The following is a 56,591-nucleotide window of genomic DNA, read 5'->3' as shown; positions in this document are numbered from 1 at the left end:
CGAGACGGCCGCGTTCAAACGGAGCCTCGGGCAGCACGCGTACGACGTGCCGGTCAGCTCCATCAAGTCGATGGTGGGTCACTCGCTCGGCGCGATCGGGGCGATCGAACTCGCCGCGTGCGTGCTGGCGATCCGCTACGGCGTGATCCCGCCGACCGCCAACCTGGAGAACCGCGACCCGGAATGCGACCTGGACTACGTGCCGAAGAACGCGCGTGAGCAACGGGTCGACGTGGCGCTCTCGGTCGGCAGCGGCTTCGGTGGCTTCCAGTCCGCCGCTGTCCTACGGAGGTGGTCAGCATGACCAGGGCCGTCATCACCGGCATCGGGGTGATCGCACCGAGCGGGCTCACCGCCGAGGAGCACTGGCGCTCCACGCTCGCCGGCGACCTGCACGTGGGCTGCCACGACGACCGGTTGCAGGGTCAGGTGTCCGGCTTCGACGCCGAGGGCCTGGTCGACCCGCGCCTGATCATCCAGACCGACAAGTGGAGCTGGATGTCGCTGGCCGCCACCCGGATGGCGCTCGACGACGCCAAATACGACCCGGCCGGGCACGACCCCTACGCCACCTCGGTCGTGCTGGCCAGCGGGTCCGGCGGCAACGAGTTCGGCCAGAAGGAGATCCAGGCGCTGTGGAGCCGGGGCCGCGCCGCGGTCAGCGCCTACCAGTCGATCGCCTGGTTCTACGCCGCCAGTGTCGGGCAGACCTCCATCCTGCACGGCACCAAGGGGCCCAACAGCGTGCTCGTCTCTGAGGGCGCCGGCGGACTCGACAGCCTGGGCATGGCCCGCCGGATCATCCGGCGCGGCACCCCGGCCGTCATCGCCGGCGGCACCGAGGCGCCGTTGTCCCCCTACGCGCTGGTCTGCCAGCAGACCAGCGGCCGGCTCACCGCCAGCCGCGACCCGCGGGCCGGCTACAAGCCGTTCGACGCCGACGCCAACGGCTACGTGCCCGGCGAGGGCGGTGCGGTGCTGGTGGTGGAGGACGCCGCGACCGCCGCGGAACGGGGAGTGCAGCAGGTGTACGGCGAGATCGCCGGTTACGCCGCCACGCACGACGGGCACCACCCGGAGGAACCCGCGCCGGACAGCGCCCAGCTCGAACGCGCGATGCGCAAGGCCCTCGCCGACGCCGATGTTACGCCCGACGAGGTCGGTTTCGTGGTCGCCGACGGCGCCGGCACGCCGGTGCTCGACGGGCTGGAGGCCGCGGCGATCCGCGCGGTCTTCGGCCGGCCGGTGCCGGTGACCGCGCCGCAGGGCTTCGTCGGCCGGCTCTGCTCCGGCGGCGCGGCGCTCAACGTGGCGACCGCGCTGCTGGCACTGCGGGACGGCGTCGTGCCGGCCGTCGGCAACCTCAGCCGGCCCGGCCACGACCTCGACCTGGTCCGCGAACCGCGCCGGCTGGCCGCCGACGTGGTGCTGGTCAACGCCCGCGGCTTCGGCGGGTTCAACAGCTCGATCGTGCTCAAGCGCTATCCCGAGGAGGGTCTGCAGCATGCCCGATGACAGTCCAGTGCGGACCATCCTGCGAATGCGGGCCCGGGAGGGCTGCGCGGCGGAGTTCGAGCGGGCCTGGCGGTCGGCCGCGGCGCACATCAGCCGGGTGCCGGGCAGCCTGCGCCAGGAACTGATCCGCGACGTCGAGGATTCGCGTACCTTCCTGATCGTCAGTGACTGGGCCGACTCGGCCGCGCTCGCGGCGTTCGGCCCCAGCGCCGCGCGCGAGCGGCTCACCGCCGCGCTGCGCGACCTGCGCGAGTCCGGCGAGAAGGCGACCTACGAGGTGCTGGAGACGGTGATCGGTGCGGGGCCCCGGATCCGGGTCGACGTCACCGTCACGGTCGCTCCCGGCGAGGAGGAGGCCTACGAACGCGCCTACCTCAAGGTCGCCGAGCGGATGCGGGGGACACCCGGGCACGTCCGGGAGGAACTGCTGCGCGAGCCCGGCACCGGGACCTACCACATCTTCGCGGAGTGGGAGGACGAGACGTCGTTCAACGCCTGGACCGACGACCAGGGGCACCTGGACCAGACGGCGCCGCTCATCCAATACATCTGCGACAACTTCAAGCGGACCACCTACCACATCGCGGTGCGTCCCGAAGACGAACTGCCGGTGTCGTCGTCCCCGGTGGCCGCCGCCCGGCCGCGACCGCAAGCGCAACCCCAGCCGCAGCCCCAACCGCAACCGCAGCCGGCGCCGCGACCGGTCGTCGCCCGCAAGGGATCCACGGTGGACGGTTCGACCGACGTGCTCGTCGTGGGAGCCGGCCCGGCCGGTCTGACCGCGGCGATCGAGCTGGCCCGGCGCGGTGTCTCCTGCCGGCTGATCGAGAAGCGCCCCGACGGCAACGTGGCCGCCGACAAGGCGATCGGCGTGCAGTGCCGCACGATGGAGATCTGGGAGAACATCGGCGTCGCGCGCGAGGCGATGGACCTGGGCGTCTGGCTGCACGGCCAGACCGTCTTCGTCAACGGCCAGCAGACCCACCAGGTCGACTGGGACCTGCCGGAGCTGCCGTTCGCCCACGTCGGCCTGCCGCAATACGAGACCGAGCGGATCCTGGAGAACTGCCTCGCCGGCCACGGCGTGAGCGTCGAGCGCGGCCACGAGCTCCAGGCGTTCGACCAGGACGCCGACGGCGTGACCGCTCAGGTGCTGCGCCCGGACGGCAGCGTCGAGACAGTCCGCGCGCAATACCTGGTCGGCTGCGACGGTGCGCACAGCACCGTGCGGCAGAGCCTCGGGCTGACCTTCGAGGGCGGCATGGGGATGTTCCCGCAGCTGTTCATGCTCGGCGACGTCGACCTGGACTGGTCGATGCCGGAGGGCCACCTGCTGCGCTTCATCCAGGTCGAAGACGAGGAGATGCGCGGCATGCTGGTCTGCGTGCCGCTGCGCGGTCCGGGCCGCTACCGGGTGGCCACCCTCGCGCCGCCGCGGTTGCAGGCCGAGATCGGCGCGGGCGCCATCCCGCCCGGCTTCTCGGCGGAATACGACCCGCCGTCGCTGGCCGACATCCAGGTCGTGCTGGACCAGCTCGCGCCGGCCGGCACGACCGCGAGCAACCTGCGCTGGTCGTCGATCTTCCGGATCAAGCACGGCATCGTCGACCGCTACCAGGTCGGCCGGGTGTTCGTGGCCGGCGACGCCGCGCACCTGCACCCGCCGGCCGGCGGGCAGGGCATGAACACCGGCATCCAGGACGCCTGGAACCTGGGCTGGAAGCTCGCGCTGGCGGTCCGCGGCGCCGCGGCTCCGGGGCTGCTCGACAGCTACGAGGCCGAGCGCCGGCCGGCCGGCAAGGCGATCGTCGATCGCGCGGTGAAGATCGCGTTCACCGACGAGATGGACATGGACGACGAGCGCGAGCAGTTCATGCTCGAAATGCAGATGACGCTGTCGTACGCCGGCAGCCCACTGGTCGGCTCCTCCGGTGACCTCTTCGACGGCGGGCCACAGCCCGGCGACCGGGCCCCGGACGTGCGCGACCTCCGCCGCTTCGGGGTCGGGCACCAGGTGCGGGTCTTCGAGCTCACCCGGGGCACCGCGCACACCCTGCTCGTCTACGCCGACGGCTCGACCGGCGACGACGAGTATGCCGGCTTCGACAAGCTGGCCGAGAAGGCCCGCGGCTCGCTCAACATCTACGTGGTGGCGAGCCCGGACGCGACGGTGCCCGGCACGCTCGAGACCCCGGTCCTGCGGGACGCGTCCGGCGCTTTCCGCGACGCGTACGGCCTGCGCGGCACCGGCGCCTACCTGATCCGGCCCGACGGGCACGTCGGGTTCCGCAGTTCGCCCGTCGTCGCCACCGCGATCGACGAGCACCTCGCTGGCATCTTCGCGTAAGGGGAAGTGACATGAACCGGTCCGTCATCGTCGCCCGCATCAAGCCCGGCGAGGAGAAGTCCGTCGCCCGGATCTTCGCCGAGTCCGACGCCACCGACCTGCCGCACGACCTCGGGGTCAAGACCCGGTCGCTCTACTCGCTCGGCGACCTCTACCTGCACGTCATCGAGTTCCGCGACGACCCGTCGGAGGCGCTGCGCAAGGGCCCGGCGCTGCCCGGGTTCCAGCAGATCAGCGAGGACCTGCGGGCCTACATCCAGCCCTACGACCCGAAGACCTGGAAGTCGCCGGCCGACGCGGTCGCTCGCGAGTTCTACAACTGGCGCGGCTGAGCCGGTCAGCAGGAAGGGCACCCCGCTGGTTGCGGGGTGCCCTTTCCTATCCGGAGCCGGGTCAGTCGCTGGCTTTCCAGCTGTAGAACGGCTTGGCCATCGAGTCCTGCGGTCCGCGCCACTTCTCGGGGTTGTAGGGCGCCACGTACGGGCTCAGGTCTTCGATGATTTTGGTGAAGGCCGGCGCGTGGTGGTTCTGCCCGAGCCCCTCGGCGACCGCCTGGTCGGTGCGCTCCATCAGGTGCACGTAGACGTCGTCGATCGAGTAGAGCCAGCGCCCGGTGACGCCCATCTGGCCCGGCAGCGGCCCGTTGTCGGACTCGGCGAAGACCTGGGCCACCGCCGGCTCGGAGCCGGGCTTGATCCGCTGCACGATGACCATCGGGTTCGCCGCCGACGACTGGGCGTTCGGCGCGACCCAGCTGTAGAACGGCTTGGCGACCGAGTGCGACGGGTTCTCCCAGTTGCGCGGGTAGGGCGTGACGAACTGCCCGATCGCGTCCGCGATCTCCTGGAACGCCGGCAGGCCACGCTTCTGGCCGCTGATCTCCGGGTCCTGCGCACGCTCGACGACGTGGATGTAGAGGTCGTCGAGCGACAGCAGGATGCGACCGGTCACGCCGACGTCCTGCGGCCGGGTCACCTTGTCGAAGTGCCCGAAGACGTCGGCGACCTTCTGCTCGCTGCCCGGGACGATGCGGCAGACGATCACGTTGCGGAATACCACTGCTGCTCCTTCAAGGTTTGGATCTATTGCTGTCGGTCAGGCGTTGAAGCGGACGGGAAGCTCGATGAGGCCACGGAACGGCGACGCGGCCGGCAGCCGGCGCAGTTCCTCGACCGGCAGCGCGAGCCGCAATCCGGGCAGCCGGCGGAGCAGCGCCCCGATGCCGATCTGCGCCTCGATCCGGGCCAGCGTCACGCCGAGGCAGTAGTGCACGCCGTGCCCGAAGCCCATGTGCGGCCCGCGTTCGCGGCTCAGGTCGAGCCGGTCGGCGTCGGCGAACGCCTCGGGGTCGTGGTTGGCCGCGTTGATCGCCACGCCGACGATCGAACCCGCGGGGATGCGCACGCCGCGGAACTCGAGGTCCTCCGTGGCGATCCGCGGGCTGGCCACCGGCAACGGGCCGTCGAAGCGGAGCAGTTCTTCAACCGCCGAAGGCAACAGCTCCGGTGTACGCAGCAGCAGGTCGAGCTGTTCCGGGTTGGTCAGCAGGGCCACCATCGCGTTGCCGATGAAGTCGGCGGTGGTCTGGTGCCCGGCGAACAGCAGCAGGAACGTGGTGCTGACCAGTTCCCGCTCGGAGAGCTGCCCGTCCTGGTCGCAGGCCTCGATCAGCGAGCTGATCATGTCGTCGGCCGGCGGCTGGGCGCGCTTGGCCTGGATCACGTCGGCGAGATAGTGGTGCAGCTGGAGCTGGGCCTCCTGCACGGCCGCGCGTTCCTCCGCGGGCGGGCGGCCCGACGACCCGGACTCGCGGATCACCTGGGTCCAGGCGAGCACCTGGTCGTGGTCGGCGGTCGGGATGCCGAGCAGCTCGGAGATCACCATCATCGGCAGCGGGATCGCGAAGTCGTGCATCAGGTCGGCCTGGCCCTGCGGCACCACCTTGTCGAGCAGCTCGCTGACGATCTCGGCCACCCGCGGCCGCAGCGCCTCGATCCGCCGGGGCGCGAACGCCCGCGAGGTGATCCGGCGCAGCCGGCTGTGCTCGGGCGGGTCGGAGTTGAGCATGTTCTTGTTGATGGCCTCGGAGTTGGGCCCGAAGATGCGCAGGAAGTGCTGTTCCGGTCCGTAGAGGTCCTTGGAGAGGCGCGGGTCGTTGAGCGCCGCCTTGGCGTCGTCGAAGCGGGTGATCAGGAAGGAGTCGAACCGCGGCGACGTGACCGGACACACTGGACTGTCTTCGCGCAGCTTGGCGAAGGCCGGATAGGGATCGGCGGCGAACTCGTCGGTGTAGAGCTCCGACGCTGGTAACACATTCTCGGTCATACGCCCGGTCCCCTCACTAGCCCCTTTAAACCGAGGTTAGCGACGGTGTGCCCGGTATTCCGGGTTTCGGCGTCTTTCGACCGATTTGAGGATCGCGGCTCGGCTGTTCGGCCGAGGAAGCGCAGGTCAGTAGGCGTCCTCGCAGGCGCTGATCGTGTCCAGGGCGTCGTAGTCGCAGCGGTCGTCGGCGCCGGTGCCGCCGTTGAGGGTGTCCGCGCCGCCCTCGCCGACCAGCCAGTCGTCACCGGCGTACCCGAAGATCAGGTCGTTGCCCTCCCCGCCGAACAGGGTGTCGCTCGACGCGCCACCGACCAGCACGTCGGCACCCGCCTTGCCGCTCAGGTCGGCCGGGCCGCTGCCGGCCACCAGGCCGTCGGCGAAGCCGGTGCCGCTCACGCCCGCGACCGTGCCGCACACCGTGTCGCCCTCGCCGGGCATGCCGTCGTCGCCGGCCGGCCCGCCGAGCGAGACGAAGACGGCGGCCGGATGGTCGTCGTAGGTGACGTAGGCGTCGGTGCCGCACAGCTCGTCGGCGCCGGGGCCGCCACTGATCCGCAGGTAGCTGTCGCCGGCCGTACGCGTGATCATGTCGTCGCCGTCTTCGCCGTAGACCTCGACGTAGGGGTCGGCACTGTCGCCGACGGTGATGGTGTCGCCGCCGGTGCCGCCGTAGATCCGGGTGTAGGTGTCGAAGAAGGCGTCGAAGACCAGCGTGTCGTTGCCCATGCCGAGGTAGACGGCGAACCAGGAGATCGTGTTGTCCTGCTCGGTGCAGATGGCCTTGGTGTTGTCGCCGGTCACGTTCACGCAGCCGACGCCCGGCACGATCTGGCTCACATCGTCGAAGAGCCACTTGGTGACGCCGGGCAACCGGCCGTAGTTGGTGATCGTGAGATTGTTGGTCTTCCCGATCCCGCCCTCGTAGCGCAGGTGGTTGTCGTCGGCCCAGTAGGCCTTGTTGGGCGACGGCGGCGGTGCGGCGGCCGCTGCCGCCGGCACGACGGCGGTGATGAGCAGGCCCAGACCAGCGGCTACGGCGATCCTGAGCGTCGGCATGTGCGACAGCGTGTGCTTCCGCGTGCCGACACACAGTCGGCCAGCCGACGTTCAGCCGGTTCTGCCGGTGTGTCACATGCAGGCCGCCGGTGGTGCTCTACAGATGTGGACGGTGTGCGGCATGGTGGCGTGGTGGCAGCGGTCCGCCCCGACCTCGAAGAGGTCTTCCGCAGTGCCTACCCGCGGGTCGTCGGCGTCGCCGCGCGCGTGCTCGGCTCCCGCGACGAGGCCGAAGACGTGGCGCAGGAGGTGTTCCTGACCTTCGGCCGCTCCGCCGTGCCGGCCGGCGAGGCCATCGGCTGGCTGTCGGTCGCGGCGGCACACACCGCGCTCAACCATCTGCGCTCGGGCCGCCGCCGGATGTCCCGTGAAGAGGCCGCCCGCGACGGCGGCGCCGTCACACCCGACATCGCCGACGCGGTCGTCATCCTCGACGAGCGCCGCCGGGTGCGGGCCGCGCTGGCCCGGCTGCCCCGCCGCCAGGCGATGGCCCTGGTCCTGCGGCACAGCGGCCTGACCTACGCCGAGGTCGCCGCCGCGCTCGATCTGTCACCCGGCAGCGTGGGCACCACCGTGCGCCGCGCCGAGTCCGCCCTTCGCGAGGAGTTGAACCGTCATGCGCCATCCGACTGACGGCACGCTGCGCCGGCTGCTCGACGAGCCGGCCGGCGTCGCCGACACCGACCGCGCCCACGTCGCCGGCTGCCGGGTCTGCCTGACCGGGCTCGCGGCGGTCGAAGCCGACGCGTCGTTCGCCAGCGGCGCACTCGACTTCGTCGTCCCCACCGATGTCGACGCCGGGTGGCTACGCCTGCTCGCGGCCGGCGAACCAACGCTTACCTCCAGCGAGGCCGACGCCGGCTTGCGGCGGCTGGTCGCGGGGGGCGAATCCTCGCCCGCCTCCGCGAGCGAGGCCGACGCCGGCTTGCAGCGGCTGGTCGCGTCGGGCGAGCCCTCGCCCGCCTCCGCGAGCGAGGCGGATGCCGGCTTGCGGCGGCTGGTCGCGGCCGGCGGACGCGGACGCGCCGGCCGGTGGCGGGGCTTGCTGAGCCGGCCGGTGGTCGCCGTGGCCGGCGTCGCTGTTCTGTTGACCGGGGCCAGCGCCGCCGCGGCGGGTGACTGGCTCCAGATCTTCCGCACCGAGCAGATCGCCCCGGTCACCGCGCCGGAGGCCGACCTCATCACGATGCCCGAGCTCGACGCCTTCGGCGAGCTCGTGCCGGTCGAACCGATCGACATCCACGCGGTCGCCGACGCCGCCGCCGCGTCGCAGGCCACCGGTCTCGCCGTCCCGGTGGTGCGCGAGCTACCCAAGGGGGTCAACGGGCCACCCACCTATCAGGTCGGTGCCCGGGCCAGTGCGCTGTTCACCTTCTCCGCCGCGAAGACCGCGCAGACCGCGGCGGCGGCCGGGGTGACGCTGCCGCCACCGCCGCCCGGCCTCGACGGCAGCAAGTTCCGGCTGGTCGCCGGTCCCGGCCTGGTCGCGATGTGGTCGCAGGGCCGGCCGGTCCCGGCGATGATCGTCGCCCGCGCGGTCGCGCCGACGGCCTACACCTCCTCGGGTGTGCCGTTCGAGACGGCCCGCGACTATCTGCTGCCCGTGCTGCCGTCCAACGTCGCGGCGCAGTTGCGCGGCTTCTCCGGCGACGGCACCACGCTGCCGCTGTTCACGTCGCTCGAGCACATGAAGAGCTCGGCGACCGACGTCGGCGGCGTCCCCGCCACGCTGCTGAGTTCGCGCGACAGCACGATGTCGGCCGTCGTCTGGCTCGACAACGGCATCGTCACCGCGGTGGCCGGGTCATTGAGCGCCGACGAGGTGCTCGCCGTCGCCCGCGGATTGGGGTCGCGATGAGTTCGCTCGAAGCAGCACAACGGCTGGTCACCGAGCTGGCACCGGGGCCGGCGGTGTGGTGCTCGGGCCTGCGCAAGCGCTATCGGAGCCGGGTCGCGGTCGACGACGTCTCCTGCACGGTCGGCCGGGGCGAGGTGGTCGGCCTGCTCGGGCCCAACGGCGCCGGCAAGACCACCGTGATCAAGATCCTGCTCGGCCTGGTCCGCCCCGACTCGGGGGAGGTGCTGCTGCTCGGCCGGCCGGGGCGCGACCCGAAGGCCCGGGCTCGGGTCGGCTACCTGCCCGAGCTGTTCCGCTACCAGCCCTGGCTCACGGCGGCCGAGGTGCTGGCGCTGCACGTGCGCCTCGCCGGGATCGCCGTCCCGACCGCCGAACGGCACGAGTGCCTGGGCCTCGTCGGCCTCGCCGATCGGGCCGGTGACCGGGTGGGCGGCTTCTCCAAGGGCATGCAGCAGCGCCTCGGCCTGGCCGTCGCGCTGGTGGCCCGCCCCGACCTGGTCATCCTCGACGAGCCGACCAGCGCCCTCGACCCGCTCGGCCGGGCCGACGTGCGCGACCTGCTGCTGTCGCTCAAGGAGCGCGGCGTCGCCGTCCTGCTCAACTCACACCTGATCGGCGAGGTCGAGCGGGTCTGCGACCGGGTCGTCATCCTCGACAAGGGCCGGGTCGCCGCCTCCGGCACCCTCGCCGAGTTGCTCGGCCAGCGCGAGCTGCGGCTGCGGCTCTCCGCCGTCGACGCCGCGGCCTCGGCCCGGCTCGCGGCCGCCGGTGCGGTGACCAACGAGGGTGAGGCCTACACGATCGCGGTCGACGACCTCGACCTCGTTCCCGAGCTGGTCGCCGACCTGGTCGGCCTCGGGGTGCGGGTGCACTCCGTCGAGCCGGCGCGGATCAGCCTCGAGGAGCGGCTGCTCGACATCCTGCGCACCGGCACCGAGGAGCACCGATGAGGATCGCCTTCACCATCGCCGCGCTGACGCTGCGCGAGGCCGCCCGCCGCCGGGTGCTGCGCTCGCTGGCCGTGATGACGGTCCTGCTGCTCGGGCTCAGCGGCTGGGGCTTCTACCGGCTCGACGTCGAGTTCGGCGGGCTCACCAGCGGCGAGGCCCGGCTGGCCGCGTCCACGGTGCTCAACCTGGTGATGTTCGGGCTGAGCCTGATCGCCGCCCTGGGCACCGCGTTCCTGGCCGGGCCCACCCTGGCCGGCGAGATCGAGTCCGGCACGGCGCTGGCGATGCTGGCCCGGCCGGTGCGCCGCTCGACGGTGCTGCTCGGCAAGTGGCTCGGCCTGGTCGCGTTCGGCACCGGCTTCGTGGTCACCGCCGGCCTCGCCCAGTTCCTGATTGTCTGGTCGACGATGGGCTACTGGCCGCCGGCGGCGGCGACCGGGCTCGCCCTGCTCGCCGTGCAGACTACCGCCCTGCTCACGCTGGGCCTGCTGCTGTCCACCGCGATCTCGCCGATGGCGTCGGGCATCGTGGCGGTCGGCCTGTTCGGCGCCACCTGGATCGCCGGCGTGGTCGGTTCGGTCGGGCAGGCGCTCGGCAACGACAGCGTCGCGCGGATCGGCGCGGTCTCCCGCATGCTGCTGCCGACCGACGGCCTGTGGCGCGGCGCGATGAACGCCTTCCAGGACCCGGGCGCGCTGACCCAACTCGGCCCGGCGTTCCAGGGGCATCCGTTCATGAGCGTGTCCGGGCTCACCGCCGCCTACCTGGCCTGGACGGCCGTCTGGATCGCCCTGGTGCTGGCCCTGGCCGGCCTCAGCTTCCGGCGCCGCGACCTGTGACCGCATCCACCGGTTGGTGGATGACCGCGATCGCCCACTGGTCGATTCGGCGGCCCGGCGCCGATGACACCGTCGAAGCATGCCAGTCATCGAGGTCAAGCACCTACGCAAGCGCTACGGCGCGACCGACGCCGTCCGTGACGTCTCGTTCGCCGTCGACGCCGGCGAGATCTTCGGGCTGCTCGGGCCCAACGGAGCCGGGAAGACCACCACCGTCGAGTGCGTCTCCGCACTGCGCGTTCCCGACGGCGGCGACATCAGCGTGCTCGGCCGCGACCCGCGCGATCCGGAGCTGCGCTCGTTGGTCGGGGTCCAACTTCAGGAGAGCGGCCTCCAGGACAAGCTGACGGTCGGCGAGGCGCTCGCGCTCTACGCCGGTTGCTACCGCGCCCCCGCCGACTGGCGGGCGTTGGCCGCCGAACTCGGCCTGGCCGACCGCCTCCGGGTCCGCTACGCCAACCTGTCCGGCGGCCAGAAGCAGCGCCTGTCGATCGCGCTCGCGCTCGTCGGCAATCCGCGCGTCGCCATCCTCGACGAGCTGAGCACCGGGCTCGACCCGCATGCCCGCCGGGACGCCTGGTCGCTGGTGCGCGCCATCCGCGACCGCGGCGTGACCGTCGTCCTGGTGACCCACCTGATGGAGGAGGCCGAGCGGCTCTGCGACCGGATCGCCGTCCTCGACCACGGCGAGGTCGTCGCGCTCGGCACGCCCGCCGCGCTCACCGCCGGCCACGGCAGCCTCGACGACGCCTTCATCAGCCTGACCACCCGCCCCCGCGAGGAGTGAGACCATGCTGCTTCGACTGACCCGCACCGAACTGCGCCTCAACCTGCGCGAGCCGGTGCCGGCGTTCTTCTCGCTGCTCGCGCCGACCATCCTGGTGGTGGTCCTGGGCAGCGTCCCGGCGTTGCGGGAACCGTCGGCGGGCCTCGGCGGCAAGCGGGTGATCGACGCCTACGTCGGCATCGCCGTCGCCCTGTCGCTGGCCATGGTGGCTCTCCAGGTGATGCCGATGGTGCTGGCGACCTACCGCGAGCGGGGCATCCTGCGCCGGTTCGCCACCACCCCCGTACCCCCGCTGATCCTGCTCTCGGCCCAGGTCCTGGCCACGCTGGTGACCGCCGTGACGGCCGCCCTGATCGCGATCGCCGTCGGGCGGATCGGCTACGGGGTGCCGCTGCCGGCCGACCCGGCCGCGTTCGTCGTCGCGTTCCTGCTCTGCGCGGCCGGGGTGTTCGCCGTCGGCCTGCTGGTCGCCGCGGTGGCACCGACCGGCAGGGCCGGCAACTCGATCGGCAACCTGCTGTTCTTCCCGCTGATGTTCTTCGCCGGGCTGTGGACGCCGCGCGAACTGCTGCCGCACACGGTCGCCCGGATCGGCGACTTCACGCCGCTGGGCGCCGGCGAGCGCGCGTTGCACCAGGCCAGCGCCGGCACCTGGCCCAACCCGCTGTCGGTTACCGTGCTGGTGGCCTACCTGGCGGTCTTCGGGCTGGCGTCCGCCAGGCTTTTCCGCTGGAGGTGACCCGGGATGTCCGACGCTCGCCGGCTCGACCGGTTGCTGATGGTGGCGCCCTACGCCGCACTCGCCGGCGCCACCGCGCTGGTGCTGGCGTCCGGTGACAGCCGGGTGCCGGTTCCGGTCATGCTGGCAGTGGTGGCCGCGACCGCCGGCTGGATGCTGTGGTGCGTCACGCTGCACCCGGGGTGGGTCGGCCACCCGCCGCGGATGGCCGGCTTCTTCGTCGGCCTGGTACTGCTGGCCGGCGTGCTGGTCTGGTGCAGCCCGCTGTTCGGCTTCTTCGCCTGGACCGGTTACCTCTTCATCGTGTACGCCCTGCCCGGCCGCTGGCGGATCGCCGGAGCGGCCGCGGTCGCGGTGCTCACCGCGGCGGCACAGGCCGGCGGCTTCATCGACGTCGACGGCGCCGGGTTCGCCATCCTGCTGGCCTTCAACGTCGTCGTCGCCGTGGCCCTGACGATGCTCGCGACCCAGCACCGCGAGCAGCAGGCCACGGTGGCGCGGGCCAACCGGCAACTGGCCGACGCGCTGGCCGAGAACGCCGCGTTGCAGACCCGGCTGCTGAGCCAGGCCCGCGCGGCCGGCGTGCTCGACGAGCGGCAGCGGCTGGCCGGTGAGATCCACGACGTGCTCGCGCAGGGGCTGACCGGCATCGTCACCCAACTCGAGGCGGCCGAGGCCACCGTCGGCCGCCCGGCCGAGTGGCGCCGGCACGTCGACGCGGCGAAGCGGCTGGCCCGCGACAGCCTCGCGGAGGCGCGCCGGTCGGTCCGGGCCCTGCGCCCGGGCTCGCTCGACGGTGCCGCGCTGCCCGAGGCGCTGGGCGACCTCGTCGACGGCTGGTCGCGGCTGACCGGGGTGCCCGCTTCGCTGATCGTCACCGGCGCGGCCGACCGGCTGCACCCCGACGCCGATACGACGCTGCTGCGGGCCGCGCAGGAGGCACTGACCAACGTGGGCCGGCACGCGCGGGCCAACCGGGTCGCCCTGACACTGTCCTATCTGGAGGATCTGGTGACGCTGGACATTCGCGACGACGGCGCCGGGTTCGACCCCGCCGCGGTCGACGCGGGTCGCTACGGGCTGGCGGCGATGCGCGACCGGGTCGCCCGGGTGGGCGGCACGATCGAGGTCGAGTCCGCTCCCGGCGAGGGCACGGCGATCGCGGTCTGCCTGCCGGTGCTGGTCGCCGCGTGATCGGCGTGATCATCGTCGACGACCATCCGGTGGTGCGCGACGGGTTGCGCGGGATGCTCGACGCCGACGGCCGGTTCGCCGTGCTGGGCGAGGCCGGCGACGGCCGCGAGGCGCTGGCCCTGGCCGACGCCGTGCGCCCCGACGTGGTGCTGCTCGACCTGCGGATGCCGGTGATGGACGGGGTGAGCACGATCCGCGAACTGAAGGCCCGCGGGTCGGCGGCCCGGGTGCTGGTGCTGACGACCTACGACACCGACACCGACGTGCTGCCGGCGATCAAGGCCGGCGCGACCGGCTACCTGCTCAAGGACACACCGCGCGACGAGCTGTGCCGGGCGGTGGCTGCGGCCCACCGGGGCGAGTCGGTGCTGTCGCCGTCGGTGGCCGGCCGGCTGATCGACCGGTTGCGCACGCCCGGGCAGGAGCCGCTCACCCAGCGCGAGCTCGAAGTGCTGTCGCTGATCGCGCGCGGGTGCTCCAACCGGGAGGCGGCCCGGCGGCTGTTCGTCAGCGAGGCGACGGTCAAGACCCATCTGCTGCACGCGTACGCGAAACTGGGTGTTCGCGACCGGGCAGCGGCGGTGGCGGTGGCCTTCGAGCGGGGTCTGTTGCGGGCCGAATGACCGGGGGTGTCGACGTTCGCGCCGGTGGCGCGCCGGAGCGGGTCCGCTGGGTCAGCACGACGCAGCCGACCACCAGCAGGGCCACCACGATCGCGGCGGGTGTCACGGTCTCGTCGAGCAGCAGGGCTGACCAGGCCAGCGTGATCACCGGCTGGGCGAGCTGGATCTGGCCGACCCGCGCGATGCCGCCCCGGGCCAGGCCGGCATACCAGGCGAAGAAGCCCAGCAGCATGGAGACCACGGTCAGGTAGCCGAACGCCGCCCAGGTGCCCGTGCCGGCCCGCGGCGGATGGAGCGCGGCGGCGGCGAGCGTGACAGGGACGGTGACCGGCAGCGCGAGGAGCAGTGCCCAGCAGATCGTGCGGGCGCCGCCCAGCTCGCGGGACAGCGCGCCGCCCTCGGCGTATCCCAGGCCGCACAGCACGACGGCGGCGATCAGGAACAGATCGGCCCGGGACAGTCCACCATGGACCGCGCCGGTGGCGATGAGGAAGGCCAGCACCGCGATCAGGCCGGCGGCGCTGGCCGCCCAGAACAGCGGCGGCGGGCGCTCGCCGGCCCGCAGCACCGCGAACACGGCCGTCATCGCGGGCAGCACGGTGACGACGACCGCGCCGTGCGCGGAGGTCTGGGTGATCAGGGCCAGCGAGGTGAACATCGGGAAGCCGACCACGACGCCGAGCGCTACGAGTGACAGCCGCCGCCACTGGTCGCGGGTGGGCCGCGGCGCGCCGGTGAACCGCAGGTAGGCCCAGGCCAGCAGCGCGGCGCCGACGGCCCGGCCGAACGCGACGAACCAGGGGTCGAGGTCCCGCACGGCGATCCGGGTCATCGGCAGCGACAGGCTGAATGCGAGCACGCCCAGCGCGCCGAGGGCGAGACCCGTTACCGTCGCGCTGACAGTAGCGCTACTCTTGCTTCTCATGAATGACGGTAACGCAGCCGGTCGCGTTATCCAAGATCTCCGCGCGCTCGCCGCCCGCTCGGACCCGGGCGCCCGGCTGCCCTCGGTGCGCGAGCTGACCGCGCGACACCACGCCTCACCGGTGACCGTCGCGTCGGCGATCCGCTCGCTGGTCGCCCAAGGAGTGGTCGAGACCCGGTCCGGCCAGGGCACGTTCGTCGCCGCCGGGCCGGTCGTCACCCCGTCGGCACCCGACCTGTCCTGGCAGACCGTGGCGCTCGGCCCGCGCCGGCCGGGTGAGGACGAGATGCGGTCGCTGCTGGCGCTACCGCCCGCCGGCGCGATCCCGTTGTCCGGCGGCTATCTCGACGCCGACCTTCAGCCGGCGGCGGCGCTCGGCGCGGCCCTGGCCCGGGCCGCCCGGCAGCCGGCGTCGTGGCAGCGCGGGCCGGCCGAGGGGAGCGCCGACCTGCGCGCCTGGTTCGCCCGCGAGGTTGGCGGCGGGCTGCGCGCCGATGACCTGGTGATCTGTCCGGGCGGGCAGGCCGCGTTGTCGACCGCGCTGCGCGCGCTGACGGCGCCGGGCGACACCGTGCTCGTCGAGTCGCCGACCTACCTGGGCGCGCTGGCCGCCGCCCGGGCCGCGGGGCTGCGGGTCGTGCCGGTGCCGGCCGACGCCGACGGGGTGCGGCCCGACCAGCTTGCCGAGGCGTTCGCGCGTACCGGTGCGCGGTTGTTCTATTGCCAGCCGCTCTTCGCCAACCCGCACGGCGCGACCCTGGCCGGCCACCGGCGCACCGAGGTGATGGCGGCCGTGCGCGCGGCCGGCGCCTTCCTGATCGAAGACGACTATGCCCGCGACCTCGTCATCGACGGCGAGGCGCCGCCGCCGCTGGCCGCCGACGACCCCGACGGGCACGTGGTCTACCTGCGGTCGCTGACCAAGTCGACCGCGCCCGGCCTGCGGGTCGCGGCGATCGGTGCCCGCGGCCCGGCCGGCGCCCGGCTGCGGGCGGCAAGGTTGTTCGACGACTTCTTCGTCGCCGGCCCGCTCCAGCAGGCCACGCTCGAGTTCGTCAGCGCGCCGGCCTGGGCCCGGCACCGCCGGTCGCTGCGCGCCGCGCTGCGCACCCGGCGCGACGCGCTGCTGGCCGCGCTCGGTCGCGAGCTGCCCGACCTCGTGCCGGACTCGCTGCCGCGCGGTGGCCTGCACTTGTGGGTCCGGCTGCCGGACGGCACCGATGACGTCGCGTTGGCCACTGCCGGGGCGGCCGCGGGCGTCATCGTCTTTCCCGGCCGCCCGTGGTTCGCGGCCGAACCGCCGGCACCACACCTGCGCCTCACCTACGCGGCCGCGCCGCCGTCGCTGATCGGCGAGGCCGTCCGCCGCCTGGCTAGGCTGCCGTTCTGGTCGTGAGCACAAGCTCGGCCGACTCGAGCAGGGTCCGCCGGACCAGCTCGTCGGGCACGTCGCCGAGGGTCGCGCCGGCGGTCAGCGCCGCGCGGAGCAGTTCCAGCACGGCCACGGCGCGGATCCGGGCCACCTGCGACGGTGCCGGGCCGGCGAGCCAGTCCCGCAGCCGGTTGTTGACCTCCACCAGGTCGTCGAGCAGCGGCGCGAGCGCGGGAAGCATGCCGGCCGCGTCGCGCAGGAACAGGTTGGCGACCGCCCGGTGGGCCAGCATGGTGTCGACGCATTGCAGCAGCACGCGCCGCACGTCGTCAGGCGTGTGCCGGCCCTGCTCGGCCTCGGCCACGATCTCGCGCCACCGGTCGACCAGCGGCCGGACGACGGCGACCAGAAGGTCCTGTTTGGACGGATAGTGATAGTAGAGCGACGCCTTCGTGATGCCCACCCGGTCGGCGATCTCGCGCAGGCTCGCAGTGGCATAGCCACGATCGGTGAACAGGGCCAAAGCCTGCTCGCGGATCCGGTCGCGCGTCGCGCCGACGTCCATGGCCACCTCCCGGCTCGGCCGGCGGTGCGCACGGCTCCGCGAGAATAACGGGCGGCGCGAAGCACCCCCCTCCACGTAGGATTTCTCTCTACCGTGCGGCAGGTTGGGGGAGCGATGTTCGAGCGGTTGGCCAGATTCGTCGTCTACAAGCGCTGGTGGGTCATCGGTGCGTGGCTGGTGGCGGCCGTCGCGGCCGGTGCTTTCGCGCCGTCGTTGGTGACCACGCAGGACCAGGCGGACTTCCTGCCCAACAGCTACGAATCGGTCAAGGCGACCGAGATCGCGCAGGATGCGTTCGGCCAGACCGACGGCGCCACCGCGACCATCGTGGTCAAGCGCGCCGACGGCGGCCAGCTCACCGACGCCGACCAGGCCACCGTCGGCAAGCTCGCGACGACGGTCTCCGGTGCCGGCATCGCCAAGGTCACCACCGCCGTCACCGGCCCGCAGGCCGTGTCGCCCAACAAGCTGGTGCAACTGGTCACCGTCGGTCTCGGCGACAACCCGCAGGATCCGGCGCTGGTCACGGCGATCAAGGACATCCGTTCGGCGAGCGCCCCGGTACTGGCCAACACCGGCCTCGACGCCAAGGTCACCGGCGACGTCGCGCTCTATGCCGACAACGACGACGCGTTCAACAACGCCTTCGTGATCGTCGCCCTGGCGTCGGTGATCCTGATCCTCGCGCTGCTGCTGATCATCTACCGCAGCCCGCTCGCCGCGCTGCTGCCGATCGTGACGGTCGGCATCGTCACGGTCATCTCCACGGGCCTGATCGCGACGATGGCCAAGCTGTTCGGCCTGAGCGCCGACCCGTCCATCGAGATCATCCTGACCATCGTGCTCTACGGCGTCGGCACCGACTACGTCGTCTTCCTGCTCTTCCGGTTCCGCGAACGGCTGCGCGCCGGCGACCAGACGAAGCCCGCCCTGGTCACCTCGGTCCACCGCGTCGGCGAGGTGATCGCGTCGGCGGCCGGCGCCATCGTCATCGCGTTCCTCGCCCTGCTGCTGGCCGTGTTCGGCGCGTTCCGCAGCCTGGGCCCGGCGCTGGCCATCGCCGTCGTCATCATGGGCCTGGCCGCCGTCACCCTGGTGCCGGCCATCGTCTCGCTGCTCGGCACCGCGGTCTTCTGGCCGTCGAAGAGCTGGCGGCGGGTCCCCAAGGGCACCGCTTTCCAGCGGCTCGGCCGCTTCACCGGCCGCCGCCCGGCGGTGGTCGCGCTGGTCTCCGGCGGCTTGATGGTGGCGCTGGCCGCCGGCGCCCTGTTCATGAAGACCGACTACGACCAGAACGCCCAGTTGCCCAGCGGCACCGAGTCGTCCGAGGGCTTCGAAGACCTCCAGGCCGGCTTCCCGGCGGGCGCGCTCGCACCGACCCAGGTGCTGGTCAAGGCCGACGCCGGCGCCAAGGTCGACCCGGCGTCGCTGACCGCGTTCGCTGAGCGCCTGCGCGGCGTGCCGGGCGTGGGCAGCATCATGCCCGGCCCGGAGGGCGTTCCGGCCACGCTGAGCCAGGACGGCACCGTGGCGATGGTCCAGGTGTTGCTGGCCGGCAGCCCCTACTCCAACGATTCGCTGGCCCTGGCCGGCGGCGAGTTGCGCGACGTCGCGCACGCGGCCGCACCGCCGGGAACCCAGGCCTACGTCGGTGGCATGAGCTCGATCTTCGCCGACGTGAAGTCGGCCAACGACCGCGACCTGCGCGTCATCTTCCCGGTCGCGGGCGTGCTGATCGCCCTGATCCTCGCCCTGCTGCTACGCAGCCTGGTCGCCCCGATCTACCTGATCGTCGCCGTCGTGCTGGGCTTCTTCTCGACCCTGGGCGCCACGGTGATCGCCTTCCAGGGCATCGGCAACGGTCCGGGCCTGTCGTTCACCCTGCCGATCATCCTTTACCTGTTCGTGGTCGCCATCGGCACGGACTACAACATCCTGATGATCGCGCGACTACGCGAAGAGGCCCGCCTCGGCAACGACCCCCGCACGGCGGCCGACCTGGCCGTCGAACACGCGGGCCCGTCGGTCGGTGCGGCCGGCCTGATCCTGGCCGGCACCTTCGCGTCAATGATGCTCGCGGGCATCGCGTTCCTGGTCGAGATGGGCTTCTCGGTCTCGATCGGCATCCTGATCGCCGCGTTCGTGATGGCCATGTTCCTGGTACCCAGCCTGACGGCCCTGATCGGCCGCCGAGCCTGGTGGCCAGGCCACGCCGACACGGCTCCGCCGGCCCCGGCCGAGCCGGACCTGGCCTACGCGAGCCGCTCGACCACCGACTGACGACCGAGGGCGGGTTACGACAGCGAGATTCGCTTGCGGAAGGTGGGCGTGGCGGCGGCACCATGGCACACCGCGCCGATCGTCGCCTTCGACCTCGAAGGCAGCGGCGCGCAGGACCGTGCCCGCGAAGCGATCCTCGAACTGGCCGCCGTGCCGCTCGTCAACGGCCGGCCGGAGCCAGACCAGGGGTTCAGCACCCTGGTCAACCCCGGCCGGCCCATACCCCGACGGCCCTGGATCTCGCCCGGCCTCACCGACGATCGGCTCGCCGGGGCACCGTCGATCATCGACGTCGGCGCGACGCTGGCCGGGCGGATCAACGGCCGGTGGCTGCTCGGCCACAACGTCAACGTCGACTGGCGCCTCCTACGCCGGCACCTGCCGCACCTGCGACCGGCCGGGCTGATCGACACCCTGCCGCTCGCACGACAGGCCGTCCGCGACGGCAGACGTTCCCTCACCGACCTGATCAACCACTTCGGATTGGCCGGGGCCGTCGACCTCGCCGCGCCCGGAAGCCAGCCACACCGGGCGCTCTGGGATGCCACCGCCGTCGGCTACCTCCTCGGGTCGCTCGCCGCCGCGATCTGGCCCGGCGCGATCCCCACCCTCGACGCCATTCGGAGCCCCGAGGAGCAGCCCCGTCTCTTCTAACTCGCCTCGCTGCTCACAGGCAGGTCGGTCGAAGGTCTCGGGGCGTGTAGGTGATCCGCACGTGGTAGGTCCGCTCGGCGGTGCTGACCACCTGAAGCTGCCACGTGCAGTCGGTCCCGTCCGGCTTCGCGCCTGAATAGAGCTGGTCCCCGCCACCGAATGTCTGCCAGCCGCTCGAACCGGCCAGGTCCGTGTAGAAGCGGGCGACGTCGTCGCTGTCGCCACCGGTTACCTCGCTGTCGAGCATGCCGAGCGCAGGCGGTGCGGAACCCGCCCAACCACAGCTCACCGTCTCCTTCACCAGCAAACCACGGGCACCCGGCGGGACGCGGGTCAGCACCGGTTCCTGCCGCAGCGCCGCGACCGTCGCCAGGTCGGGATGGCAGTCGGGGGCAGACGACATGGCATCGCCCAGCCGCCCACACCCGCCGACCCACAAACCCGCGCCAACCGCCACGGCGGCCAGGAAGACATTGCCGAATCGGCCCATCAGCGGACTCCCATGTCGATCTTTGGACCGCATCATAGGATCGCCGACGTGGCGTTGCGACCCGTGCAGGTGAACATCAAAGCTCTCGACCATCTGGCCGTCGGCCGGTTCTGGGCGGCGGCGCTCGGCTGGCGCGCACACAGCGGCGAGACCACCTATGTCGGACCCGCCGGCGACTCCGTCTCGCACGAGCCGGTCGTCGTCGGCAGCGACGTCGTCCCTGGCGGACCCGCCGGCGAGTTCGTCTGGCCCGCCCCGGTCGTCGTCGGCAGCGACGTCGTCCCTGGCGGACCCGCCGGCGAGTTCGTCTGGCCCGCCCCGGTCGTCGTCGGCAGCGACGTCGTCCCTGGCGGACCCGCCGGCGAGTTCGTCTGGCCCGAGCCGGTCGACGGCGGCAAGGACGTCGTCCTTGGCGGACTCGCCGGCGACGTCGTCTGGCCCGATCCGGTCGTCGTCGGCATCGACGTCGTCCCCGTCCCTGAGGGCAAGACCGCCACGAAGAACCGGCTCCACCTCGACCTCGCCACCACCTCCGCGGCCCATCAGGCCGAGTTGATCGCGCGCCTCCGGACCCTCGGCGCGACGCCGGTCGACGTAGGCCAGCGCGACGTGCCCTGGACCGTGCTCGCCGACCCCGAGGGCAACGAGTTCTGCGTGCTGGAGCCGCGCGAGGTCTACCGGGACACCGGGCCGATCGCCGCGATCGTCGTCGACTGCGTGGAACCCCGGGCCATGGCGCGGTTCTGGGGTGAGGCGATCGACTGGCCCCTCCAGCAGGTGAGTGACGACCACGCCGTGTTGCGCGGCGCCGGGCCCTATCTCGAGTTCCTCCGCACGCCCGGCGCGAAGACCGTGCCCGACCGCGTACACCTCGATCTGTTGCCCTATCCCGGTGACGACAAGGACGCGGAAGTCGCCCGGCTGCGCGCCCTCGGGGCCACCGATCTCGACCTCGGCCAGGGTGACGTGCCGTGGACGTGCCTGTCCGATCCGGAGGGTCACGAGTTCTGCGTCCTCACCCAGGGTTAGCCGGGCGCTTCACCCCGTCGTGATCTTGGTGTAATCGCTCCGAGATGGACGGATCGCAGATTGGCAGGCATCTGTCCGTCGCTGCAAGGAGTGCCCATGGCGCCCACCCCGCCGACCGACGCCGAGCTGGATGTCTTCATCCGGGCCCGGCTCGCCTCCCTCGGGATCGACCTGGACCAGCTACCCGCCGGCACCGCCGCCGACCCGGAGACCGGCACCCCCGGCCGGGACTCCGTGCTCGCCTCGCTGCGGTCTTTCGTCCGCGGCACCATCGGGACGATCGCCGCCTACCAGCTCCCGGCCCCCGAAGGAACCGACCCGGTCGTCGCCCGGGCGTTGTCGCAGCAGCCGGCACCGCTGCTCTACCCCTCGATCAGCACGCATTGGCGGCAGTCATGACCATCGAACAGCCGGCCGACCTGGCCGTCGACCGCCGGGCCTTCCTCGTCCGCGCCGCGGCCCTCGCGGCCGTCACCACCGCCGGCGCCGTGGCGCTGCCGGCCGTCGCCGCCGCGACCGGAAAGCATCAGCCCGCCCTCGACACGTCCAACGCCTACGTCAAGCCCCGGCCGGAGGCGCTCGCCGACCCGACCGAGCTCACCGTCGCCGAGGCCGCCTGGCTGATCCGCGAGCGCCGGCTGCGGCCGGAAGACCTGCTCGAGGCCTACCTGGCCCGGATCGCCGCGTTCGACGGCACGTACCAGGCGTTCAATGTGGTCTTGATCGACCAGGCGCGACAAGCCGCGCGTCGCCGTCCCGGGCGCGGTCCGCTGCATGGCATCCCGCTGGCCATCAAGGACAACTACTACACCGAGGGGGTACGCACGACCGCCAACTCCTACCTCTTCCAGGACTTCGTGCCGCCGTTCGACGCGACCGCCGTGGCAAAGCTCAAGGCGGCCGGCGCGATCGTGCTGGGCAAGACCCAGATGGGTCCGCTCGCCACCACCCGGGCGACCACTCCGGACGGTGTCGTCACCACGGTCAACGCGTGGACGCCGACCAACCCCAACACCGACCCCGGCGGTTCGTCGACGGGCACGGCGACCGCGGTCGCTGGCCGGATGGCGACGGCGGGCACCGGCACGCAGACCGGCGGCTCGATCACCGCGCCGTCGAACGCGCAGAACCTGACCGGCATCAAGCCGACGATGGGCCGGGTGTCGTTGCACGGGATCATCCCGCTCAGCTACACCCGCGACCACCCCGGCACGCTGGCCCGCGACGCCAAGGACGCGGCGATCATGCTGACCGCGATGGCGGGGGAGGACCCGGACGATCCGCGTACCCAGGGATTGCCCGATGTTCCGAACCTGATCGACGCGGCCACGCCGGTCTACCATCGCGGCAAGCTCAAGCTGCGCTGGAACACCCGGATCGGCGTCACGCCGGGGTTCGCGACCGGCACGTCGGCGACGGCGCTGGCCCGACAGGCCTACCTGGCGAAGTTGGCGGCGATCCCGGGTGTGACGCTGGTCGACGTGCCGCTGCCCGACGAGTGGGACCTGCTCCCGGCAACACGTTCAACAACGTGCGGCTGCCGGAACGCAGCGAGCCGTTCATGCCCTACCTGCGCGGTGACTTGCGCGGCTTCGGCGTCTCGCTGACCGCGTGGCTGCAGGGCGCGCTGTTCGGCGGCAACGAGTTCCTGACCGGGCAGCGGGCCAAACTGCTGTTGCTCGACCGCGTGCTGGAGCAGACCTTCGACAAGTGCGACGTCGTGGTGCAGACCGGCCCGGTCGGCTTCGACATCCTCGGCCTGCCGGAGATCGCGTTCCCGATCGGCTTCAGCGCGGCCGGCGTCCCGATCGGCACGATTCTCGGCGGCCTGCCCTATGGCGAGGACCGGCTGCTCTCGATCGCGGCGGCCTACCAGGCGGTGACCGACTGGCACCACCGCCGGCCGGCCGACCCGCCGGCGGCGAGTGCCGGCGCCCGCGCCGCCGGGGCCGCACCGGTCCGCCTCACCGCCGACGAGGTGGCGCTGCTGACCCAGTGACGACGCTGACCCGGGTCGCAACCGCGGCCCGGGTCAGCGCGGCACGGTCACAGCTGGGTGCGGATAACGACGCTTGCGGCGGCCGCAGTCATGGCGATGACGGTCACGGCGGTAAGCATCCAGCCGACGTTGACCAGCCGGTGCTTTCGCAGCACCACGCGGGACAAGCCGACGACGTTATAGGTGAGCGAGTCGAACTCCATCCGTGGATTTGCGGTGCGGAGCAGATCGACCGTGGGTCCGAACTGGAGTGAGGCAATGTGCCCGAAATACCAGACCGCCTCGCGCTTGTACGTCTTCGGCTCCTGCGGATGGACGTCCAGCCGAGCGAAGTCCAACCGGATGTTGTGTCGATGCCGGGAAAGAAGCCCCGCTGAGGCATAACCGACCGCGCCGCAGAATGCTATGACGGCAACAGTCACGAAGAACCAGGTTTCGGCGCCAGCGTTCACACCGAACTGGTGCAAGCCGGTCGGGTTGCTGGAGACGATGCCGAACAAGATCGTGGCGAATGCCCCGTTGGCTGTCAGCAGTAGCTGTGCCTTCTTCTCCGCGGTCTTGTACCAATCGATGACCATGTCATAGACACGGCGGGCGTAGTCGAGACCATCCACCTGTGGATCCTGTGGAGCGGCAGCATCGGGGGGAGCTTGGTCATTGACGACCGTCATGACCTCAAAGTATCTGCCGCTATCAAACCTTTGGTCGCTCGGCGGCAGGCTCCACTCGATCGCCCACGTCGATGAGATCCGTCACGAGCGACACCGCGGTTTCGGCCGCGCGGGTGCCGCCGGGGTGGGCGGCCGCGCTGTGCAGGCCCTCGATGATCAGCCAGATCCGGTCGGCCAGCACGTAGGGCCGGGCGGGGGCCAACTCGGCCACCAGGACGTCGATCTCGGCGCGGGTGTCGCGGAGGTGGGCCGTGGCGATCTTGCCCGCCGGGTCGGTGTGGTCGGCGAACTCGGCCAGATAGTTGCGAAAAGGGCAACCACGGTAGTTGGGCTTGCCGACGGTGTCGGCCGTGGCTCGCACCAGGGCGACGAGCCGGGTCGCGGCGTCGCCGGTCACCCCCCGCGTCGCGGCCGCGATCTCCTGCTGCCAGGTCTCCCGCGACCGCCGCAGATAGCCCGCGACCAGGTCGTTCTTGCTCGGGAACTCCCGGTAGAGCACGTTCTTGCCGCACCCGGCGGCATCGATGATCTGCTGCATCCCGACCGCCCGCACACCGTGGTCGTAGAACAGCCTCGCCGCCGTGTCGAGGATCCGGTCGCGGGTGCCGGCGGCTGCCTTGCGCGCCAACTCACACCTCCGCCGGGACTATAACGGACCGAGCGGTCCGCTATGGTTCGGGTCATGAACAAGCTCTCGGTGCGGACCATCGGCGGACCCACGGCCGTCCTCGACTACGCGGGGGCGCGACTCGTGCTGGACCCGACGTTCGACGCACCGGGGACCTACCAGAACGGCCCGGTGACCGCGCGGAAGCTGACCGGCCCGGCCGTCAGCCAGGACGACATCGGCCCGGTCGACGCCGTGCTCGTGTCACACGAGCACCACATCGACAACCTCGACCGCGCCGGCCGCGACTACGCGCGCCGCGCCCGCCGGGTGCTCACCACCGCGGCCGCCGCCGCCAAGCTGGGCCCGCAGTCGATCGCGCTCCGGCCGTTCGAGCAGGCCATGGTCGGCACCATCCGGGTCACCGGCGTCCCGGCGTTGCACGGCTCGCCGGAGATCGGCCTGGCCAACGGCCCGGTGCTCGGCTTCGTCCTCGAGGCCGAGGGCTGGCCCACGGTCTACGCCAGCGGCGACAACGCCTCGCTCGACGTGGTGGCCATCATCGCCGAGCGGTTCCCGGCGATCGAGGTCGCGATCCTCTTCGTGGGCGCGGCACACATCCCGGTCCGCGGCGACGCCTTCCTGACCCTGACCGCCGAGTCGGCCGCCCGCGCGGCTGCGCTGCTGGGCGCCCGGGCCGTGGTCGCGGTGCACCAGGACGGCTGGGCCCACCTCACCGAAGGCCCCGAAGACGTCGTGCTCGCCTTCGAGAAGGCGGGCCTGAGCGAGGTTCTCGTCGACCTCCGGCCGGGCGACTCCGCCGAGATCTAGGTGTGCTGTCCAGCCAGGTTGGTAAGGCGGGTGATGGGTGGCTGGCCGCCGATCGCGGTGTGGGGTCGGTGGTGATTGTAGAAGTGCAGCCATCGGGGTAGGGCCGCGCGGCGGTGGTGTTCGGTGGGGTAGAACCGATCGATCGCCCAGGCGTTAAGGGTGCGGTGGAACCGTTCGATCTTGCCGTTGGTCTGGGGCCGGTAGGGGCGGGTCTTCTTGACGGTGATGCCGAGCTGGGTGCAGGTCTCGCGCCAGAGGCGGGAGCGGTAGGCCGAGCCGTTGTCGGACAGCACCCTTTGCACTCGGACGCCGCGGGCGGCGAACCAAGCCACTGCGCGGGTCAAGACTGCAGCTGCGGTTATGGCGGTCTCGTCGTTGTGGATTTCGGCGTAGGCGACGCGGGAGTGGTCGTCGATGACGGTGTGGACGTGGGCGGTGCCCATCTTCGGGTTGCGGTAGGCGCTGCGGGGCTTGCCGGTGGTCGCGGCGCGGTGTCGCTTGCCTTGGACGCGGCCGACGTATCGCCAGCCGCCGCCGTCGGGGATGTTGCCGAGTTTCTTGACGTCGACGTGGATCAGGGCGCCCGCGGTGTCGTGTTCGTAGCGGCGGATCGGTTCACCGGTGCGTCGATCGATGTGGGAGAGCCGGTTGATCCGGGCACGGACCAGGACCGCGTGCACGGTGGAGGCGGCCATCCCGAGACGGGCGGCGATCGCGACAGGGCCGAGTCGGTGCCGCCACCGCAAGTACACGATCTTGCGGACCAGGTCGCGGCGGGTGCGGGTCGGGGTGTGGAGTGGGCGGCTGGACCGGTCCTGCATACCCGCGGCTCCCATCGCGAGATACCGGTCGACCCACCGTTTCGCGGTGCGGTAGGAGACATCGAATCGGCGGGAGGCCGCGGAGACCGTCCAGCGCTCATCGACGACCAGGCGGGCGAGTTTGAGGCGTGCTTTCGGGGTCAGGGCTGCGTTAGCGTGTGCCACGAGGCCTCCAGGTCAGGTGAAGCGGTTCTTCGACAGCTCCACTTCACGACCGGAGGCCTCACCCTTTCAAGACCTAGATCGTCTCGTCACACAACCTTGACCAACCTCCCTGGACAGCACATCTAGGCCAGCGCGCGCAAGGTTTCGGCCGTTGCCGGGTCGGCTGGGAAGAACGCCTCGATCGCCAGCCCGGCCACCGTCACGTCGAGCGGGGTGCCGAACAGGGTGGTCGTGCTGAAGAACGACAGCACCTGGCCCTCGTGGCGGTAGCGCAGCGGGACGACCACACTCGACACCGCGTCGTTGATGGGTGCCGCCGGCCCAGCGCCGCCGGGATAGGTGCGCAGCTCGTCGAGTAGCTCGTACAACATCGGGTCGTTGGTTGTCAGCGCCTGCTGGCGCAAGCGGTTGAGCAGGTGCGCCCGCCACTCCGGCAGGTTGTGGATGCGCGGTGCCATGCCGTCGGGATGCAGGCTGAGCCGCAACACGTTGACCGGCGCGCCCAACAGCTCGGGAGCGGCGCCGGCGGTGAACACGGCCAGCGCGGGGTTCGCATCGACGAGCTGCCAGTGCCGATCGACAACCGCTGCCGGGTACGGGCTGTGCCCGTCGAGAATCTGGCGCAGCGCGGCGCGTACCGGTGCCAGTTCCGGGTCTCCGAGCTCGTGGCGCGGATAGGCGGGCGCGTGGCCACCGGCGAGCAGCATCGTGTTGCGGTCGGCCAGCGGCACGTCGAGCTGCTCGGCCAGCCGCAGGATCAGCTCCGGGCTCGGGCGCGAGCGGCCCGTCTCCACGAAGCTCAGGTGCCGGGTCGAGACACCCACCTCGATCGACAGGTCGAGCTGGCTCATCCGGCGGCTGCGGCGCCAGTCGCGGAGCAGCTCACCGACCGTGGTCGTTGTCGTCACCACACCGACCCTAATGACCGGGCCCGCGCACCGGCCATTACCTGCGAGGTAATCGACAGCATGCCCGGGCCGCCGGAAACATCTGTCCCGTCAGCACGACGAGACGAGGAGAAAATGATGGCAACGACATTCGACGACCTGGCCGAGCGCTACATCGCGATCTGGAACGAGACCGACCCCGCGAAGCGGCGCCAGGGCATCGACGAGCTGTGGGCGCCCGACGCCCGCTACGTCGACCCGCTGGCCGTCGCCGAGGGGCGCGACGCGATCGACGCGACCATCGCCGCGGTGCAGGGCCAGTTTCCGGGCATGACGTTCCGGTTGGCCGGCCCGGTCGACGGGCACCACAACCAGGCCCGGTTCACCTGGGAGCTCGGCCCGGACGGCGTCGAGGCACCGATCGTCGGCTTCGACGTGGCGACCACCGACGGCGACGGGCGGCTGAGCCAGGTGCTCGGCTTCCTCGACCGGGTGCCGACCGCGTAGGCCGGTGGCAGGATTGGCCGATGGCCAACCTGATCTACTCGGCGATCGCCTCACTCGACGGCTTCACCGCCGACGAGAAAGGTGGGTTCGACTGGGCGGCGCCCGACGAAGAGGTGCACGCGTTCGTCAACGATCGCGAACGGGTGGTCGGCACCTACCTTTACGGGCGCCGGATGTACGAGACGATGGTCTACTGGGAGACCGCGTCCACCGGCGACGAGCAGACTGCCGTGCTGCGTGACTACGCACGGATCTGGCAGGCGGCCGACAAGGTCGTCTACTCGTCGACATTAGACGCGGTTCCCAGTGCCCGGACCCGGACCGAGCGTGAGTTCAACCCCGATGTCGTACGCCGGATGAAGGCCACCGCGACCGCGGACATCTCCGTCGGCGGTCCCGGGCTGGCCGCGCACGCCCTCGCGGCCGGCCTCGTCGACGAGCTCGCGCTGTTCCTCAACCCGGTCGTGGTGGGCGGCGGCACCCGAGCGTTGCCGGCTGGACGCCGCTTCGATCTGCGCCTGCTCGACGAGCACCGCTTCACCAACGGCGTCGTCTATCTGCGCTACCAGGTCGGCTAGCCCGGGGCAGCGCCGGTGCGGTGGTGGGTGTTTCACTACCCATCATGTCGACCTCGCGCCCAACCTTGCTCGCGCTCGGCCTTGCCGGTGTGCTGGCCGTCACGGCCGCGTGCACCGGCACGAGCGAGGCCACCCGCCCGCGTGCTGTGGCGAGCAGCGCGGCGCCGTCGCCCACGGCGGACACAGCGCGGGGCGACCTGCTCGAGGCGTTGAAACGGTCGACGGGCGTGACGCACACCTACGCGGTGCGGGCCGACCTTCCCGAGGGGCAGAAGGTCAAGGGAGACGGCGCACTCGACCTGAAGGGGCGGCGCCACCAGGCGCGGATGACCGTCACCGGCAAGGACGCCGGCACGCCCAGCCGGATCGTGATCGGCACGGATGCCTACCAACGGTCGTCCGCCAAGTCCGAGTGGGTCCACCTCGACCTGAAGCGGATCGCGCCCGACAACTCCCTCCTGCGCTTCGACTGGAACGACCCGACCGGCCTCAAGGCGTTCACCGAGTCGATCGACCGGGTGCAGCGCACCGGCGCGCACACCTACACGGGCAAGTTCGACCCCGACGCCGCCCTCGACGAGCCGTTCCTGCCGATCGGAGCGCCGAGCCTCTGGGCGCTCGGCCTGCCGATGTCGCCCTTCACCGTCACGACCGACGACCAGGGCTGGGTGACCTCCATCGTGGTGGAGCTGTCACCGCGCGACAAGCCGAAGCTGCGGATGACCACGACACTGAGCGGCCACGGAAAGCCCTTGAAGATCAGTCGGCCGGCGCACTTCGGCGAGGCCGACGAGCTCTACTACAACTAATTGGTAGCTGTCTCTTCCGGGGTCGCATACGTTGACGGGAGACGTGGCGAAGGCGAGGCCAGGGATGCGGGTCGCGGGGAGGCTCAACGGCACGCCGGAGCCGGCCGGCCGGACCGAGCCCTTCCGCGACCTGCGCGCCCTGATCGAGACGCTGCCGGTGCCGTCGGCGCCGCCGACCTACACCCAGCGGGAGGCGGCGCTCGGGCTCGCGCTGATGGACCTCTCGCTGAGGCTCGAGCACGTGCCGCGGGTGGCCGAGCACCTCACGCTGATCGACCGCGGCCACATGACCCGCTCGGTCAGCGTCGACGTCGACCTCCAGGCGATCGCGGGCACCCAACGCCGGCGGATCATGGCGCCGGCCGACAGCCGGCGCGGCACGGCACTGTGGATTCCGGTGTCCCGCTACAGCCGCAGCGACCTCGCGCCGGTCGTGGTCAAAGACTCGACGGGCGTGGTCGTGCCGCGGTTCACCCACCGCGACTCCAACCGGGTGACCGCGGCGGCGTTCGTCCGGCTGCTCTCGATGCTGATCGACGCGCACCGCGACGTCACCGTCCGCGACACGGTCGTCCACAAGCTGCGGCACAGCCACCAGCGGTCGCGCTGGCTCGTCGAGGCGGCGATCGCCGAACTCGTCACCGCCGGTTCGCTACCCGAGACCGGGATCCGCACACCGTTCGACTACGCGCTGGTGCCGCCCGCCGAAACCGGACCCGGGCGTGAGGTCGATGCCCGCGCGATCCGCGACCTCGCGCTCGCCGGCATCGATGAGCTGTGGCCGGTCGACGGCCGCACTGGCATCCGGCTGCCGTTCGCCCACCTCCTCGGGCTGGCGTGCAGCCAGTTCATGCTCGTCGTGCTGCTCGACGCGGCCCATCCGCGGCGGTTCCTGAGCTGGGACGCGCCGCTGCTGCCGGCCCGCCGGCCGCGTGCGCCGGTGCAGCGGCTCGTGCAGAGCGTGCTGCCGGTCAACCGCGAGTTCGTCGTCGAATACGAGACCGCCATCCCGCGTTCGGTCGGCGCCTACCACCTCACGGTCGAGGTCAACGAAGAGGTGAGCGTCCGCCGGTTCGTGATGTCGAGCGACGTCGACGACGACTTCGTGCAGACGCTGACCCAAGACGTGGAGATGCTCGCCGAGGCCAGCGCCGAGCAGGCGCCACACCGCAAGCTGCTCGAGCTCGAACTCCAGGGCATCGCGTCCCGGCTGGCCGAGATCGGCCGGCGGCGGCTGACCGACCTGAGCAACTACCGGCGCTACATCTCCGAACGCCGCGCCACCGTGCCGGCCAACGGGCCGGCCAGCATGACCAGCGACGAGGTGGTCGCCGCGCTGGGCCGGGGTGACTGCTCCGTGCCGGTCCTGGCGGCCTTCGCGGCGCACTACTCGGCCGACGGCATGCGCCACCTCGCCCGCAGCCCGCTCGCCGGCGAAGCGCTGCGGCCGCTGGCCGCCGGCATCCGTCACCACCAGCTCGGCCACGACATCACCACCGACAACGACCCACGCGAACACGGCGCCCACGCGCACTGGCGGCGCCCCAACCTCGACCTGAGTCCACACTCGACCGAGCCGGTCCGGGCCGTCGCCTACCTCTCGCTTGCCGACGAGGCGCCGGCGCTGATAGAGAACATCACCCGCGTGGTGGTCGGTCTCGCCCTGGTCGTGCTCGGCATCGGCACGCTGCTGACCGGCGGCCTCCAATGGCTCTACTCCAGCCGGGTCACCCCCGACTCGATACCGCAACAGGCCGACGCCGTCGTGGCGGTGCTGCTGCTCGTCCCCGGCCTGCTGATCGCCCGGCTCGACCTGCCCAGCACCCACTCGGTGCTCGGCCAGCTACGCCAGTTCCAGCGCTCCCTCGCGATCGCGTCCGTCGTCGTGACGACGGGGCTGGCCATCGCCGCCGGCGCCGTGCACACCGACCACGCCATCACCCGCGCGTTCCAGGCCGGCCTCGCGGTGCTGGGCTTCATCCTGTTGTGCTGCCTGATCGAGTTCGTCGCGCGCCGGGCCCGCCGCCGCAGCCCCGTCCCCCGTTGTGCCCGCCTGCCGCACTGGCTCTCGGTGACCGAACGCCGACCGGGACGGCCGCGCCGGCCACGCGCCCCGGACGCCGTCTTCGACGCACGTGGTGAGGTGTGACATGGCGATGCCCACGACCAGGTCGTCGGAGCTGGCGCGGATCGCGGCCGAGGCGGCCGGTGCCGACACGTCCTCGGTGCGGCTACGGCTGATCCACGGGCCGGCCGGCTTCTCGCCCGACGGGCTGACCAAACCGATCCCCGCGTTCGAGCCGCCGCTGCACGACCTCGCGCAGTGGCCGAGCGACTTCTGGCTGTTCTCCGTCGCCGGTCTCGCGATGGCGGTGTGCGCGTGGCCGACGCCGGCGACGGTGTTCACCGAGCCCTTCGAGGTGGGTGGGCCGCGGCCGACAGACCGACCCGACACTTTCGCGTACGACGGATTCTCGGTCCCCAACCCCGGCTTCCTCAACGAGCCCAACCGCCGGATCGACGCGCTGCTCACCCTCAACAGCACCCACTGGGCACCGTCCTATCGCGACTGTCTGATCAACGGCGTGGTGCTCTCCCAGATCTGCCAGCTCGCCGTCGAGCGCGGGCACGGCCCGATCGTGCACCTGCACACCCCGGTAGCGCCGTTCATCGACCAGCAGGTCTCGGCCCGCGGCGACGGGTCCCACGAGCGCTTGCGCGACGCGGTCGGCCCGTGCATACGGCTGTCGGTGGCGGTCAGCCCGCACGAGCCGACCGCGCGGTTCGACTTCGAGCAGGGCCTGGTCGCGCTCGCCGAGGAGTACGGCCTCGGCCTGAAGCTCAACGACCGCCGCTTCAACCGGGCGCCCGGCGAGTGGTTCTCGATCCGCGGCTTCGACCGAGAGCGCTATCGCCAGGTGCGCGCCCGGATGTTCCCGGACACGCCGATGCACCTGCCCAAACACGCCATGCTCGCCACGGTGATGGGCCCGGCCCGGCTGGGCATGGCCGCCGACGTGATCGCCCGCATCCGCGCCAACGGCGTCGGCGTCCTGGCCGCGGCCGTGTCCAGCGTGCGCAAGGTCGGTTTCATCAACCTGGTGCTACCCCTCGGCGAGGGCGCCGACCTGGGCACGCCGGCCTGGTCGGGCCCGTGGGACGACGGGGTCAAGCTGATCGCCGAACGCTGCCGCAGCTACGACGCCGACGGGGCCGACCACGGCGACCACGGCGCGTTCGCCGGCTTCAAGGTGGCGCTGAGCCAGCCGATGCAATGCTCCTATCCGCAGTCGAGCCGGCGGACGGGTGCGTCGGTGACGGGCCGCGTTCCCTATCCGTTGTGGTTGCGCTGGGACCTGCCCAACCGCACGGTCGGGTCGCCGCTGCTGCTCACGATGGTGCGGGAGAACCTCGGGCTCTACGCCGAGCACACGGAGGTCGCCTACGCCCAGGCGCGGGTGGGCCGGGGTGACGTGGTCCGCGGGCGGGCCAAGCTGGTGGTGCTGCTGGCACAGCCGCCGCGCGACGTCGCCGACGCGCAGGCGGTGCTCAATGAGGTGGCCGAGCGGGTCCAGGAGCGCACTCTGGAGCAGCTTTCGGACATGCGGCTGGTCGGGCCGGGCGGGGTCCGATTGCGGCTGTCGCCGCGCGAGCGATGGCTGACCTACACCGGCATATCGGCTTAGGCGCGGTCGGTGGCGGGCTCGGCCGCGGGCTCGACGGCCGGCTCGACGGCGGTGCCGGCGGCGGACCCGGCGGTGGGCTCGACTGTGGGTTCGGCGGTGCCGGCGGTTGGCTCGGCGGTGGCTCCGGCGGTGGGCTCGACGGCCGGCACGGCGGTCGGCAGGGCCACCGGCGGCACGACCAGGAGGCAGAGGAGTGCGGCCGCGCCGACCGTCGTACACGAGGCGATCGTGATGGTTAGAACGCTGCCGTGCCCGGCGACCAGAGGGCCGGCGACCGCGCCGGCCAGCATCGCCACGGCCTCGCCGCTGAAGAAGACCGCACTTACCCGGCCTAGCACCGCGTTGGGGATCACCCGTTGCAGGGTGGTCGCCGGCAGCACCAGGATGATCGGCCCGGCGACGCCGATGAGCACCGCCGCGGGCAGGGCGCCGGCAAGTGTTTCGGCGCCGAAGAGGAGGAAGAAGCCCACGCAGGTGGCCGCCAGCGCCCCGGTCAGCAGCAGCTTCGGTTGCGTGCGGTCGGCGAGCAGCCGCAGGGCCGGCGCGCCGAGCAGGAAGCCCACCCCCAGAGCCGACACCACGAAACCGACCGCCTGTTGCCCGCCCCAGTGGGTGATGCCGAACGGCACCAGCAGCGCGCTCAGCGCCGCGTTCGACGCCACGAAGAGCACCGTGATCGGCAGCAGCGCCCGGGCGATCGGCTCGCGGCGCAGTGCCCGGAAGCCCTCCCGGAGATCGTCGGCGACCTGCCGGAGCGACGCCGCCGACCGCTCGGCCGTCGCCGCCACCCGCGTCATCAGCAGGATCGTTACCCCGGACAGCAGGTAGCTCGCCACGTCGATCAACACCAGGGCCGGGAACCCGAAGAGCACCAGCAGCGCGGCGCCGAGCGGGCCGCCGATCAGCCGCATCACGCCGTCGCTCAGCGTGTTCAGCGAGTTGGCCGCCGTCAGGTCCCGGCCGGTTCCCACGACGATCGGCGTGTGCGCCTGCGCGGCCGGCCGGAAGAACAGCGATCCGGTGCTCTCCAGGGCGAGGGCGAGATACACGATCCAGATCTGGTCAGGGGTACGCGCCAGCAGCAGCAACGCGACCGCCACCGCCCGGAACAGGTCGGCCGCGACCAGCACCGTTCGGCGGTCCCACCGGTCGACGAAGACGCCCGCCACCTGCCCGAACAGCAGCACCGGCAGGAACTCGGCGGCCAGCGTCAGGCCGGCGGCCATCAGCGAGCCGGTCAGCGCGAAGACGTGTGCCGGCACCGCGATCAGCAGCAGCCACGAGCCGAGGGAGCTGACCACCCGGGCTGTCCAGAGCAGCCGGAAGTCGCGCAGGCGCAGCACCTGGAACACCTGGCCTCCGACTTGCTGGACAGCTATTGGCCAGGAACTGACCTGGCAGGTGAGCGGCCGTCCGGCCCATTCTCGCCGCATCGATTCGCGCACCCGGAGGTGTCCGTTGTCAAGGATTCTCGTACTCGGCGCCGGCCTGTGCGGCCTGACGACCGCGATGCTGCTGGCCCGCGACGGCCATGAGGTCACCGTGCTGGAACGCGACCCGGCCGAACCGCCGGCGCCCGCGGACGCCTGGCAGGCGTGGCACCGGCCCGGCGTCAACCAGTTCCGCCTGCCCCACCTGATGGCGGCGCGCTGGCGGGTCGAGATGGAAGCCGAGTTACCCGAGGTCATCGGCGCGCTCGAGGCCGCCGGTGGGCTGCGGATCAACCTGCTCGGGCTGCTCCCCGCGGAGCGGCGGGGGGAGTGGCGTGACGGAGACGAGCGGTTCGAGACCGTCACCGCCCGCCGGCCGGTTCTGGAAGCGGTGCTCGCGGCCGTCGCCGCCGGCACGTCGCGGGTGACCATCCGCCGCGGCTTCACGGTCAGTGGCCTGCTCACTGAGGGGTCCCGAGTCACCGGTGTGCTCGCCGAAGGTGGTCACACCCTGCGCGCCGATCTGGTGGTCGACTGCGGCGGGCGCCGTTCGGCGCTCGGGTCCTGGCTGATCGCCGCCGGCGCGCGGCGGCCGGTCGAGGAGCGGGCCGACTGCGGGTTCGTCTACTACGGCCGGCACTTCCAGGGCCGGTTGCCCGAGGGGCAGGGGAACGTCCTTCAGCGCTACGAGTCGGCGTCGATCCTGACCCTGCCCGGCGACAACGGCACGTGGAGCGTCGCGCTGATCACCAGCGGCCGCGACAAGGCGCTGCGCGGGCTGCGCGATCCGGCCCGCTGGGATGCCGCGCTGGCCGGCTATCCGCTGGCGGCGCCCTGGTGCGACGGGGAGCCCGCTGAGGGGGTCGACGTGATCGCCGGCATCGAGGACCGCCACCGGGGTTTCGTCGTCGACGGTGAGCCGGTCGCCACCGGGGTCGTCGCGGTCGGTGACGCGTGGGCCTGCACGAACCCGTCGCTCGGGCGGGGCGCCACGATCGGGCTGCTCCACGCGATCGGGTTGCGCGACGTGCTGCACGACACCGACCCCGAGGACCACGACAAAGTGGTACGCCGGTTCCACGACTGGACCAGCGCCGCCGTCGAGCCGTTGTATCGAGGCACCCTTTGGTATGACCGGCACCGGCTGGCCGAACTCGACGCCGACGCCGCCGGGGTGCACTACCGGCCCGACGACCCGCGGTGGGCGTTCAGCCTCGCGACCTTCGCGGCCAGCCTGGTCGACCCCGACGTCGCCCGTGAATACCAGGCGCTGACCACGATGCTGGCCACGCCCGACGACCTCGTCAGCCAACCGGGACTGCCGGAGAAGATCATGCGGCTCGGCGCGTCCGCCCCCGCTTACCCGCTGCCCGGTCCCGGCCGGCGGGAACTGCTCGCGGCGATCGAGGGGAGCTGACCAGCATGCGGGTACTCGTCACCGGCGGCACCGGGTTCGTCGGGTCACACACCGTCGCCGCCCTGCTCGCCGCCGGGCACGAGGTGCGGCTCCTCGTACGGTCGCCGGCGCGGATCGCCCCGGCGCTGCGGCCGCTCGGCGTCACCGGAGCCGTCGACCATGTGGTCGGCGACGTCACCGACCCGGACGCGGTGCGGCGGGCGCTGGTCGGCTGCACCGCGGTCGTGCACGCCGCCGCCGTCTATGACCTCGACGCCCGCGCCCATCGGGCGATCGAGCGGACCAACGAGGCCGGCGCCGCCACCGTGCTGCGCGCCGCCGTCGCGCTCGGATGCGATCCGGTCGTACACGTCTCCAGCTTCGTCGCGCTGATGCGGCCGGGCGCCGCCTGCACGCCGGACTCCGCGTTGTCGGTGACGCCCGGCGCGTACGCCCGATCGAAGGTCGCTTCTGAAGCCGTGGCCCGCGACCTGCAAACCGAGGGCGCTCCGGTGGTGATCGTGCATCCGGGTGGCGTGCTCGGCCCGCACGACCCGCACAGCGGCGACCAGGCCCGCCGGCTGCGCAACATCCTGCGCGGCTACTACCCGGTGTGGCCGGGCGGCGGCTCGCATGTGGTCGACGTGCGCGAGGTCGCTGCCGTGCACGCGGCCGTGCTCGCGCCCGGCCGCGGTCCACGCCGCTACGTCGTGCCGGGTCACCACGTCGACGGCCATGCGATGTTCGCCGCCCTGCGTGCGGTGACCGGGCGCCGGCTGCCCAACCGCGTGCTGCCAGCGAGCATGATCCTGCCGATGGCCCGGGCCGTCTCCGGCGTGCAGCGGTTCGTCCCGTTCCACCTGCCGATCGAGTACGAAGGCGTGCTGATCTGCTCCTACGACAGCCGGTTCGACGACTCGCGGGCCCGCACGGAGCTGTCGGTCGAGCCGCGGCCGCTCACCGAGACCTACGCCGACACGGTGCGCTGGCTGTATGCGACCGGTCAGGTCAGTGCGCGTCAGGCCGGTGCGGTGGCGCGGGCAGACGTACGTCGCCGATCTCCACGGTCCACAGTAGATCGGTGAGCTGCTCGAGGGCCCGGGCCAGGTAGCGGCGGTAGGTGCTCAACGGCAGGTCGAGCACCTGGGCGGCGGCTTCCTGGGTCGGGGCCGGGCGCAGGTAGGTGCGGTGCAGGACGGCCCGGAGCTGGTCGCCCTTGGGCTGGTCGGCGAGGGCCGCGACGGCCGCTTCGATCGACGCGCGCAACCGCTCTGGAGTGGGGCCCGTGGCGGTGGACGCGAGCGCCGAACCGATGAGCGGGCTCGCGCCGAGTTGGTCGGGGCGGTGCAGCACGGGCAGCAGCGCTTTGACGGCCGCGGCGAAGCGGGTGCGGTCGAGCGGCGGTGGGCGGAGCAGCGCGGCCGGCGGCGGACCGTTTTCGCCGGAGTGCCCGCGCTCGCGCATCAGGTCGAGCCAGGTGTCGACCGGAAGGCGGCGCCAGTCGATGCCGAACGCGACGTGTCGCCGGCCGTCGACCTCGACGTCGACCAGCGGGGCGAAGGCCACGTGGTCGAACCGGGGTGCCCAGAACTCGGGATCGACGGTGATGCCGAACGACCACGCCAGCGGGCGGGTCAGCCACTCGATCACGCTGGACACCGGTGCGGCGAGCGCGGCGTAGGGGTCGCGCTGATAATCGCGGGCGCCGCCGACCAGCCGGACGATGTTGACCAGCTCGCCGGGGCGGGTCGGCCCGTGCTTCGCGACATGGTCCAGGACCGCGCGGACAACGGGATCGCGCTCCTCCAATGTGGAGCCGCTGGGGCAGAACACGTGATGGGCGAAGCCGGCGACGCCGTCGGGTGTGCGTACGACATAAAGGTGTTCGGGTTGCTCGTCGAGCCAGGCCCGCGCGAGCTCGGCGTTGCCCTCGAAGCGCTCGACGATCCGGCAGACCTCGTCGTGGTCTTCGGCCCGGGCCGGCACGACCGCCGCGGAGCCGTAGGCGCGCAGGGCCGTGAACGCGCTCGCGAACGGACTGTTGCGCTGGAGGAAGAGCAACCCCTGGGCGTGCCGTTGCCGGTCGGGGCCGGTGGTGGCGCGCAGCCCGGTCACCGTGTGTGCGTGGATCTCCCGGCGATGCGCGTGGTAGCGCTCGGGCATCCGCCGCTCGAACTCGGCGTCGAGCACGTCGCGGGCCAGGTCGTGGGCGAACAGCCCGCGCGGCCCACGGGTGACGAACGGCCGGCCCGCCAGCCATCGCCAGACCTCGGGAGCGTCGGCGCCGACCATCCGCGCGAGCAGGTCTTCGGTGGTCAGCCAGGCGATCGCGCAGGTCGCGAGCCCGGTCAGGTGCGCGTCGCCGGGAACGTCGCGCAGAAACGACTCGAGCAACACGGAGATCAGGTCAGGCGCGTCGGCGAGCGCGTCGGGCACCTTGCCGGTCGCGGCCAGATCGGCCAGCAACGCGATGGTCAGCGGATGCCCCTGCCCGAGCCGCACAAGGTGGGTGCGAACCGCGGGCTCGACGCCGGCATGCGCGAGCAGCGCCGCACTCTCGGCTTCGCCAAAATGATCAAGATGGTGGACGGCGACAAGGTGGCGCCAGCCGGCATCGGCCCGCCACGGCGCGCTGGGCCGATCGCGCCCCGCCAACACGACGACGGTCTCGGCGCGCAGGTTGGGCACGAACTCCTCGCGGAGCCAGTCGTCGATCGGCCGCAGCTCCTCGTAGCCGTCGATGAGGAGCACCGTCGCATTGAGGTTGACGGCGGTGGTCAGCCCTTCCGGTGACGGATCGACCTCGCGCCCGTCGACCTGCACCACGACGTGGCCGGCGGCGCGCGCCCGGGCCCGGAACTCGGCGAGCAACGTGGTCTTGCCGATGCCGCCCTGCCCGTGCACGAACAGCACCCGGCGCGCGGTGCGCCCGGCGAGGGCGTCGTCGAAGGAGGCGACCTCGTCGCGCCGCCCGACGAATCGCTCACGCCGCGCGCTGTCGAGCAGCTCGCCAAGGCTCGTCGCCACGGGTCCACTCTGCGCTGCCGAGCGGCCTTTGGACAGGGATTAACAACTATCTGACGTGGTGGGTGAGCGGGCGCCCGGCCGATCCTGCCCCATATCGCTTGGAGGATGACCGATGTCGCTGCTGGGAACCTGGACCGTCAGTCTCGCGGCCACCGCGGCGTCGGCTTACGCCCTCGACGCGGTCGCGGCCGCGGCGGGTGCGTCGCTGGTGGCCGTCGGGCTGCTCGACGGTGTGGCGCAGGAATGGGTGATGGTGTTCCTGGTCGCGAGCTACGCGATCTGGGCGGTCGGGCTGCGCACCAACCTGCGCGCCAACGGTGCGTTGCTCGCCGCGACAGGCACGAGCACGAACGTCCTGTCGAAGGCGGCTTTCGACGTGACCCGGCGGCGAGCGCGGCGTGGTTCGACGGCCCGGTTGGCGGCGGCCGTCGCGTACGCCGGCACGGAGGTCGCCAAGGAGACCCCCTACTACCTGGCCGCGTTCGGCGCCGCGGCGGCGACCGACGCGATCACCTCGACCGACGCGCTGGTGTTCCTGGCCGGGGCGAACCTGGCCGCCGCCGGCTATGAATACGGCCTCGGGCGTCTGACGGGCGCCTTCCTCCGCCACCGGTACGCGTCGTTCGAGACCGACTGGGTGCCGCAGCGGTATCTCGCCGACTATTACGCCGCCATTGAACCGGACGAGATCGCGACGATCGCGTTCCTCGTCTCGTCGCTGCGCTCCGCCCCGCGCGACGAGCCGGTCCTGTTCTTCGGAGTCGGGCCGACGATGCACCACGTGTTCGCGGCGGCGGAGATCGCTTCCGAGATCCACCTGGGCGACTATCTGCCGGCCAACCTGGCCGAGATCCAGCGCTGGATTTCCCGCGCGCCGGGCGCGCACGATTGGCGGCCGTTCGTCTACTACACGTTGCAGTGCGAGGGGGTCGCGCGGCCGACCGACGACGAGGTGGCCCACCGGGAAGACCTCGCCCGCAGGAAGATCACGCAGTTGCTCCAGGTCGACGCCATGCACGCCCGGCCGATCGATCGGTTGTATTCGACGGTGATCAGCCCCTATTGCGCGGACTCCGCGACGGACAACCTCGTCACCTGGCGGCGGCTGATGCGCAACATCACCGGCCTGGTCGGTCCGGGCGGCCTGTTCATCACCGCGGCGCTGCACCGCTGTAGCGGTTACACGGTGGGTGGCCGCCGCTTCCCCAGCGCGAACGTCGACGAGTCAGACTTCGAAGCGGCCCTGCGGCGCGATTTCGACGCGTCGATCGAGGTGTGCGCGACCGGCCAGGACGCCACTCACGGGTACGGCTCGGTCGTGCTCTGCCAGGCGCGCCGCCACGCGGTCACCTGACGCCCGCTCGCACGCGGCTGACCATCACGTCCCGCACCGAAGGGCGAGGAAGGCCAGTTGCTGCTCGGCAACCGCGCCTTCCCGGCGGCGTTCCGCGGCCCGGTCTGCCCCGCCGCATCATGGCCTACTGACGATCACCATCTCGTTGCCTTCGGGGTCGGCGACCCGCCAGCGATCCTGCGACTCGTCAAGGAGTCGGCCCCCGGCCGCGATGGTCGCGGCGAGGCGCGTCCGCGCGAGGTCCGACGGCACCGCGAGCTCGAAGTGGATGCGGTTGCGCTGCCGGCGCCGCTCTGTCTCCTCAGTGTCGAGCTCTTGGAACACCAGCACCGGGTTGAGCCGCCGCGGATCGTGGATGTCGCTGACCCCGTCTCGCCGGTCGGGGAGGTATCCGAGTGCGGCGACCCAGAACGCCCGCACCGCGGCGACGTCAGCGGCGTCGAGGAAGAGCTGAGCGAAGCGCGGTAGCCCGGGATCCGCCGTCGCCCCGAGTTGGCGGGCAGCGGTCTGGAGCTTCCCGGCGAGGTCGGTGAAGTCGACGTCCAGGCCATGGGCGTCGTCCTCCCACTGGTCCTTGCCACTGTCGACGATCACGAGCCCGGGGCGCAGGTCGATCAACAACGGGAAGCCGGCGTCGTCGGCCAGCGTCGCCGCCTCGGCGACCAGGTCACGCTGCTGCGCCGGCGAGCTCACGCGGTAGCACGCCATCGCGCTGAACACCACCTGCCAGTCGGCTGTCCCGTTCCTCTCGTCGAGCGCAGCGCCTGGCACCAGGTCGACCTCGTTGCCGTCGGGGTCGGCGTGCCGGACCCCGTATGGCCCCGATCCCTCACCCAGACTCGCCTGCTCGACGGCCGCGGCCGGCCGCACCACGTCGAGGTGGATGCGGTTCCGCAACGGCCGTGACTCGGTCGAGTGCCGGATCCGGATCGCGGGATCGCGCCGCAGCGGATCGGCCAGACCGCCGTCGTTCCCGGGCGCGTAGTCGAGCACGCGCTGCCAGAATTGCCTGACCACAGCCGGGTTCGCGGACTCGAATACGACGCTTAACCGCTGCAGCACATCAGGGTTCGCGGCCAGCCCTAGATCCCGCGCGGCCGCCGACACCGCCTCGGCGTGCTCGGCTGAGTCGAGGCGCACCCGGATGCCTGTCGCGCGCAGGTCGACCACGGTGTCGGCCGACAGCTCGACGATGCGCCCGGCCAGCGCGGCCCCCTCGATCAGCGAAGGCGCGTCGAACCATGCCGTCGCAACGCCATCGACGACCCGCCAATCCGCACCGATCTCTGTCATGCCCGGCACTGTAGAGCCCATTCCGGCCGTTCGCCCGCCCGCGGCGAGGTAGCGACCCTCAATCCCCGCCACCCGGCGGAACGTTCACGTCAACGCGCGGCTTCCGCCGTCGGGCGGCGGCCGTGCGGGAGATCCAGGGAAAGGACTGCTGTCAGACCGCGAAGGCGGCATGTCGGGCGGGCACGCCGCCCGACAACGCACGGGGCGGTTGCGCCCTCAGGTTCGTCGACGATGACGGCGTCGGGTCCTACCGCGTGACTTACACCGCGACGTCGTCGCTGCAGTAGCCGTTTCCCGCTTTCCGCAGGCCCGGGTTCGATGTCAGCCGGCGCCAAGGTTCGACACAATTCAGCATCTATTCGGCAGGCCGATGCCTGGCTGCGTCAGGGTTTTCCACCTGATGATGCGAATATTCCGGACAAACAACCCCTTCTCGGGCGTGCTTGGGGCCGTGGCGTCCCAGGTGACCGTCCGCTAGCGCCAAGGTGCCGCACAGGATCGACACCTAGCGTCGATGTCGCACGGTGTCCGCGGTGGTCGCCGGCTGACGGATGGGCTGAGCTGGTGCGGCGGAGATCACGACGGATTTTGATCGGCGTGTTGGCGACGCTGCTGGTGCTGGGCGCTGGCGGGGGTGTCGCGGCCTGGGCCTACGGGCGGTCGCTCAACGGCCACCTGTCCCGGACCGACGCTTTCGCCGGGGTGCCCGAATCCAGCCGCCCGACGCCGGTCGTGCAGGGCGCGATGAACGTGTTGCTGCTCGGCAGCGACTCGCGCGACCCGGACAAGACCACCGACTCGCGTACAGACACGATCATGGTGTTGCACGTCGACGCCGATCACAAGAAGGCCGAGGTCATCTCGATTCCGCGGGATACCTGGGTCTTTGTGCCGACCTCGCCCGACGGCCAGCACGGCAACACCATGGCGAAGATCAACGCGGCCTACGCCTGGGGCGGCACGCCGCTCACGGTGCAGACCGTGGAGACCTTCACCGGCGTGCACATCGACCACGTGGCGCTGATCGACTTCGCCGGGTTCGCGCAGGTGGTGGACGCCCTCGGTGGTGTCGATCTGAAGATCGAGAAGACCATCAAGTCGATCCACCCGCCCTACCGCACGTTCAAGAAGGGCACCCAGCACCTGACCGGTGCCGAGGCGCTCGACTATGTGCGGCAGCGCTACCAGTTCGCCGACGGTGACTTCAGCCGCGAGCGCCACCAGCGGGAGTTCCTGCAAGCCCTGCTGGACAAGGCCGCGAGCGCCGGCACGCTGGCCAACCCGGTGAAGCTCAATGGCTTCCTCCAGGCGGCCACCCGCTCGCTCACCGTCGACAAGGACTTCGACGTGGTCGACACGGCGCTCCAGCTGCGCGACCTGCGCAGCGCCGACCTGACCTTCATGGGCACCCCGACCTCAGGCACCGGCACCCGCGACGGCCAGAGCGTCGTGCTCTCCGACAGCACCAAGGCCAAAGCCCTCTTCCAGGCGGTCGCCGACGACACCATGCAGCAGTATCTGACCGCCAAGTCCTAAGGCCGGTGCCGCCGGTAGTGCAGCTCGAGGATCCCGTTGCTCTTGCCCATGCTCGAGACCAGGTCGAGCCGGTAGGACTTGGGGTCTGCGTCGAACAGTCGGGTGCCCACGCCGGTGACGTAGGGATACATGCTCAGGCGCCACTCGTCGATCAGGTCGAGCCGCATCAGCGAACGCCACAGGCGGACGCCGCCCCAGACCACGATGTGGCCGTCGCCGCCCTGCCTCAGCTTGCCGATCTCCGCCGTCGTGTCGCCGGAGACAACCGTGGTGTTGGCCCACGCGGGGGTCGGCAGAGTCTCGGAGAAGACGACCTTGTGCCCGGCGTTGAGGATCCTGGCCCACGGGTCGTCGCGGCCCGGGAGGTTGGCGGCCATGCCCTCGTAGGCCGTGCGGCCCATGACGTGCGCGGACGCGTTCTGGAGAAGGTCGATCGTCTCCTCGTCGTCGTCGGGACCACCCTGCTCGTCGAGCAGTTCGAAGCAGAACTTCCAGAAGTCGGTGCCCTCGTCGGCGATCAGGCCGTCGAGCGAGTAGTTGAACACCAACGCGACCAGGTTGCGCATGCTCAGGGCTCCTTCGTGGCGATCAGATAGGCCGCCTGCCGCCCCGGCTCAGCGGCCGACGGCTCGTGGACGGTGGTCAGCAGGACATGGAACCCGGCGTCGGTCAGCAGCGCGGCGACGGTTTCCGGGCGACGGCGGTGGAACTCGGCCAGCACGCCGGGCAGCGCCGGATCGGGGATGTGGATCGTCGAGAACCAGGCGTTGAGGTCGGCCAAGCTGCGGGAGGCAGCGAAAGCCCCGGGCCTGCGCGACCATGCCGGGCGAGAGGTCGACCCCGAACGCGTCCAGACCCGCGCCACGCAGGAACGCCGTCACGTGCCCCGGCCCGCATCCGACATCGGCTATCGGCCCGTGGGCCACCAGCGAGGCGAACCAGCAGGCTCCGCTTGACCACCGGCTCGCCGGGCAGGTCGTCGACGAACAGCGCGGAATAGCCCGCCGCCACGGTGTCATAGGAGGAACGGGTCGAGTCGTCCTGCATGGAGGAGAAGCTATCGCCACCCTCCGACAGAAAGCCGGATCAGGTCGCGTACGCCTCGAACTCGTAGATCCGCGCCGCCTGATCAGCGGTGCTCGTCGGCGCCAACACGTTCAGTCGCAGATAGCGCGCCCCGACCGGCCCGAACGTGCTGGTCGTGACGTTGGCCGTGTTGCCGCGCACCTGCGCGACCGTCGACCAGGTGACCCCGTCGGTGCTGGCCAACAGGTCGAAGTCGCGTGTGTTCAATGACGCGCTCTCGCCGCCCGCCCCCGCGTGCCGAACGACAACCCGGCCCACCGAAGCGTTGGCCCCGAGATCCACCCGCCACCACTTGGTGGCACCAACGGAGCACCATTTATCGGCGTTACCGCCGCTGGTCGTACCGTTGACGGCTTTCTCCGGTCCTTCGTTGGCGGCGCATTGGCTGTCAGCGGTGGCCGGCTTGTTGAGGGCGAGGTTGACAGCGGCAGTCCCGGTCAAGGCGAAGGAGTCGATATCGAACAACCCGCTCCCAGCGCCGGTGAACACCAGGAACAGCGCCCCCGACCCCGCGGAGGTAAGGCTGCCGCTCACGTCGATGTAGTTGGCGTAGCCGCCCGTGTTGGGCACCGCGACCGACCCCAACAAAGGCCCGGTGGAAGAGCCCGACCGCACCTGGATCGTGCCGCCCGTCCCACCAGAGGAGACCCGAGCGGTGAAGCCGGTCCGGCCCGCCACGCTTACACCGGAGAACCCGATCCAGTCTCCATTGTCGATGTAACCAACCCGGTTGCCCCCGTGCGCAGCGGCATCCGCGACGATCTGCACCCCGGACTGCGACGTGAACGACTCGGCCTCGACCCGGTCGGACGAGGGAGCGGTGGCCCACGGCACCTGGGCCGACCGGTAGAAGTTGATCCCTTGAACGGTCCATCGTGGACCGAGCGAACCCAACCGCACCTTGAACGTGTCCCAGTTGCGCGAGGCCTGCGGCGACCAGGCCAGCTCGGCGATCGCCGGCAGCCGGGGGAAGGCCATGAACTCGATGTCGGCGAGCCGGGTCAGCGTCTCGGCCCACAATGGAGCTTCAACACCCAGGATCGCACTCGAGGGTACGCCGGGAAGCAGCGTCGCCGGGTCCCAGTTGTAGGCCGTCTGCACCTCGATCAGCCCCGCCCAGCTCAGCCCGAGCGGCGTCTGGTTGTTGTATTTCATGTCGAGGTAGGTCTTGTTGGCCGGCGACAGCAGCACCTTGTCGCCCTTGCTCACGGCGGCGCTCAGGTCGGCGTCGGAAGTGGTCGTGCCCCAGAACTGCGCGACCCGGCCCGCTGTGTGGTCGGCCTGCCCGAGCTGGTGCCAGCCCATCACGGTCTTGCCGGCGGCGGCGACGAACGGCTGCACCCGGTTCATGAACGTCCGGTAGTCGGCGTCCGAGGTGCTGTGCGCCTCGTCGCCGCCGATGTGCAGGTAGGGCCCGGGCGTCAGCGCGGCGAGTTCGGTGAGCACCTGCCGCACGAACGTGTAGGTGACCTCCTTGCCCACGCAGAACGAGCTGAACCCCACGTCGGTGCCGGTGTAGAGCGGGGGAGCGACGCCGTCGCAGTTGAGCTCGGCGTAGGACGCGAGCGCCGCGTTGGCGTGCCCCGGCATGTCGATCTCCGGCACGATGGTGACCTGGCGGGCCGCGGCGTAGGCGACCAGGTCGCTGTATTGCGCCTTGGTGTAGTAGCCACCGGCGCCACCGCCGACCTGGGTGCTGCCGCCGACGGTGGCCAGCCGCGGCCAGGCGTCGATGACGATCCGCCAGCCCTGGTCGTCGGAGAGGTGCAGGTGCAACGTATTGATCTTGTATTGGCTGATCTCGTCGATATACCGCTTCACGATGTCGACGCCGAAGAAATGCCGGGACACGTCGAGCATCGCGCCGCGATAGGCATACCGTGGCCGGTCGATGATCCTGCCCCCGCTGACCACCCACGGTCCAGGCTGGACGGTGCGAGCTTCGACCGCGGCCGGCAGCAGTTGCCGCAACGTCTGCACGCCGTAGAACAGCCCGGCGGTGGTCTGCGCCCGGATGGTGACCAGCGTCGCGGTCACGTCGAGTTGGTAGCCCTCAGTGCCGACGCTTGAGTCGGCACCGGTGAGCAGCAACGCGATGCCACTGGTGGGCGTGCCGCTCGCGGTGGTCACCGGCAGCGCATAGCCGGTCGACGGCCGCAGAATCCCGGCCAGGTAGCTGCCGATGCCGGTGGCCGCGGCCGCGGTCTGGATCGTGGCGCCGGCCGGCAGCGTGTAGGTGACACCGGCGGCGGTCTGCACGGACGCGGGCACGGGCACCACGCTCTGTAGGCTCACCGCAGCCGCGCTGGCAGGGGAGCCGACGAGGCCGGCCCCGGCGACGACGGCGACTGCGGCAAGGGACAGAGCCTCACGGGCGCGACGATACACGGCAGCCTCCAGCGAAACGGTTAAGTTTCCTGTCAGTTCGACGGAAGGCTATGTCTCGCGCGCGCTGGGTGTCAAGAACGGGCTGGTGGCCGCAGCCGGCGGGCGCGCTCGAGGTCTTCGTGGATGCCCAGCACGTCGAGCAACGCCGACAGGTCGGAAGACGGCAGGGCGGCCCGCCACAGGCCGACCAGCATCGGCCACCATTCGGTGACGTCACTCCCGGAAGGACAGAACCGCGCCACGGGTACGGGAGTCTCGCCCGCCACCGCCAGCCGGATGATCACCAGGTTGGCGGTGTAGACGGCGACGCGCTGCACGTTGGGCCGCTTCGACGGGTCGTAGTCGGCGAACCGCCCCTTGTCCCATCTCGACAGCGCGCCGCGCACCAGGCTCTCCGACACCGCGGCGACCGCGCCCGCGTCGGAGGCCAGGTCGCGGGCGAAGGAGAACGTCAGCGCACCCGCGGCCGCGATCAGCCGGTGCGACAGCAGCGCGAAGAGCAGGTCGTCGTCGGCGGCCCGCACCGCGCCGAGCTGCTCGACTGTGTGGTGGGCGACCAGGTAGTCGCGGAAGGTCGTGTGCAGGAACTCGTAGCTGCGGCCGCCGGCCCGCGCGTCGGCTTCCGCGGTGTGGATGAAGAAGAACCGGCCCACGAGCCGGGTGGCCGCCTGCGCGCCGTTGGACACCGCCGGAGCGGACCGGCCGGGCAGCGCGCGCAGGTCGTCGGCCAGGTCCTTCTCGTGCAGGTTGGTCTGCGACCGGTTGAGCATGCCGAAGGCGACCAGGCCCAACTTCCAGATCTCCGTGGTACGCCGGTCGTGCGGCGAGAGCTGGCCGGCCTCGGCATCCGGCCGGGCCAGCTCGCGCCGGACGAAGTCGTCGAGCAGCAGCTTGTAGAGCGAGGCCGAGGTGCCGTCGGGCGGGATGTCGCGCTCGGAGGCGATGATCGCGAGCAGCGTGAGCAGCAGCGGTTGGCGCGCGAGGTCTCCGTACCGCAGCAGGGTCAGGGCATTGATCGGGAAGATCTCACCGCGGCCGACGGCCGCCCGGTTGGCCTCGTTCCACCGCTCCACCCAGGTGGTCACCCGCGCGGTGTCGAAGTCTTCCAGCTTCACCACGAGGCACCCGGCCGGAATCGTGGCGACGTCGGCGACGACCGTGCGCGAGGTGACCACCGCGGCGACCGGGCCGCCCATCGCGGCCTCGGCCCGCTGGAACTCCATGACATCGGCCAGGTAGCGCGACTCGGTCGCACCGGTCGCCTGCATCAGCTCGTCGAGGCCGTCGATGAGCAGCACCCGTGTGCGGTCCTGGCTCGCCTCGGCCAGCGCCTGCCAGGTGACCTTGCCGTGCGCGGTGTCGGCGAGCACACCCGCGATCTGCTCGTAGACGCTGGCCGACGGGTCGCGGACGTCGCGCAGCGACACCCGGATGGTGGTGAACGCCTCGCTGGCTGACAGCCGCGCCGCGGTCACCTTGGTGAACAGGCTCTTGCCGCTGCCCGGGTGGCCGAGCACCACCAGCGGCTGCTCGGCGCTCAAGGGTGAGGCCAGGTGCGCGGCGAGGAAGCCGGACAGGTCGGTCTCCAGCGGGCGTCCCCGCCACCAGGCCTCGTCGGCCGGTTGCGAGCCGCGGTCGACGACCGCCCACCGGAACGCGGGTTCGAGGTAGCCCCGCCCGACGGTGGGCGATCGGACCGCGGTCAGGTCGCCGATCTCGCTCAGGTCGGTCATCGGTGTATCCAGCACCGCCGTGTTCAACCCGTCGATCGCCGAGCTCGCGACGGTCGCGTCCGCCCGCGCCAGCGAGGCGACGAGCTTCTCCAGCCGGGCCAGCGAGTCGTGCGTCGCCTGGTGCTCCTCGACGAGCGTGAGCAGCGCCAGCTCGGGTATCTCGGCCGCCAGCTTGAGGTATTCGGCCCGGTAGCGGTCGACCGCCCGCGCTGTGACGCCCTGCCACGACCGGCGGCGGTCGACGAAGCCGAACCGGTCGGTCCAGGCCGCGAGCCCCTCGAAGAACGCGAACGTGCGTTGCGCCAGCCGCGCGAGGTAGGGCCGGACCTGCTCCTCGATGTTGCGATCCAGGCCGCGCCCCGCCCACGGCAACCCGACCTCGTCGGTCACCAGGTGGCTGACCGCCTCCGCGTAGAGCGTCGCACCATCGGTGCCGACGACCAGCCGGCGCTGCTCCTGCTCGGTGAGCGCCAGCTCCTCGAACACCGGGCCGAGCTCCTCGCGGAGCACCGCGAAGAAGGACGCCGCCACCAGTGCGGTGTGGGTGGCCGACAGGAGCCGCTGCCGGCGTACGCCGGTCGCTTTGGCGAGCCCCGTCCGGCCGCCGTTGACCAGGTCGTCGAGCCGCGCGACCAGCTCGTTCTTCTGGTCGATCCAGCCCCATGCGGCCAACACCCACGGGTGACCGGTCGCCACCCCGATCGGCCCCGCGGCGACCAGGCTGATGCCGAGCAGCGCGTCGACCGCCTTGAGGGCGGCCGACGACGTGCCCAGCAATGCCGCACGCGCGCCTTCGAACGTGTAGGGCGACGCGCTCATGACCACGAACCCTAACCGCCGGGCCGCCGATCGTCAGCAGCCGTTCGTCAGCCCGGCGGGGGACGGACGGGTCAACGCCGCACTGGCGGCAGGTCGAATTCGTCGTTGGGCGTGTGGATCAGCCGCCACGCCGCCCAGGCGATGCCGACCGTGGTGAGGCCCCAGCCGATCAGGTCGAGCCAGCGCACACCGGTCAGCACCGAGGTCAGGTGGATCGGCTGGGACACGATCAGCCCGATCGCCAGCCAGGTCGGCGCGATCCGGGCCCGCCACAGCGCGACTCCGATCAGGATCGTGCCGAGCAGGTGGCCGGCCACGAAGACCAGGCCGAGCGCGTCGCTCTGCGGGCTCGTCGCGAGTCCGGAGTGGAGCTGGAACGCCACCTCGCGGTCCACCTCCGGGTGCGTCCCGGTGATGTAGGCCAGCGCGTCACTGTAGGGACCGCCGGCGAACAGTGCCAGGTAGCCCGGCACGGCGAGGAACAGGCCGATCGTGGTGAGCAGTGGCGTCCGCCGCCGGGTATGCCAGGCCACCGCGAGGACGCCGGCGCAGCCGGTCAGCGCGACGACGCCGCCGATCGCGAGCGCGGCCTGCTCGAACGTGGTGGCCGCGACGAGCTTGTCGAAGATCTCGCGCGGCGCGTCGCTGTCCCGGTAGGGGAGTTGGAAGCGGAACACGGTCACGAACAGCGCCAGTGGCACGGCGGCAAGGGCGAGCAGCCACCGCCAGGTCGTACGCGCGTCGCGCCCACCCGATGCCGCCGAGGTGTCGCCGGGCGGCAGGTCGAAGTCGTCGTCCCGGGTGCGGAGCAGGGCGGCCGACGCACCGGCATACCCGATCGCCGTGAGAGCCCAGGAAGCCGCGGCGCCGGTGTTGCCGCCGGGCATCAGCAGGTGCGCCGGCCCGGACAGCCCGAGCAGGAGCGCGACCCAGCCGGGTGTCACCCGGGCTCGCCAGAGCGCGAAGCCGAGCAGGACGAAGCCGACCGTCTGACCGAGCAGGAAGATCAGGAACTGAACGCCGATCGCGGGGTTGGCCTGCACCAGGTCGTCGATCACCGAGACCTTGGTCGGGTCCAGCCCGGCCTGTGCGGCGACGACCGCGACCCGGTCGTTGCTGGCCAGGCTGGCCGAGAACGCGAGCAGCAGCAGGATGCCGGCGGCGAGCGTCAGTTTCGGCGCCGCCCGGCGGGCGGTCCACAGCACGGCCGCGGTCGCCGGCACCACGGTGATGGCGAAGAACAGCGACAGCCAGAGGCTGGTCTGGGCCCGGCCGGGCGCGTCGGCGGCGCCGGCGATCGCCCGGACCAGGTTGGCGCCCACCGGCCAGGGCACGACGAGCATCTCGAGTGCCAGCGCGATGATCGGCAGGGGAGCGAGGATCGCGAGCGTCCAGCGCCAGAAGCGGCGCAGGTCGCGGGTCTGGACAGCGGCGGTCGGGGTCGGAGCGAGGGTGGTGGCCACGGCTACGCCACCCCCGCGCGAACGGTCGGCCGCAGGGCCGGCGCCAGCAGCGCGACCGTGATCAGCGTGACCGCCACACCGACGGCGGCGAAACCGACGGCACCGTCGGGAACGTCGTCGACGAAGAACGCGGGCACGGCGGTCAGGGCCGACAACAGCCGGGTGACGACCACGGTGACGATGCCGGCGCGGCTGCCCCGCCAACCGAGCACGACGCCGACCAGCGTGATGACGCCGAGCAGCGATCCTGCGATCAGCACGGCCAGCGGGGGTCCGTCGACGCCGCCGACGATGCTGATCACGTCGCCGAGGCCGAGCAGGCCGGCCAGCACGAGGCCGGTGGTGGTCATCGCGGTTCGCTTCATGGCTCCTCCAAAGGTCCGGTGGTGTGCCATCAGCGTCGGCCGCCGGGCCGGGTCGGCGGATCGGCACTGCCACGGGACCCGAACTCCGTACTGGCACGGGTACGCACCGGACGCCGCGCGCCCTACCGTGAACGCATGGCCCTGCTGGCGTACCTCCTCGCCGTGGTCGTCGCCGTCCTTTGCGTGCTGGGTGCCGCGCTGGTCGGGCAGGCGCCCGACATGGCCGGCTACTTCGGCACCGGCGCGGTGCTCGGCCTGTTCTCGGTCACCCTCGGCGTGCTCGTCGCCCGCCGCCGGCCGCACAACGTGGTCGCGCCGCTGCTCGTGCTCGTCGGTGCGTCACCCGTCTGGGTGGCGTTCGGCGACCTCTACACGAAGGTGGTCGAGGCCCGCCCCGGATCGCTGCCGGTCTGGGACTGGTACGTCGGGTTCTCGCCCGGCACCTGGATGGCGCTCTACGTCCCGGCCGCGCTGCTGATGCTGTTCTTCCCCGACGGGCGGCTGCTCGGGCCGCGCTGGCGCTGGGTCGCGATCGGGCTGATCGCGGTGCCGCTCGCGTTCACGGCGGGTGCGGCGGGCGACCCGGCGGCCTACCCGGCGCCGTTCACCGACGTGCCCCACCCGTACACCCTGCCGGGTTGGGCCATGTTCCCGGTTCTGGCCCTGCTGCCCGCGTTCCTCGGTCTGCTGGTCGCGTCGGTGGTCGCGATGATCGTGCGCTACCGGCGGGCGACCGACCCGGTCCGCCAGGCCCAGGTCAAGTGGTTCGCGCTGGGCGCGCTGTTCCTGCCCGCGACGCTGCTGCTGTGCTGGGCCTCCTACCTGTTCACCGACCGGCCCGACCTGGTGTTGATCGGGCTCGCCGCCACCTACGTCGCGCTGCCCGCCGCGACCGCGATCGCGCTGCTGCGGCACGACCTTTACGACGTCGACAAGGCGATGAGCGCGGCCGCGACCTACGGTCTGGTCACCGCCGTCCTGCTCGCCTTCTACACCGTGGCCGCGTTCCTGGTCGGCCTCGGCGCCGGCCGCACGTCGCCGGTGGCCGCCGCGGCCGCGACCGCCGTGTGTGCCGCGGTGCTGGCCCCGCTGCGGGTGCGGCTGCAACGCCGGGTGGACCGCCGGCTCTACCCGGCCCGCCGGGCGGCGCTGGCCGCGATCGAGGTGCTCGGCGACCGCACCCACGCGGGCGAGGCCTCGCCGGAACAGCTCGAAGACGTGCTCCGCGCGGCGTTGCGCGATCCCAGCCTGCGGGTCGGCTACCTGGTGCCGGGCGAGTCCGGGCTGGTCTCGGCGGCCGGCGTCCCGCTGTCGGCCGGCGGCTCGCTGCGGGTGCCGGTGCGGGCCGGCGGCCACGAGATCGGCGCGCTGCTGCGCGGCACGGTGGGCAGCCGCGAACTGCTCCGCGAACTGGCCGGCGCCGCCGCGCTGTTGGTCGAGCTCGTCGCGGTGCGGATCGAGCTGCGCCAGGCACTGTCCGATGTGGAATCGTCGCGGACCCGGCTGCTGCAGGCCGGCTACGCGGAACGGCGGCGGCTCGAACGCGACCTGCACGACGGCGCCCAGCAGCGGCTGGTCTCCCTGGGCATGTCGCTGCGGCTCGCGCAACGGCACCTCGACGACGGCACGGTCGACGTCAACGGCCTGCTCGACGAGTCGGTGGCGTCGCTGGGGTTGGCGGTGGCCGAGCTGCGCCAGATCGCCAACGGCCTGCGACCCTCCAGTCTGGACGACGGCCTCGGCCCGGCGCTGTCGTCGCTGGCCAGCAAGGTGCCCATCCCGGTGGCGCTCGACGTGTGCGCCGACCCGGTGCCCGACGACGTGGCGACGACCGCGTTCTTCGTGGCCAGCGAGGCGCTGACCAACGCGGTCAAACACGCGTCGCCGGGCGCGATCGGCCTGCGGGTGGCCCGGCTCGACGACCGGCTGACGGTGCGGGTCAGCGACGACGGCGCCGGCGGCGCGGTGGTGCGGCCCGGTGCCGGGCTGGCCGGCCTGGCCGACCGGGTGGCCGCGGCCGGCGGGCTGCTCTCCCTCACCTCGCCGAGCGGCCGGGGCACCGTCGTCGAGGTGGTGCTGCCGTGCGCGTCGTGATCGGTGAAGACTCGGCGCTGTTCCGCGAGGGGCTCGCCCGGCTGCTCGCCGACGCCGGCCACGAGATCGTGGCCAAGGTCGGCGACGCGCCGTCGTTGGTGGCCGCCGTGACCGCCCACGATCCCGACCTGGCGGTCATCGACGTGCGGATGCCGCCCGACCTGACCGACGACGGCGCCCGGGCGGCCCGACAGATCCGGGCCACCCATCCGGCGCTGGGCATCCTGCTGCTGTCGCAGCACGTCGAGGCCCGCCACTCGGTCGAGCTGGTCGCGTCCGGCGGCTTCGGTTATCTGCTCAAGGACCGGGTGTTCGACGTCGACGACTTCCTCGACGCGCTGCGCCGGGTGGCGACCGGTGGGTCGGCGCTCGACCCGGAGGTGGTCGCGCGGCTGCTCGGCCCGCGCCGGGCCGACGACCCGCTGTCGGCGCTGACCAGCCGCGAGCGCGAAGTGCTGGCGCTGATGGCCGAGGGCCGCACCAACGTGGGCATCGCCCGCCGGCTGTGGCTCACCGACCGCACGGTCGAAACCCACGTCGGCTCGATCCTCGGCAAGCTGGGCCTGGCCAACAGCGACGAAGACCACCGCCGGGTCCTCGCGGTGCTGATGTATCTAGGCCGCGGCGCCACGGCCTAGGACCGCGTCGATCATTGCCCAGGGTTCGATGGTGGCCGGCCGGTCGCTGACCTGCCCGTCACCCAGCTCGATGACCCGCCACACGCCGTCGGCGCGGAGGGCGAGGTCGACCGTCACGAACGGCAGCCCCAGCCCGGCGACGAGCGGCGCGACCGTGGCCAGGTCGAGGTCGGGCGGCGCCGCGTCGTCCGGGGTGTCCGGGTGCGAGCCGACCAGCACGCACACGCCGTCGACCCACCACGTGCGCACCTCGGCCGAGGTGAAGGACTCGAAGCGACGCAGCACGAAGCCACCGGCGAAGTCGTCGCCGCGCAGCTCCAGGAACCGGCTCGCGACCTTCCACGCGGAGGCCGCGTCGCCGAGGTCGGGAATGAACGCGGCCTCGGCCCAATAGTGCTTCATCGACTTGGTGTAGTCGCGCAGCACCGCCGGCCCCGCCCCGAGCTCGGTCCGCACACGGTCGAAGTCCACCCGGTCCGGGCCCTCGGTCCACACTGACCGTGGAGTGACGGCGGCGAGTGCGCCAAACCAACCGGGCAGCTCGTGTGCGCGCCGGAATTCGGAAGGACTGGTCCGCAGGATCACGCCCCGGTCGGCGAGCAGGTCGGCGAACACGGCGTACCGGTCGGCGGACAGCATCCAGCCGCGGTAGACCGCAACGCCGCCGGCGGTCACCGCCGTGACCGCTCGGCTGGCGTCGCCGCTACCGGCCAGGGCGTCGTGGTCGACCACCGCCACCTCGAACCCGGCCGCGCCAGCGGCCGCGGCCTCCGCGGCGAAATGGTCGTCGGGGCGGCGCGGCCGCAGCGGGTCGGCGGGAACCAGCAGGATCACCCGCCCATCCTCTCCGAGACGCGGCGCGGTTCATAAACAGTTTTGACGTTACGAAACGTCGAACGCTGTTAATGGGGCTCGCTCTTGGCGTTGACCGGCTTCTATCTTCGCCGCACCCCTTCGCGGTCGGTGCCAACAGGGCCCGGCCGCGAAGCAGGGATCTCTGGGAGGAGAGAACCGTGCGGCATAGAGTTTTCGCCCTCGGCAGTGCCATCGTCGTCGCCTTAGGCATGGGACTGAGCGTCGCCAGCCCCGCCAGCGCCGACCCCATCCGCTACGCCGACAGTCCCAACGCCGTCCCCGGCCGCTACATCGTCGTGTTCAAGGACACCGCGGTCGCCAAGGCCGCCGTCGGCACCAAGGCCCGCGACCTGACCACCCGCTTCGGCGGCCAGGCCCGGCACCTCTACTCGTCGGTCCTGCGTGGCTTCGCCGGCACGCTGTCTGACGCGCAGGCACGAAAGCTGGCGGCCGACCCCGCGGTCGCCAGCGTCGAGGCGGTGCAGCGGATCAGCGTCAGCGACACCCAGAACAACCCGCCGAACTGGGGTGACGACCGGATCGACCAGGCGAGCCTGCCACTGAACCAGGCCTACACCTACCCGACCAATCCTGGTCAGGGTGTCACCGTCTATGTGCTGGACACCGGGATCAACGCCAGCCACGTCGATTTCACCGGGCGGATCAAGCAGGGCATCGACATGGTCGACAACGACAGCAACCCGACCGACTGCCATGGCCACGGCACGCACGTGTCCGGCACCGCCGTCGGCACCAGCTACGGTGTCGCCAAGAAGGCCAGCGTGGTGGCCGTGCGGGTGCTCAACTGCCAGGGCAGCGGCACCAACGACGACCTGATCGCCGGCATCGACTGGGTGCGGGCCAACGCGCAGAAGCCGGCGGTGGCCAACTACAGCATCGGGTGCACGAGCCGGTGCAGCAGCCAGGCGATGGACAGCGCGGTGTCGAGCCTGATCTCGTCGGGCGTGCAGTTCGTGCAGGCGGCCGGCAACTCTTCCGACGACGCCTGCTACTACAGCCCGCAGGGCGTCGCCGCCGCGGTCACCGTCGGCAACACCACCAGCGCCGACGCCCGCAACAGCAGCAGCAACTACGGCTCCTGCCTGGACATCTTCGCGCCGGGCACGAGCATCGTGTCGGCGTCCTACTCGAGCAACACCGGCAGCGCCACGATGACCGGCACCTCGATGGCCTCGCCGCACACCACCGGCGCCGCGGCTGTCTATCTTGGACTCAACCCCAATGCCACCCCTGCGCAGGTACGCGACGCGCTGGTCAACAACGCCAGCACTGGCAAGGTGACCAGTCCGGGCACCGGGTCGCCGAACCGGCTGCTCTACACCGGGTTCATGAACGGTGGCACCAACCCCAACAACCCGTCGGTCACCAACCCCGGCAACCGGAGCACCGCCGTCGGCCAGTCCGTCAGCCTGCAACTCCAGGCGTCGGGCGGCACCACGCCGTACACCTGGAGTGCCTCGGGTCTTCCGGCCGGCCTGTCGATCGGCTCCTCGACCGGCCTGATCACCGGTAGCCCGACCACGGCCGGCACCAGCAACGTGACCGTGACGGCGACCGACGCCGCGTCGAAGACCGGCACCGCGAGCTTCACCTGGACGGTGACCTCCGGTGGTGGCGGTTGCACCCCGGTGCAGGTGGTCGGCAACTCCAGCCTGGAGACCGGAACGACGCCGTGGTCGGCCAACTCGGGCGTGATCGGGGCCTGGTCGAGCTACGGCTACCCGGGGCACACCGGCACCCGTAGCGCCTGGCTCGGCGGCCAGGGCCAGACGCACACCGACTACGTCTCACAGTCGGTGACCATCCCGGCCGCGTGCACGAGCGCCGTGCTGCGCTACTGGGTGCGGATCACCACGGCCGAGAACGACGGCCAGGTCTGGGACCGGCTGACGGTGACCATGGGCAGCACGACCGTGGCCAGCGCGACCAACCTGGACGCCAACGCGGCGTACGCGCAGAAGACCGTCGACGTCAGCCAGTTCCG

The 56,591-nt window shown here is 71.7% G+C and carries 51 protein-coding genes and 2 pseudogenes (2 of these 53 only partly in view); 32 read left to right on the top strand and 21 right to left on the bottom strand.

Going from position 1 to position 56,591, the window contains the following annotated elements; all coding sequences use genetic code 11:
• The 4 genes in view from DFJ67_RS36735 to DFJ67_RS36720 are tightly spaced (at most 11 nt apart) and all read left to right on the top strand, a layout consistent with a single transcriptional unit that may run on beyond the window.
• Nucleotides 1-304: the end of a beta-ketoacyl-[acyl-carrier-protein] synthase family protein gene (locus DFJ67_RS36735; RefSeq protein WP_116073514.1), read on the top strand. Its footprint begins 956 nt before the window's first position; 304 of the gene's 1,260 nt are visible here — the last part of the coding sequence; its start codon lies off the left edge, out of view; its stop codon occupies nt 302-304.
• Nucleotides 301-1,515, top strand: coding sequence for a beta-ketoacyl synthase N-terminal-like domain-containing protein (locus DFJ67_RS36730; protein ID WP_116073512.1), 1,215 nt, complete (start codon nt 301-303; stop codon nt 1,513-1,515). Before DFJ67_RS36735 ends, DFJ67_RS36730 begins: the two co-directional genes overlap by 4 nt.
• The gene (locus DFJ67_RS36725) at nt 1,505-3,862 is read left to right on the top strand and encodes an FAD-dependent oxidoreductase (protein ID WP_116073510.1); all 2,358 of its coding nucleotides are present in this window, start codon (nt 1,505-1,507) and stop codon (nt 3,860-3,862) included. The genes DFJ67_RS36730 and DFJ67_RS36725 overlap by 11 nt, the downstream gene beginning before the upstream one ends.
• Before the next feature lie 11 nt (nt 3,863-3,873).
• The gene (locus tag DFJ67_RS36720; protein ID WP_116073508.1) at nt 3,874-4,194 is read left to right on the top strand and encodes a TcmI family type II polyketide cyclase; all 321 of its coding nucleotides are present in this window, start codon (nt 3,874-3,876) and stop codon (nt 4,192-4,194) included.
• Nucleotides 4,195-4,255: 61 nt separating this feature from the next.
• Here the strand turns inward: DFJ67_RS36720 and DFJ67_RS36715 are convergent, their stop codons facing one another.
• The 3 genes from DFJ67_RS36715 to DFJ67_RS36705 all read right to left on the bottom strand — a co-directional run bounded on the left by DFJ67_RS36715 (nt 4,256) and on the right by DFJ67_RS36705 (nt 7,243).
• Nucleotides 4,256-4,921, bottom strand: a complete 666-nt coding sequence (locus DFJ67_RS36715) for a TcmI family type II polyketide cyclase (RefSeq protein WP_116073506.1) — start codon at nt 4,919-4,921, stop codon at nt 4,256-4,258.
• Between the two features lie 36 nt (nt 4,922-4,957).
• The gene (locus DFJ67_RS36710; protein ID WP_116073504.1) at nt 4,958-6,187 is read right to left on the bottom strand and encodes a cytochrome P450 family protein; all 1,230 of its coding nucleotides are present in this window, start codon (nt 6,185-6,187) and stop codon (nt 4,958-4,960) included.
• 126 nt (nt 6,188-6,313) lie between these two features.
• Nucleotides 6,314-7,243, bottom strand: a complete 930-nt coding sequence (locus tag DFJ67_RS36705; protein ID WP_116073502.1) for a calcium-binding protein — start codon at nt 7,241-7,243, stop codon at nt 6,314-6,316.
• Between the two features lie 132 nt (nt 7,244-7,375).
• Here DFJ67_RS36705 and DFJ67_RS36700 point away from each other — a divergent pair, with 132 nt between their 5' ends.
• The 8 genes from DFJ67_RS36700 to DFJ67_RS36665 all read left to right on the top strand — a co-directional run bounded on the left by DFJ67_RS36700 (nt 7,376) and on the right by DFJ67_RS36665 (nt 14,233).
• Nucleotides 7,376-7,876, top strand: coding sequence for a sigma-70 family RNA polymerase sigma factor (locus DFJ67_RS36700; protein ID WP_239097521.1), 501 nt, complete (start codon nt 7,376-7,378; stop codon nt 7,874-7,876).
• Entirely contained in the window at nt 7,860-9,101 is a 1,242-nt protein-coding gene (locus tag DFJ67_RS36695) for a hypothetical protein (protein WP_116073498.1), read from the top strand. The genes DFJ67_RS36700 and DFJ67_RS36695 overlap by 17 nt, the downstream gene beginning before the upstream one ends.
• Nucleotides 9,098-10,051: an ABC transporter ATP-binding protein gene (locus DFJ67_RS36690; RefSeq protein ID WP_116073496.1), complete on the top strand. Its 954-nt coding sequence runs from the start codon at nt 9,098-9,100 to the stop codon at nt 10,049-10,051. Before DFJ67_RS36695 ends, DFJ67_RS36690 begins: the two co-directional genes overlap by 4 nt.
• Nucleotides 10,048-10,890: an ABC transporter permease gene (locus tag DFJ67_RS36685; protein WP_116073494.1), complete on the top strand. Its 843-nt coding sequence runs from the start codon at nt 10,048-10,050 to the stop codon at nt 10,888-10,890. The genes DFJ67_RS36690 and DFJ67_RS36685 overlap by 4 nt, the downstream gene beginning before the upstream one ends.
• A gap of 79 nt (nt 10,891-10,969) precedes the next feature.
• On the top strand, nt 10,970-11,677 hold the full coding sequence (locus DFJ67_RS36680; RefSeq protein WP_116073492.1) for an ABC transporter ATP-binding protein: 708 nt from the start codon (nt 10,970-10,972) through the stop codon (nt 11,675-11,677).
• Nucleotides 11,678-11,681: 4 nt separating this feature from the next.
• A complete protein-coding gene (locus DFJ67_RS36675; protein ID WP_116073490.1) occupies nt 11,682-12,416 on the top strand; it encodes an ABC transporter permease in 735 nt (244 codons plus the stop codon).
• A gap of 6 nt (nt 12,417-12,422) precedes the next feature.
• Nucleotides 12,423-13,610: a sensor histidine kinase gene (locus DFJ67_RS36670; protein WP_116073488.1), complete on the top strand. Its 1,188-nt coding sequence runs from the start codon at nt 12,423-12,425 to the stop codon at nt 13,608-13,610.
• Entirely contained in the window at nt 13,607-14,233 is a 627-nt protein-coding gene (locus tag DFJ67_RS36665; RefSeq protein ID WP_116073486.1) for a response regulator, read from the top strand. The genes DFJ67_RS36670 and DFJ67_RS36665 overlap by 4 nt, the downstream gene beginning before the upstream one ends.
• On the opposite strand, the gene DFJ67_RS36660 is transcribed toward DFJ67_RS36665, so the two are convergent.
• Entirely contained in the window at nt 14,133-15,158 is a 1,026-nt protein-coding gene (locus DFJ67_RS36660; protein ID WP_116073484.1) for a DMT family transporter, read from the bottom strand. The two genes, DFJ67_RS36665 and DFJ67_RS36660, sit on opposite strands and share 101 nt — an antisense overlap.
• Between DFJ67_RS36660 and DFJ67_RS36655 the strand changes: the two genes are divergently transcribed.
• Entirely contained in the window at nt 15,157-16,554 is a 1,398-nt protein-coding gene (locus tag DFJ67_RS36655; RefSeq protein ID WP_116073482.1) for an aminotransferase-like domain-containing protein, read from the top strand. The genes DFJ67_RS36660 and DFJ67_RS36655 overlap by 2 nt on opposite strands.
• On the opposite strand, the gene DFJ67_RS36650 is transcribed toward DFJ67_RS36655, so the two are convergent.
• Complete coding sequence (locus DFJ67_RS36650) at nt 16,532-17,095, bottom strand: TetR/AcrR family transcriptional regulator (RefSeq protein ID WP_116073480.1); 564 nt, start codon at nt 17,093-17,095, stop codon at nt 16,532-16,534. The two genes, DFJ67_RS36655 and DFJ67_RS36650, sit on opposite strands and share 23 nt — an antisense overlap.
• A 114-nt stretch (nt 17,096-17,209) precedes the next feature.
• On the opposite strand from DFJ67_RS36650, the gene DFJ67_RS36645 reads away from it, so the two are divergent.
• Nucleotides 17,210-19,375: an MMPL family transporter gene (locus tag DFJ67_RS36645; protein WP_116073478.1), complete on the top strand. Its 2,166-nt coding sequence runs from the start codon at nt 17,210-17,212 to the stop codon at nt 19,373-19,375.
• A 42-nt stretch (nt 19,376-19,417) separates the two neighbouring features.
• Nucleotides 19,418-20,029 (top strand): 3'-5' exonuclease, encoded by a 612-nt coding sequence (locus tag DFJ67_RS36640; RefSeq protein ID WP_116073476.1) that lies wholly within the window; start codon nt 19,418-19,420, stop codon nt 20,027-20,029.
• A 13-nt stretch (nt 20,030-20,042) separates the two neighbouring features.
• Here DFJ67_RS36640 and DFJ67_RS36635 read toward each other — a convergent pair whose 3' ends face one another.
• Nucleotides 20,043-20,432: a hypothetical protein gene (locus tag DFJ67_RS36635; RefSeq protein WP_170216141.1), complete on the bottom strand. Its 390-nt coding sequence runs from the start codon at nt 20,430-20,432 to the stop codon at nt 20,043-20,045.
• A gap of 135 nt (nt 20,433-20,567) precedes the next feature.
• Here DFJ67_RS36635 and DFJ67_RS44620 point away from each other — a divergent pair, with 135 nt between their 5' ends.
• The 4 genes from DFJ67_RS44620 (at nt 20,568) to DFJ67_RS44205 (ending at nt 23,547) form a co-directional block, all read left to right on the top strand.
• The gene (locus tag DFJ67_RS44620; RefSeq protein WP_116073472.1) at nt 20,568-21,548 is read left to right on the top strand and encodes a VOC family protein; all 981 of its coding nucleotides are present in this window, start codon (nt 20,568-20,570) and stop codon (nt 21,546-21,548) included.
• Nucleotides 21,549-21,644: 96 nt separating this feature from the next.
• On the top strand, nt 21,645-21,947 hold the full coding sequence (locus DFJ67_RS36625) for a hypothetical protein (RefSeq protein ID WP_116073470.1): 303 nt from the start codon (nt 21,645-21,647) through the stop codon (nt 21,945-21,947).
• On the top strand, nt 21,944-23,155 hold the full coding sequence (locus DFJ67_RS36620; protein ID WP_239097673.1) for an amidase: 1,212 nt from the start codon (nt 21,944-21,946) through the stop codon (nt 23,153-23,155). Before DFJ67_RS36625 ends, DFJ67_RS36620 begins: the two co-directional genes overlap by 4 nt.
• On the top strand, nt 23,110-23,547 hold the full coding sequence (locus DFJ67_RS44205; RefSeq protein ID WP_239097674.1) for an amidase: 438 nt from the start codon (nt 23,110-23,112) through the stop codon (nt 23,545-23,547). The genes DFJ67_RS36620 and DFJ67_RS44205 overlap by 46 nt, the downstream gene beginning before the upstream one ends.
• 47 nt (nt 23,548-23,594) lie before the next feature.
• On the opposite strand, the gene DFJ67_RS36615 is transcribed toward DFJ67_RS44205, so the two are convergent.
• On the bottom strand, nt 23,595-24,218 hold the full coding sequence (locus DFJ67_RS36615; RefSeq protein WP_147315755.1) for a Pycsar system effector family protein: 624 nt from the start codon (nt 24,216-24,218) through the stop codon (nt 23,595-23,597).
• A gap of 22 nt (nt 24,219-24,240) precedes the next feature.
• On the bottom strand, nt 24,241-24,846 hold the full coding sequence (locus tag DFJ67_RS36610; protein ID WP_116073466.1) for a TetR/AcrR family transcriptional regulator: 606 nt from the start codon (nt 24,844-24,846) through the stop codon (nt 24,241-24,243).
• A gap of 54 nt (nt 24,847-24,900) precedes the next feature.
• Here DFJ67_RS36610 and DFJ67_RS36605 point away from each other — a divergent pair, with 54 nt between their 5' ends.
• On the top strand, nt 24,901-25,656 hold the full coding sequence (locus tag DFJ67_RS36605) for an MBL fold metallo-hydrolase (RefSeq protein WP_116073464.1): 756 nt from the start codon (nt 24,901-24,903) through the stop codon (nt 25,654-25,656).
• On the opposite strand, the gene DFJ67_RS36600 is transcribed toward DFJ67_RS36605, so the two are convergent.
• Both DFJ67_RS36600 and DFJ67_RS36595 read right to left on the bottom strand, forming a co-directional pair.
• Nucleotides 25,653-26,642 carry an IS481 family transposase gene (locus DFJ67_RS36600; protein ID WP_116069771.1) on the bottom strand — a complete coding sequence of 330 codons (990 nt, stop codon included), beginning with the start codon at nt 26,640-26,642 and terminating at the stop codon, nt 25,653-25,655. The genes DFJ67_RS36605 and DFJ67_RS36600 overlap by 4 nt on opposite strands.
• A 122-nt stretch (nt 26,643-26,764) precedes the next feature.
• Nucleotides 26,765-27,550: a helix-turn-helix domain-containing protein gene (locus DFJ67_RS36595; protein ID WP_116077076.1), complete on the bottom strand. Its 786-nt coding sequence runs from the start codon at nt 27,548-27,550 to the stop codon at nt 26,765-26,767.
• Between the two features lie 117 nt (nt 27,551-27,667).
• Here DFJ67_RS36595 and DFJ67_RS36590 point away from each other — a divergent pair, with 117 nt between their 5' ends.
• The 5 genes from DFJ67_RS36590 (at nt 27,668) to DFJ67_RS36570 (ending at nt 33,109) form a co-directional block, all read left to right on the top strand.
• Nucleotides 27,668-28,036, top strand: a complete 369-nt coding sequence (locus DFJ67_RS36590; RefSeq protein WP_116077074.1) for a nuclear transport factor 2 family protein — start codon at nt 27,668-27,670, stop codon at nt 28,034-28,036.
• A gap of 20 nt (nt 28,037-28,056) precedes the next feature.
• The gene (locus DFJ67_RS36585) at nt 28,057-28,614 is read left to right on the top strand and encodes a dihydrofolate reductase family protein (RefSeq protein ID WP_116073462.1); all 558 of its coding nucleotides are present in this window, start codon (nt 28,057-28,059) and stop codon (nt 28,612-28,614) included.
• A 44-nt stretch (nt 28,615-28,658) separates the two neighbouring features.
• Nucleotides 28,659-29,423, top strand: a complete 765-nt coding sequence (locus tag DFJ67_RS36580) for a hypothetical protein (RefSeq protein ID WP_116073460.1) — start codon at nt 28,659-28,661, stop codon at nt 29,421-29,423.
• Nucleotides 29,424-29,487: 64 nt separating this feature from the next.
• Nucleotides 29,488-31,572 (top strand): hypothetical protein, encoded by a 2,085-nt coding sequence (locus tag DFJ67_RS36575; protein ID WP_116073458.1) that lies wholly within the window; start codon nt 29,488-29,490, stop codon nt 31,570-31,572.
• A gap of 7 nt (nt 31,573-31,579) precedes the next feature.
• Nucleotides 31,580-33,109: a hypothetical protein gene (locus DFJ67_RS36570; RefSeq protein WP_147315754.1), complete on the top strand. Its 1,530-nt coding sequence runs from the start codon at nt 31,580-31,582 to the stop codon at nt 33,107-33,109.
• On the opposite strand, the gene DFJ67_RS36565 is transcribed toward DFJ67_RS36570, so the two are convergent.
• Nucleotides 33,106-34,461: an MFS transporter gene (locus DFJ67_RS36565; protein WP_170216140.1), complete on the bottom strand. Its 1,356-nt coding sequence runs from the start codon at nt 34,459-34,461 to the stop codon at nt 33,106-33,108. The genes DFJ67_RS36570 and DFJ67_RS36565 overlap by 4 nt on opposite strands.
• Nucleotides 34,462-34,567: 106 nt before the next feature.
• On the opposite strand from DFJ67_RS36565, the gene DFJ67_RS36560 reads away from it, so the two are divergent.
• Nucleotides 34,568-35,956, top strand: coding sequence for an FAD-dependent oxidoreductase (locus tag DFJ67_RS36560; protein ID WP_116073453.1), 1,389 nt, complete (start codon nt 34,568-34,570; stop codon nt 35,954-35,956).
• 5 nt (nt 35,957-35,961) lie between these two features.
• The gene (locus DFJ67_RS36555; RefSeq protein ID WP_116073452.1) at nt 35,962-37,020 is read left to right on the top strand and encodes an NAD-dependent epimerase/dehydratase family protein; all 1,059 of its coding nucleotides are present in this window, start codon (nt 35,962-35,964) and stop codon (nt 37,018-37,020) included.
• On the opposite strand, the gene DFJ67_RS36550 is transcribed toward DFJ67_RS36555, so the two are convergent.
• Nucleotides 36,944-38,962: an ATP-binding protein gene (locus tag DFJ67_RS36550; protein WP_116073450.1), complete on the bottom strand. Its 2,019-nt coding sequence runs from the start codon at nt 38,960-38,962 to the stop codon at nt 36,944-36,946. The two genes, DFJ67_RS36555 and DFJ67_RS36550, sit on opposite strands and share 77 nt — an antisense overlap.
• Before the next feature lie 112 nt (nt 38,963-39,074).
• Here DFJ67_RS36550 and gntF point away from each other — a divergent pair, with 112 nt between their 5' ends.
• The gene (gene gntF / locus DFJ67_RS36545) at nt 39,075-40,316 is read left to right on the top strand and encodes a guanitoxin biosynthesis pre-guanitoxin forming N-methyltransferase GntF (RefSeq protein WP_116073448.1); all 1,242 of its coding nucleotides are present in this window, start codon (nt 39,075-39,077) and stop codon (nt 40,314-40,316) included.
• Nucleotides 40,317-40,433: 117 nt separating this feature from the next.
• Here the strand turns inward: gntF and DFJ67_RS36540 are convergent, their stop codons facing one another.
• Nucleotides 40,434-41,609, bottom strand: coding sequence for a VOC family protein (locus DFJ67_RS36540; RefSeq protein WP_116073446.1), 1,176 nt, complete (start codon nt 41,607-41,609; stop codon nt 40,434-40,436).
• A 318-nt stretch (nt 41,610-41,927) separates the two neighbouring features.
• On the opposite strand from DFJ67_RS36540, the pseudogene DFJ67_RS36535 reads away from it, so the two are divergent.
• Nucleotides 41,928-43,136 (top strand): annotated as a pseudogene (locus DFJ67_RS36535) (LCP family protein); the annotation flags it as partial.
• Between the two features lie 5 nt (nt 43,137-43,141).
• On the opposite strand, the gene DFJ67_RS36530 reads toward DFJ67_RS36535, so the two are convergent.
• The 7 genes and pseudogenes from DFJ67_RS36530 to DFJ67_RS36505 all read right to left on the bottom strand — a co-directional run bounded on the left by DFJ67_RS36530 (nt 43,142) and on the right by DFJ67_RS36505 (nt 50,999).
• Nucleotides 43,142-43,711 (bottom strand): dihydrofolate reductase family protein, encoded by a 570-nt coding sequence (locus tag DFJ67_RS36530; protein WP_116073442.1) that lies wholly within the window; start codon nt 43,709-43,711, stop codon nt 43,142-43,144.
• 2 nt (nt 43,712-43,713) lie between these two features.
• On the bottom strand, nt 43,714-43,926 hold the full coding sequence (locus DFJ67_RS44200; RefSeq protein WP_239097458.1) for a hypothetical protein: 213 nt from the start codon (nt 43,924-43,926) through the stop codon (nt 43,714-43,716).
• A gap of 67 nt (nt 43,927-43,993) precedes the next feature.
• Nucleotides 43,994-44,164, bottom strand: a pseudogene (locus tag DFJ67_RS44195) (hypothetical protein); the annotation flags it as partial.
• Nucleotides 44,165-44,231: 67 nt separating this feature from the next.
• On the bottom strand, nt 44,232-46,511 hold the full coding sequence (locus DFJ67_RS44190) for a family 20 glycosylhydrolase (RefSeq protein ID WP_244940452.1): 2,280 nt from the start codon (nt 46,509-46,511) through the stop codon (nt 44,232-44,234).
• 179 nt (nt 46,512-46,690) lie between these two features.
• On the bottom strand, nt 46,691-49,171 hold the full coding sequence (locus DFJ67_RS36515) for an NACHT N-terminal helical domain 7-containing protein (RefSeq protein WP_116073438.1): 2,481 nt from the start codon (nt 49,169-49,171) through the stop codon (nt 46,691-46,693).
• Nucleotides 49,172-49,242: 71 nt separating this feature from the next.
• Complete coding sequence (locus tag DFJ67_RS36510; RefSeq protein WP_116073436.1) at nt 49,243-50,634, bottom strand: hypothetical protein; 1,392 nt, start codon at nt 50,632-50,634, stop codon at nt 49,243-49,245.
• A gap of 2 nt (nt 50,635-50,636) precedes the next feature.
• Complete coding sequence (locus tag DFJ67_RS36505; protein WP_116073434.1) at nt 50,637-50,999, bottom strand: hypothetical protein; 363 nt, start codon at nt 50,997-50,999, stop codon at nt 50,637-50,639.
• A 135-nt stretch (nt 51,000-51,134) separates the two neighbouring features.
• On the opposite strand from DFJ67_RS36505, the gene DFJ67_RS36500 reads away from it, so the two are divergent.
• Together DFJ67_RS36500 and DFJ67_RS36495 are read left to right on the top strand one after the other, a co-directional pair.
• Nucleotides 51,135-53,093: a sensor histidine kinase gene (locus tag DFJ67_RS36500; RefSeq protein WP_116073432.1), complete on the top strand. Its 1,959-nt coding sequence runs from the start codon at nt 51,135-51,137 to the stop codon at nt 53,091-53,093.
• A complete protein-coding gene (locus DFJ67_RS36495; RefSeq protein WP_116073430.1) occupies nt 53,081-53,731 on the top strand; it encodes a response regulator in 651 nt (216 codons plus the stop codon). Before DFJ67_RS36500 ends, DFJ67_RS36495 begins: the two co-directional genes overlap by 13 nt.
• Here the strand turns inward: DFJ67_RS36495 and DFJ67_RS36490 are convergent.
• Nucleotides 53,708-54,565, bottom strand: a complete 858-nt coding sequence (locus DFJ67_RS36490) for an ATP-grasp domain-containing protein (protein WP_116073428.1) — start codon at nt 54,563-54,565, stop codon at nt 53,708-53,710. The two genes, DFJ67_RS36495 and DFJ67_RS36490, sit on opposite strands and share 24 nt — an antisense overlap.
• 179 nt (nt 54,566-54,744) lie before the next feature.
• On the opposite strand from DFJ67_RS36490, the gene DFJ67_RS36485 reads away from it, so the two are divergent.
• Nucleotides 54,745-56,591: the 5' portion of a S8 family peptidase gene (locus tag DFJ67_RS36485; protein ID WP_203784043.1), read on the top strand. It continues 94 nt past the right edge of the window; the window shows 1,847 of its 1,941 coding nt (coding positions 1-1,847); it begins with the start codon at nt 54,745-54,747; its stop codon lies off the right edge, out of view.

The organism is Asanoa ferruginea (genome assembly GCF_003387075.1).
Classification (GTDB): domain Bacteria; phylum Actinomycetota; class Actinomycetes; order Mycobacteriales; family Micromonosporaceae; genus Asanoa; species Asanoa ferruginea.
Note: the sequence above shows the minus strand (reverse complement) of the source record. Positions and strands in the feature narration are given on the sequence as shown.

Bases quoted from the DNA above. Each gene is read 5' to 3' on its own strand.
- DFJ67_RS36605 (WP_116073464.1), top strand. From the start codon at position 24,901: ATGAACAAGCTCTCGGTGCGGACCATCGGCGGACCCACGGCCGTCCTC.
- DFJ67_RS36570 (WP_147315754.1), top strand. From the start codon at position 31,580: ATGCCCACGACCAGGTCGTCGGAGCTGGCGCGGATCGCGGCCGAGGCG.
- DFJ67_RS36660 (WP_116073484.1), bottom strand. From the start codon at position 15,158: ATGAGAAGCAAGAGTAGCGCTACTGTCAGCGCGACGGTAACGGGTCTC.
- DFJ67_RS36580 (WP_116073460.1), top strand. From the start codon at position 28,659: ATGTCGACCTCGCGCCCAACCTTGCTCGCGCTCGGCCTTGCCGGTGTG.
- DFJ67_RS36730 (WP_116073512.1), top strand. From the start codon at position 301: ATGACCAGGGCCGTCATCACCGGCATCGGGGTGATCGCACCGAGCGGG.
- DFJ67_RS36620 (WP_239097673.1), top strand. From the start codon at position 21,944: ATGACCATCGAACAGCCGGCCGACCTGGCCGTCGACCGCCGGGCCTTC.
- DFJ67_RS36530 (WP_116073442.1), bottom strand. From the start codon at position 43,711: ATGCGCAACCTGGTCGCGTTGGTGTTCAACTACTCGCTCGACGGCCTG.
- DFJ67_RS36625 (WP_116073470.1), top strand. From the start codon at position 21,645: ATGGCGCCCACCCCGCCGACCGACGCCGAGCTGGATGTCTTCATCCGG.
- DFJ67_RS36725 (WP_116073510.1), top strand. From the start codon at position 1,505: ATGCCCGATGACAGTCCAGTGCGGACCATCCTGCGAATGCGGGCCCGG.
- DFJ67_RS36690 (WP_116073496.1), top strand. From the start codon at position 9,098: ATGAGTTCGCTCGAAGCAGCACAACGGCTGGTCACCGAGCTGGCACCG.
- DFJ67_RS36575 (WP_116073458.1), top strand. From the start codon at position 29,488: ATGCGGGTCGCGGGGAGGCTCAACGGCACGCCGGAGCCGGCCGGCCGG.
- DFJ67_RS36675 (WP_116073490.1), top strand. From the start codon at position 11,682: ATGCTGCTTCGACTGACCCGCACCGAACTGCGCCTCAACCTGCGCGAG.
- DFJ67_RS36695 (WP_116073498.1), top strand. From the start codon at position 7,860: ATGCGCCATCCGACTGACGGCACGCTGCGCCGGCTGCTCGACGAGCCG.
- DFJ67_RS36635 (WP_170216141.1), bottom strand. From the start codon at position 20,432: ATGTCGTCTGCCCCCGACTGCCATCCCGACCTGGCGACGGTCGCGGCG.
- DFJ67_RS36555 (WP_116073452.1), top strand. From the start codon at position 35,962: ATGCGGGTACTCGTCACCGGCGGCACCGGGTTCGTCGGGTCACACACC.
- DFJ67_RS36590 (WP_116077074.1), top strand. From the start codon at position 27,668: ATGGCAACGACATTCGACGACCTGGCCGAGCGCTACATCGCGATCTGG.
- DFJ67_RS36670 (WP_116073488.1), top strand. From the start codon at position 12,423: ATGTCCGACGCTCGCCGGCTCGACCGGTTGCTGATGGTGGCGCCCTAC.
- DFJ67_RS36680 (WP_116073492.1), top strand. From the start codon at position 10,970: ATGCCAGTCATCGAGGTCAAGCACCTACGCAAGCGCTACGGCGCGACC.
- DFJ67_RS36710 (WP_116073504.1), bottom strand. From the start codon at position 6,187: ATGACCGAGAATGTGTTACCAGCGTCGGAGCTCTACACCGACGAGTTC.
- DFJ67_RS36685 (WP_116073494.1), top strand. From the start codon at position 10,048: ATGAGGATCGCCTTCACCATCGCCGCGCTGACGCTGCGCGAGGCCGCC.
- gntF (WP_116073448.1), top strand. From the start codon at position 39,075: ATGTCGCTGCTGGGAACCTGGACCGTCAGTCTCGCGGCCACCGCGGCG.
- DFJ67_RS36540 (WP_116073446.1), bottom strand. From the start codon at position 41,609: ATGACAGAGATCGGTGCGGATTGGCGGGTCGTCGATGGCGTTGCGACG.
- DFJ67_RS36515 (WP_116073438.1), bottom strand. From the start codon at position 49,171: ATGAGCGCGTCGCCCTACACGTTCGAAGGCGCGCGTGCGGCATTGCTG.
- DFJ67_RS36505 (WP_116073434.1), bottom strand. From the start codon at position 50,999: ATGAAGCGAACCGCGATGACCACCACCGGCCTCGTGCTGGCCGGCCTG.
- DFJ67_RS36655 (WP_116073482.1), top strand. From the start codon at position 15,157: ATGAATGACGGTAACGCAGCCGGTCGCGTTATCCAAGATCTCCGCGCG.
- DFJ67_RS36585 (WP_116073462.1), top strand. From the start codon at position 28,057: ATGGCCAACCTGATCTACTCGGCGATCGCCTCACTCGACGGCTTCACC.
- DFJ67_RS36500 (WP_116073432.1), top strand. From the start codon at position 51,135: ATGGCCCTGCTGGCGTACCTCCTCGCCGTGGTCGTCGCCGTCCTTTGC.
- DFJ67_RS44205 (WP_239097674.1), top strand. From the start codon at position 23,110: ATGCCCTACCTGCGCGGTGACTTGCGCGGCTTCGGCGTCTCGCTGACC.
- DFJ67_RS36650 (WP_116073480.1), bottom strand. From the start codon at position 17,095: ATGGACGTCGGCGCGACGCGCGACCGGATCCGCGAGCAGGCTTTGGCC.
- DFJ67_RS36645 (WP_116073478.1), top strand. From the start codon at position 17,210: ATGTTCGAGCGGTTGGCCAGATTCGTCGTCTACAAGCGCTGGTGGGTC.
- DFJ67_RS36705 (WP_116073502.1), bottom strand. From the start codon at position 7,243: ATGCCGACGCTCAGGATCGCCGTAGCCGCTGGTCTGGGCCTGCTCATC.
- DFJ67_RS36615 (WP_147315755.1), bottom strand. From the start codon at position 24,218: ATGACGGTCGTCAATGACCAAGCTCCCCCCGATGCTGCCGCTCCACAG.
- DFJ67_RS36720 (WP_116073508.1), top strand. From the start codon at position 3,874: ATGAACCGGTCCGTCATCGTCGCCCGCATCAAGCCCGGCGAGGAGAAG.